Consider the following 57,671-nt stretch of genomic DNA (forward strand, 5'->3'; position numbering starts at 1 on the left):
CCGGGGTCCTCGAGCTCGGCGTAGGGGCCCAGCAGCTCCATCCCGGTCTCGAAGATGTCGCGCTCCATCGTGGACCAGTACAGCTTGTTGAGGCTGGCCTCCGGGCCGATCTGCCCGCCGCTCGACAGCGTCGTCAGCGTCCGGTTGCCGTTGTGGCGGAAGACCTGGTTGCGCGCGTGGAGCGCGGCGAGCGCGTCGCGGACCCGCGGGTCGCCGGCGACCCCGCGGGCGCGGGCGATCGCGACCAGGCCGTCGAGGTCCTTCTGGAAGCGGACGTGGCTGCCGAGGCCGGTGCCCCGCTCGAAGCCGAGGGTCGTCATCGCGACCCGCCAGCCGTTGTCGACGCCGCCGACGACGTTGGCCGCCGGCACCCGCACGTCGTCGAAGAAGACCTCGGCGAACCCCGGGTCGGCGTTGATCTGGGTGATCGGTCGGACGTCGATGCCCGGTGTGTGCATGTCGATCGCGAGGTAGGTGATGCCCTTGTGCTTCGGCGCGTCCTGGTTGGTCCGCACCAGCGCGAACATCCAGTCGCCGAAGCGGCCCTGGGAGGTCCAGATCTTCTGGCCGTTCACCACGTAGGTGTCGCCCTCCAGCACCGCGGAGGTCCGCAGCGCCGCGAGGTCCGATCCGGCGTCGGGCTCGGAGAAGCCCTGCACCCAGATGTCGTCGCAGGAGAGGATGCCCGACAGCCACTGCGCCTTCTGCTCGTCGGTGCCGTGGACCATCAGGGTCGGGCCGAACAGGCCGAGCCCTAGGACGTTGATGCGCTGCGGTGCGCCGGAGCGGGCGTACTCCTCGGCGAAGATCGCCTGGGTGAGCAGGTCGGCGTCACGACCGCCGTAGGCGGCGGGCCAGTGGATGGCGGCGTAGCCGGCCTCGTACAGGCTGCGCTCCCAGTCCTTGTAGAGGCCCAGCTCGGCCTCGGAGGTCAGGGGCGGCAGGTCGGTGGGGACGTTGGCCTCGAGCCAGGTCCGCACCTCCTGGCGGAACGCCTCCTGCTCAGGCGTCGGGTTCAGGTCCATTCGGGGTCCTCCCGCGGTTCGGGGGTCCACGGGGCGTGGCCCGTGGGATGACTCGGGTCAGTTTCTATACGCCGCGGCCCGGAGATGCCATCTCAGCTCCTCGACAGCTCCTCGACGCCGGCCCGGTGCGTCGGGCAGACTGCCGGACGTGGGACGGATCGTCGCGGGGACGGGGTCGGTGCTCGTCCTCGTGCTGGTGCTCGCGCTCCCCGCAGTCGCCCAGCCCCCCGAGATCCGCCGGTTGGCCGGTCCGACGCGCATCGAGACGGCGATCGCCATCTCGGCCGACACCTACGGCGCGGGCCGCGCCGGCGCGGTCGTGCTCGCACGATCCGACGCCTTCCCCGACGCGCTCGCGGGCGGACCGCTCGCGGCGAGCGTCGACGGACCGCTGCTGCTGACCCCGTCCACGACCCTCGCGCCGGTGACGCTCGAGGAGATCCGCCGCGTCCTCCCCGCCGGCGGCACCGTCCTGGTCCTCGGCGGCGAGTCGGCGATCAGCGCCGCGGTGGAGTCCGCCGTCGCCGACGCCGGGTACGCGACCAGGCGGCTGGCGGGATCGAACCGGATCGAGACGGCGCTCGCCATCGCGCGCGCAGCCGCCCCCCGCCCGGGGTTCATCACCGTCGCCACCGGCAACGACTTCCCGGACGCGCTGATCGGCGGGGCCCTCGCCACCACGTTCGCCGACGGCGTGCTGCTCCTGACCGACGCCGACCGGCTGCCCGCGACGGTCGACGCGTACCTCGACGAGCACGCCACCGCCGACGTGGTCACGGTCGGCCCGGCGGCGGCCGCCGCGGTCCCGGAGGCGTTCACCGTCAGCGGTGACACCCCGTCGCTGCGCTCGGTCGCCGCTGCCGAGACGTTCTACGGCGGGATCGACCCCTCCGGCGTGTCGGTGGCCAGCGTGGAGGACTACCCCGACGGTCTGGCCGGCGCGCCCCACGCCTTCGACGCCGGCAGCCTGCCCCTCCTCCTCACCCCCTCCGAGCAGCTGCCCCAGCGGCACGTCGACTACCTCTCGTCACTCGACGCCCGGGGCCGGTCCTACGTCTACGGCGGGGCCCGGGCGGTCGAGGACGCGGTGGTCGAGCAGATGCGCGCCGCGCTGACGCGCTGACGGGGCTCCGTCGCGCGTCGGGCGTCCCGCGATGCGCCCGTGGGTCGATGGCGGGAGGGTTCGCGGCTCCCCGGGTCCCGCGATGCGCCCGTGGGTCGATGGCGGGAGGGTGCGCGGATCCCCGGGTCCCGTCGTGCGCCCGTGGGGCGATGGCGGGCGGTCGCCCGGCCCGTCGCGCGCGGCCGCGTAGGGTGAGGCGTCGCATCGGGCGGCGAGGAGAGGACGGCGATGCCGGTACTGGTCACGGGGGTCGAGGGGGCGGTCGGTCGCCGGGCGGTGCACCAGCTGGCGGCCGGCGGTGGGGAGGTCCGCGCGTTCGTGCAGGCCGATCTCGCCGCCCCCGCGCGCAGCGAGGCCCTGGCCGGGTCCTACCGCCAGCTCGGTTGCAAGGTCGCCCACGGCCACCTGGACGACGAGGCCCACCTGGAGACCGCGCTCGAGCAGGTCCACACCGTGCTGCACCTCCTCGGTCGTCCGACCGACGACCCGGCGGCGCACCTCGACGCGACCGCCACGGTCGTCAGCGCGGCGATCGGGGCGGGGTGTCGCCGCCTGGTGCTGCTGAGCGACCTGGCGATCGCCCAGGTCGCTCAGAACCCCTGGCTCGAGGCCCTGGCGGAGGCCGAGGAGCTGGCCGCCGACGCGCCCCTCGAGAGCGTCGTCCTGCGCTGCGCGGTCATCGTCGGGCCGGACGACCCGCTGACCGCGGCGCTGGCCGCGGGCGCGCTCGGCGACGATCCCCCCGGCGCCCACTGGCCGGTCTCCTGGATCGACGTCGCCACCACGGCGGTCCTGGCGGACGCCGAGCGCGACCTCGACACCTCGCTGCACGTCGAGGCGTCCCTGACCGGGCCCGCTCGCGTGACGACCGCCGACCTCGCCCGCCGCCTCGCCGAGCTGGTCGCGCACGAGCCCGAGGCCCCCGCGGGCGGGGCACTCCCCGCCCACGCCGCCGACCTGCTGACCCGCACCACCGAGCGGCCCGAGGGCGCGCTCATCAGCCAGGGCACCCCGATCGACGCCGGCTGGTAGCCGCCCCTCAGGCGGGGCAGGCCTGCCCGGCCCAGGCCGGATCGGTCACCGCCCCCACCCCCTCCGGCAGGGGGATCTCCGCGGTGTCGCCCGCGCCGTCGAGCGGCGCCACCGCGATGCGCGGCCCCTCCGGCAGGTCCACCTGGTAGGCGATCCAGTCACCGCAGGGGGAGGGGTCGGCGTCCTTCGCGTCGACGCCGTCCGCCTGGGCGACGACCCGGCTGGTCGCGAGCGCGAGCTCGAGGACCTGGACGACCGCGGCATCGGTCGACGGGTCACCGCGGGAGGAGTAGACCAGGTCACCGGCGCGGGTGTACGCCGGGTGGAAGGCGTCGCCCTCCGCCACGCCGAGCACCGGTTCGGGCGGCCCGCTGACCGGGTCGACGCTCCACAGGCGGAGCCCGTCCGGTCCCCCGGCCACGTGGAAGGTCACCACACCTCCGTCCGGTGACCAGGTGGGTCGCTGGGCGATGGTCCCGCCGCCCTGGGCGGCCAGCAGCACGGGCAGCCCGAGCGGCCGGGGTTCGGCGCCCAACTCGAGGACGACGAGGTCCCGCGCGCCATCCGCGGCGGGCGCGCTGAACACGAGCTGCGAGCCGGTCGGGTCCCACGCCGGGTCGCTGTGCCCGCCGTCGTCGGTCAGCGGCTGCGGCTCGCCGCCGTCCAGCCCGAGGAGCACCAGTCCGGCCTCGCTGGCGACGACCAGCTCGTCAGTCCCGGGGCGCCAGGCGGGCTGCGCCGCGCCGGGCACGCGCCCGGCGGTCACGTCCACCGGCGCCTGGCCGTCGGTGGCCTGGGCCCACACCTCGCCGTCGGCGACGAAGGCGACGAGTCCCTGCGCCTCCGGCGCGGCCCCCTCGGCCGTCGCCGTGTCCCCGTCATCGCCTCCGGCTGTCGCCGGGTCGTCCACGAGATCGCCCGCCGCCGTCGTCTCGACGGCGCCGTCGGGCTCCGCCGCCTCGGCGACCTCGTCACCCGCCACCTCTGCGGCGCTGGCCTCATCCGACAGGCTGACGTCGTCGTCGCCGGTCGCGACCAGGTAGGCGACGATCGCCGCCGCGAGCAGGAGCAGCACCACGGCGATGGCCGCGATGACGCCGTTCCGGTTGGGCGAGGGCGGCGCCTGGGCCTGCGGGGACGGCAGGCCGGGGGGCAGACCCGGTGGGTACCCCGGCGGTCCCGCGGGCCCGGGCGCGGTGGGGGGCGGGCGGGTGTCGTCCATCGGCACGGCACCGGCGTGGGGGGGGGGCGGCCCGCTCGCGGCCGAGGCGACCCCCGACGTGGTGGCCGAGGCCGCGGGTGGCGGAGGCGCCGACCCGGACCGTCCCGTCCCCTCGAGTGCGGCGACCGGCGGCTCGGGGGTCGAGCGGGGGGCCGAGGTGCCCAGGCCGAGCTCCCGGGTGACCGCGTCCATGAAGTCCCCGCACGTCGGGAACCGGTCCTGCGGCTTCTTCGCGAGCGCCCGGGCGAAGATCGCGTCGAGGCCCGGCGACCACCGCCCGCCCGGCTGTGCTGAGAACGGCGGCACCGGGTCGTTCAGGTGCTTGCTGAGCAGCGAGAGCGTGGACCCGCCGCTCGGGGTGAAGGGGAAGGTGCCGGTCAGGCACTCCCACAGCACGCAGGCGAGGGAGTACTGGTCGCTCGCCGGGATCGCCTTCGACTCGATCTGCTCCGGCGACATGTACAGCAGGGTCCCGACGAACTGGCCGGTCCGGGTGACCGTCACCTGCGCGGAGGACCGGACCAGCCCGAAGTCGGTCAGGTAGACGTGCGGGCGCCGTCGGGGTCCTCCGTAGCGCTCGGGCTCCCACCCCTCCAACAGGATGTTCGCCGGCTTGACGTCGCGGTGCGCGAGCCCCTGGGCGCCGGCGGCGTCCAGCGCATCGGCCACCGCGGCGCAGATGAGCACGGCCTCGGCGGGCTCGAGGCGGCCCCCGCGGTCGCTGAGCACCCGCTCGAGGTCCGGGCCGTCCACGTAGGTCATCACCAGGTAGGGGATGCCCTCGTGCTCGCCGGCGTCGAAGACGCTGATGATGTTGGGGTGCCGGACGGCTGCGGCGCCCTGCGCCTCACGGCTGAACCGCTCGCGGAACACCCCCTCGTCGGCGTAGAGGGGGCTCAGGGTCTTGACCGCCACCCGGCGGTCGAGCACCTCGTGGTCGGCCATGTACACGATCCCCACGGCCCCCCGCCCCGCCACCTGGCGGATCGTGTAGGGGCCGATCCTCGTGCCGGGCCTGAGGTCGTCCATCACCCCGCAGCCTAGAACCCCGGGCGCCTCGGGATCGGGGTGTCCTGCAGGCCGGGCGTAGACTCCCCGACCAGCCGTCCGAGCCGAGCCGAGGGGTTGCCGTGGGAGAGTTCGTCAGCGTCCAGACCGACGACGGGGTCGCGACGATCCGGATCGACCGGGCGCCCGTCAACGCCCTGAACGTCCAGATGTGGGGCGAGTGCGCCGACGCCGCCCGCCAGGTCGCGACCGACGACGACGTGCGCGCCGTCGTGCTGTGGGGCGGCCCGAAGGTCTTCGCCGCCGGCGCGGACATCAAGGCGATGCGCGAGATGTCCTTCACCGACGCGTTCGCCCACGCCGGCGAGCTGCAGGAGGCCTTCCGGACCCTGGCCGAGGTCCCGAAGGTCGTCATCGCCGCGGTCAACGGCTACGCCCTGGGTGGCGGATGCGAGCTGGCGCTCACCGCGGACTTCCGGTACGCGGCGGACAACGCGAAGTTCGGCCAGCCCGAGATCAAGCTGGGGCTGATCCCGGGCGCCGGCGGCACTCAGCGCCTCGCCCGGCTGATCGGTACCCAGGCGGCCAAGGAGTGGGTCTACGGCGGGGAGATGTACGACGCCGAGACCTGCCGCCAGCTGGGCCTCGTCGACCGGATCTACCCGGCCGACGAGGTGTACGACCGCGCCGTCGAGTCCGCCCGCGCCTACGCAGCCGGCCCCTACGCGCTGCGGATGGCGAAGAAGGCGATCGACGAGGGGATGGGCCTCGACCTGGCCTCGGCGCTCAAGCTCGAGACCGAGCTGTTCGCCGCCACCTTCGCGACCCGGGACCGCGAGATCGGCATGGACGCGTTCCTCGCGAAGGACCGCGCCGAGTTCACCCAGCGCTGAGCCGGCCGGATCCCCGACCCCCAGGCCCGACCACCCAGGAGCAGTCCATGGCCGCACCCACCACCACCGACGTCCCGCGGGACCCCCGCCGGGACAACATCGTCTACCACGACTGGGAGGCGCTGACCTACGACGAGAAGTGGTCGATCAGCTTCGACGAGCGCTGCATCGACTACGCGGTCGGCCGCTTCGCCGCGGCGCTCGGCGGCACGCCGCGCCGCTTCGAGCGGGTCCTCGAGGTCGGCGGGGGGACCGGGTTCTTCCTGCTCAACGTCGCCCAGGCCGGCTACGTCGGCGAGGCGTGGACGACCGACATCTCCGAGCAGATGGTGAAGACCTGCATCGCGAACGGGCGGCGCCTCGGCATCGAGGTGCAGGGTCGGGCGGCGGAGGCGGAGTCCCTCCCCTTCGACGACGCGAGCTTCGACCTGGTGATGGGCCACGCGTTCATCCACCACGTCCCCGACCTCGAGGCGGCGTTCGCCGAGTTCCGCCGGGTCCTGAAGCCCGGCGGTCGGCTGATCATCGCCGGCGAGCCGACGCTCCTCGGCGACGCGGTCGCCAACCAGTTCAAGCGGGTGACCCGCCTGGGCATCAAGGCCGCCGCGGCGGTCCTCGGCCACGACCGGGTCCTGGCCCCGCCCCACCACGCGCCGGAGGACGCCGACGCCGCGGCCCTCGAGCAGCACGTCGACCTCCACATCTTCACCCCCGCGGAGCTGGAGCGGCTCGCCACCACCGGCGGGTTCACCGACGTGGAGACCGTCACCGAGGAGCTGACCGCGAACTGGTTCGGCTGGGTGACCCGCACGGCCGAGGCGATGCTCGCCGACGGCATCCTGCCGCCCAGCTACCCCCTGTTCGCCTACCGGGTGTGGCGGTCGCTGTTCTGGCTCGACTCCCACGTGCTCGACCGGGTCGTGCCGAAGGACCACTGCTACACCGCGATCCGGACCGCGGTGCGGCCGCCGGCGGGCGCGGACGACCGCGGCTGAGCGGGTCGGCGTGTCCGCGGAGCTCTCACCCTCCGAGGCCGAGCAGCTCGGCCGCGACATCGCCCACGCCCGCGCGGACGCCGCGGTGCGGGCCGCCACCGCCCGGGAGGCCACCGCCCGCGCGACGTTGATGGGCATCGACGCCGGCGTGCGGGTGCCCGGCGTCCCGCCCCTCCCCTCCCGCACCCGGTGGGGGTGGCGGCGCAGCGTCCGCTTCGCCGTCGAGCGGCGCATGGACACCCCGGAGTACCTGGCCCTCTACAGCCGCCACCTGGCCCAGCGCCTGCGCCACCCGCACGTCGTGATGGGCGGGATGGTGTTCATGGGCCGCCGCGTCGAGCTGCGTGCCCGCCGCGGCCACGGGAACCTCGAGCTGGGCGCCTGGTGCTGGATCGGCGACGACAACAAGCTGCGCGCCCACGAGGGGAACCTCCGCCTGGGCCCGAAGGTGGTCATGGGTCGCGACAACGTGATCAACACCTACCTCGACATCGAGATCGGCACGAACGCGCTGCTCGGGGACTGGATCTACATCTGCGACTTCGACCACCTCTACGACCGCCTCGACGTCCCGATCAAGGCCCAGGGGCTGGTCAAGACGCCGGTGCGGGTGGGCGCGGACGTGTGGGTGGGGGAGAAGGCGTCGATCCTGCGCGGCGCCGACGTGGGGTCGGGGTCGGTCGTGGCCAGCCAGGCGCTGGTGAAGGACCGGATCCCGCCGTTCTCCATCGTCGTCGGCACGCCGGCCCGGGTGATCCGGAGCCGCCTGCCCGACGGCATGACCGTCGAGGAGGGCCTGGCGCTGCAGCGCGCCGGCCACCCCCTCCCCGGCGACCCGCTGGAGGGTTGAGGGCGCTCAGCCGCCCAGCAGCTCGCCGATCAGCCCGCCGGGACCGGGCGGGTCCTCCTCGGGCGGCGGCTCCGGCTCTGGCGGTGGTGCGGCGGGCGGCGGAGGGGCGACCGGCTCGGGCTGGGGGTCCGGCTGGGGTGGCGCGGGAGGGGGCGGCGCGGGCGCCGGTGGTGGGGGAGGGGGCGGTGGCGGCGGTGCGGGACCGGCCGGCGGGGTGCGGCGTTCGACGCCGTCGTCGTCGCCGACCTCCGGCGCGGGGAAGTCGCGGGGCGCCACGTCCGCCAGCAGGCCGGTCGCGAGGTCGGCCCACATCCGCGCGGGCAGCTGCCCGCCGTAGCAGGCTCCGCCGCAGCCGTCGAGGCCGCGCAGCGGCACGTCGCCGTCGCGGTGGCTGACCATGACGGCGAGGGACAGGTCGGGGGTGTAGCCGGCGAACCACACCTGCGTCGAGTCGCTCGTGGTCCCGGTCTTGCCCGCCTGGGGACGGCCGATCGCCGCCCGCGTGCCGGTCCCGCCGTCGACGACCGCCCTGAGCGCGGTCGTGGCCCGTCGCGCCACGCCGGCCGGGACGGCGCGGTGGCACCGACCGAGCTCCTCGGCCTCGGGCACCGCCCAGCCGGCCGCCACCATCGACAGGTGCCACGCCTCGACGTCTGCGGGGTCGGGCTGGCGCGGATCGGGGACCGCGACCGGCTGGCCGTCGGCGTCGGTGATCCCGCGGATGACCCGAGCGGGGCAGGCCACCCCGTCGTTCGCCAGCGCCCCGAACGCGCTGGCCATGTCGAGGGGGGTGACCGACGCGGTACCGAGCACCTGGGTCAGGTCGTCGTCGCGCAGCGTCGAGCGGACCCCGAGCCGTCCGGCGGCCTCGACCATCGCCGGGACGCCGACGGACTCGGCGACCTGGGCGAAGACGGTGTTGATCGAGCTCGACGTCGCCTGGGCGAGGCTGCAGCGGCCCCCGCACCCGCCGCCGCGGGGTTCCCAGTCGCCGATGCGGATCTGCGCGGGCGCCGCCCAGGACGAGTCGAGGGCGTACCCCTGCTCGAGGGCGGCCACCAGCGCGAACACCTTGAACGTCGACCCGCTCGGCCGTCCGTAGTCGCTGGACAGGGCGAGGTCGACCTGGGACTCAGCGAAGTCCCGACCCGACCAGGCGGCGAGCACGTCCCCGGTGGAGGGGTCGAGGGCCACGGCGGCCGGTTCGACGGCGGGGTCGGCGGGCAGGTGGCCGGCCATGCGGCGCTCGAGCTCGTACTGGTCGTCGAGGTCGACGGTCGACTGGATCGCCAGGCCGCCGTGGTACAGCCGGTCCGGGCCGATCGTCGCCAGCAGCTGGCGGCGGATCTCCTCGACCAGGTACGGCGCCGCCGGCGGGGGACGGCGGACGGGGGAGAGGCCGAGCGGCTCGGCCTGGGCCGCCGCGACGTCCGCGGCGCTCGCGAAGCCGTGCGCCGCCATCTCGGCCAGCACCACGTCGCGGCGCCGGCGGGTGCCCTCGGGATCGTCGACCGGCGACCAGTCGGCTGGCCGGCCGAGCGTCGACGCGAGCGTGGCGGCCTGCGCCAGCGTGAGGTCGGCCGCCGGCACCCCGAAGTAGGTGAGCGCTGCGGCCTGCGCCCCGTACGCCCCCTCCCCGAAGTACACCCGGTTGAGGTAGGCGGCGAGGATCTCGTCCTTCGACCGCTCCTTCTCGAGCTGGACGGCCAGCACCGCCTCGCGGACCTTGCGCCGGAACGTGCGCTCGGACCCGGTGAACGTCAGCTTCACGTACTGCTGGGTCAGGGTCGACGCGCCCTCGACGATCTCCCCCCGCCGGACGTTCTGCCACACCGCCCGCAGCACGCCCGCCGGGTCGACCCCGCGGTGGTCGTAGAAGCGGTGGTCCTCGGTGGCGACCACCGCGTCGCGCAGGTGCGGGCTGATGCCGGCGAGGGCCACCTCGGCGTGGCTGACGTCGGCGACGAAGCTGTGCCAGGGCGTCCCGTCGGCGTCGAACAGCACCGAGGGCCGTCCGAGCGGCCGCTCGGGCGGGAGGTCCCAGTCGATGTGCAGCACCGCCAGGGCGGCGACCAGCGCGAGCAGGGCACCGCCGACGACCACCACCCCGGTGGCGATCGCCAGCCGGACCACGATCCGCCGCACGACGCCACCCTACCCCCGCGCGAGGCGGGGGTGACTAGTCATCTGCGGTGGTCGTCGCCATCCGTCCGTGCGCGGGGCTCGGTGCGGCCGCCGCCGCTGGTTACCGTGGTGGGTGTGGACCCCACCGAGGAGATCGACCCGTCGCCCGAGCGGGCTGCGCCGGCCCGTCGTCGGGTGCGGGGCGGGCGCGTGCCCGACGGCGTCCGCGAGGTGCCGCTGCGCGACGGCTCGCGGATGTGGGTCAGACCGATCCAGCCCGATGACCGCGAGCGGATCGTGGAGGGGCTCGCCCAGCTGTCCGCCCGGTCCCGCTACCTGCGCTTCCACAGCCAGGTGGACCACCTGACGCAGTCCCAGCTCGACTACCTCGTCGACGTCGACCACGTCGACCACGAGGCCCTGGTGGCCCTCGACCCCGACGCCGAGGGGACGCCCGGGGTGGCGATCGCCCGGTACATCCGCCTGCGCGACGACCCCGACGTCGCCGAGGCCGCGATCACCGTCCTCGACGAGTACCAGGGGCGCGGGATCGGCACGTCGCTGGTCGGCCTGCTCGAGCAGGAGGCCCGCGAGCGGGGCATCGGGACCTTCCGCAACTACGTGCTCGCCGAGAACCAGCCGATGCTCGAGATCTTCCGCCAGCTCGGCGGGCACCTCGAGGTCGAGGGGCCGGGGCTGTACCGCGTCGACCTCCCCATCCCCGACGTCGACGAGGTCCGGCCGGACACCCCGGCCGGTCGTCTGGTCGCGTCCCTCGGGCGCAGCGGGGAGGAGCGCCACGACACCTGGCTCTACCCGATCATGTGGGCGGCCCGCAAGGTCATCGGCGCGGACGCCGGCCCGGCCCCCGATGTGGAGGGGATCGGGCCGGCGCGGCTGCTCAAGGCCCTGAAGCGGGAGCCCGGCGAGCGGGGCCGGTAGGCGAGCCCCCGGTCAGAGCTCGATGACGCTGATCTCGTACTCGCCGTAGCGCTCGCCGAAGGCCTGGGCGACGATCGTGTAGTTCCCGTCGACCGGCAGGGTGATCTCCAGCCGCGAGTCGGGGAAGTCGCCGCCGTCGTCGTCACGACCGATCTCGACGCCGTTCGGGTCCTCGATCGAGACGACGGGGTCGACGGCGTCGTCGAGGCCGCGCATCGAGATGACGATCGTCTGGCCCGCCGTGCCGGCGTAGTCGTAGACGATCTGCGGGGTGGAGGCGCTCAGCACGTCGACGGCGGACAGCACCGACGGGAAGTCGAGGGTGATCTCGAAGGTGCCGGTGGTGCCGGCGAACGACGTCGCCTCGATCCGGTACTCGCCGTCGGCCGGCAGGTTCGCCTGGATGCGGGAGTCGAACGCGTCCGGCAGCCCCGCCGCGTCGTCGTTCTCCGCCACGATCGCGCCGTCGGGTCCGTACAGCACCAGCTTCGGGTCGAGCGCGTCGTCGGTCGCGATCATCGTGATCACGACCTCCTCGCCGGTGACGCCGTCGAAGAAGAAGTCCACCGTGGGTGCGGAGGCCGTGATCTGCCCGGTCGCGACGTCGCCCATCGCCATCCCGTCCCCGCCCGCGGGCGGTGCGGGCGGCACGGCCGGCGGGGCCGGCGGCGGCTCGGGAGCGGTCGCGGTCGCCGTCGGCTCCGGCTCGTCCGTGGGCTCGTCGGTCGGCTCGTCCGTGGGCTCGTCGGTGGGCTCCTCGGTCGGCTCGTCGGTCTCGGTGGCCTCGTCGGTCTCCTCGGTCTCGGTGTCGCTGAGGGCGACGTCGCCGTCGTCGTCGCCGCGCAGCAGGAAGAACGCGCCCGCCGCGCCGGCCAGGATCAGCACGCCGGCGATGATCCCGACGATCAGCGGCGTGTTGGACTTCTTCTCCGGGCCCTGGAAGCCACCGGGTCCGCCGTAGCCCGGGGGTGGACCGCCGCCGTAGCCGGGGGGCTGGCCGCCGCCGTAGCCCGGGGGCGGCGCACCGCCGTAGCCGGGCGGCGGCTGCTGGCCGGGGAACGGCTGCGTCGGGGGGTTCTGCTGGCCGGGGTTGTACCCACCGGGCTGCCCGAACGGCGGGGGAGGCTGGTTCGACACACGACGTCCTTCTGCTGCGGGTTGCGGTCACCGCCGAGGGCGCCACGCCCCCCGATGACCGGGGAGCAGAGTGCCCCACGCCTGCGCAGCGGGCAAGCCAGGTCACCCAGCGTCAGGGAGTTGTCATCCGCCGATCGGGACCGGGCAGGGGCGTCGGCTGGGGTCGTCGTGCCAGGCCAGCTCCTCGAGGTCCTGGCCGGCGCAGGCCTGCTCGAAGCGGGCGAGGTGGGTCTTGACCCGCTCGACGGCGTACTGCGTGGACTGGTCGCGGGCGATCATGAACGGCCAATCGGACGCCTGCAGCATGGTCAGCTGACGCCACGCCGCGTCCCGGGCCGGTCCGTCGGCGAGGGTCGCGAAGCGGTCCTCGGCCGCCCGGATCTCCTGCCAGATCCACCGGGTCTCGTCGGTGACCCACGCCGCGTGCCCCTTGCCCCAGCCCCAGGAGGACTCGGGGAGCCGCAACCTGGCGGCCGGGGGCCGGCGCGCGAGGTGACCCGCGAGGGTGGTCGTGCCCACGGTCGGGTCGTCCGCCAGCCGGCGCAGCACGGCCTCGAGCCACTGCGGGCCCTCGTACCACCAGTGACCGAACAGCTCGGTGTCGTAGGCGGCCACGACGACGGCGTCGTCGTCCCGCGGGTCGAGGTGGGCGTGGAGCAGCCCGACGAAGTCGTCGGCGTGTGCGGCGACGCGGGCCGCGGCGGCATCCGGCTCGTAGGGCTGCTTGGCGAGGCTCGAGGTGTCGGTCACCCGCCACGACTTGAAGCCGCCCTCGAGGTCGATCGCGTGGAAGTCGCGGTACCACACGTCCGCCGGGTACCCGCCGTGGGGGTTCCACACCGCGTACGACACCGCGAGGTTCCGCCCGAACGCCGCGACGTCGGAGTCGGCGATCCACACCGGCCGGTCGAGCACGTCGAGGGGATCGCCGACCGCGTGGAGGTCCCGGGCCGTCCGCGCCCACTCGCGGTCGGCCGCGCCGGCCGGACGGGCGAGGGTCGGCCCGTCGAGGACCAGGTGGTCGACACCCGCTTCGGCCCAGAACGCCTCGAGCCCGGGCAGGTCGACCGCCGAGGGGACGAGCAGCGGCGTGCCGTCCGGCCGCACGTCGTGGGGCGGGGCGGTCGGGTCGCCGACCGGACCGGCCGGCCGGTAGCCGCACTCGGGAGCCCACACGCCCGTGGGTCGCCGCCCGGTCAGGGCCTCCCCCACGTCGAGGCCGGCGCTGATCTGCCCGCGGATCAGCGAGGGGTCCGCCATCAGCGGCAGGTACGGGTGGGTCGCCGGGCCGCCGAGGAGCTCGATGACGCCGGCGTCGGCGAGCCGGGCGAACGGCGCCACCAGCCCCTCGCCGAGGAGCCCGTCCTCGAGCTGGGTGAGGAGCCGGGCCTGGCGCTGTGCGTGGTGCCGCCAGACCGGCCCGAGCACGGCCTTGTCCGACGCCGGGGCCGCGGACATGGTCCACTGCAGGTCGAGGACGCGCCGGCCCAGCCAGGAGTGGAACTCCGCGAGCAGGTACGGGTCGGCCATCTGCTCGGCCAGGACGGGCGTGAACCCGATCGTCATCACGTCGGTCAGGCCGTCGGCGGCCAGGCGCTCGAGGGTGTCGAGGAGCGGCAGGTAGGACTCCGACCAGGACTGGAACAGCCACTCCTCCCCGACCGGGAAGACCCCGTTGCGCCGGAACCACGGCAGGTGGCTGTGGAGGACGAACGCGACCGACCCGCCCCCTCCCCCGCTCACGTCCCGTCACCCCGCCGGGCGATGACGAGGAGGTCCAGGCAGTCGTCGACCTCCGGTGCCTCGGGCGGCGTGTCGACCCAGCGGAAGTCCGCCGGGGTGGTGCGGCGGACCGCGGCGTGCAGCCACGGCTCCCAGGACTCGGGTGGGCTCAGGACGAGGTCGGTGAACCGCGCGCCCGTGGCCCGCTCGACGGCCCGGATGCGGGGTCCGTGGTACAGCCCGAGGACCCGCGTGACGTCGAAGGACCCCACGTCGCGGAGCCGGGCGACCAGCTCGTCGGCGGTGAACTCCTCGACGTGGAAGATGTTGGTCGGCTCGTGGCTGTGCGGGGTGAACGTGAGGCGGTTGGGCGTGGCGACGCACAGCTCGCCACCGGGTCGCAGCAGCCGGCGGGACTCGGCGAGGAAGCGCGGGACGTCGGGGAGGTGCTCGATGACCTGGAGGTTGACGACCACGTCGGCGCGGCCCGGCTCCAGGCCGGTGTCGCAGATGTCGGCCTGCACGAACCTCCGGGACGGGTAGGCGCGGCGGGCGTGGGCGACGACGTCGGCGACCAGCTCCACGCCGACGACGTCCGCGGCGGTCCGGCCCAGCAGGTCGGTCCCGTACCCCTCGCCGGCGCCGGCGTCCACCACCACGCGGCCCCGGTAGCGGGCGGCGGCGAGCTCGTAGGCGACGACGTGGCGCTGGAACCAGTAGTTCTCGACCGCGACGCCCGGCACGGTCCGCTCGCCGGTGAGGGGCAGGGTCGAGACGGTCTGGGTCTCGGCGGTGGGGGTCGCGGACATGGCGGACGAGGGTACCTCCGGGTGCGTCGCGCCCTGCCCGGGTACACCAGCGGGGACATGGCCGACGTCGACCGCGGGCGCGAGCCCACCATGATCGATCCGCTGCGCGCGGACACCGCGCGGGTGCCGCTGCGCCCGGCCGGGCGCGAGGCCAGCCGGGACGTCATCGCCGGCCGGTACGCGCTGGGCGAGCGGATCGGCCGCGGCGGCATGGGGGAGGTGTGGCGCGCCCACGACCGGACGCTCCAGCGGGACGTCGCGGTCAAGCTGCTCCACGACCACCTCGCCGACGACGCCGACGCCCGCGAGCGGTTCGCGGCCGAGGCGACCCGGTCCGCCCGCCTGACCCACCCGCGCGTCGTCCGGATCCTCGACGCCGGGGAGGACGGCGACGACGCCTTCCTGGTGATGGAGCTGATCGACGGCGCCTCCCTCGACGAGGTGATCGGCGCGCCGCTCGGCTCCGACGTGGTCCGCCAGCTCGGCATCGACCTCGCCGAGGCGCTGGCCGCCGCCCACGCCGCCGGGATCGTCCACCGGGACGTCAAGCCGTCGAACGTGCTGCTCGCCGCCGACGGGGCCAGGCTCAGCGACTTCGGGGTCGCCCGCGCGGTGGACGAGACCTCCCGGACGGCCCCCGGCCAGCTGCTCGGGACCGCGGCCTACCTCTCGCCGGAGCAGGCGCAGGGCGGTGACGCGTCCCCGGCCAGCGACGTGTACGCGCTCGGCTGCGTGCTCTACGAGGCGGCGACCGGCCGTCGCCGCTACGACGTGGAGGGGCCGCTGCAGGTCGCGCTGGCGCGCGTGGGCGCCGACACCCCGGTGGATGACCTGACCCCGCACGTGGACGTCGACCTCGCCCGGGCGATCGTCGCGCTGCTGCACCCCGACCCGACGGTGCGGCCCGCCGACGGCGCGGCGGCCGCGGCCCTGCTGGACGCCGGGGGCGGACCGGCTGCTCGCCAGCCCGCGCCGGTGGCCGGGTCGTCGGTGGCTGGGGCGCCTGCGCCGGCGCCTCGCCCGGTGCCGCCCGCGGGGGAGGGCGACGACGACCCCACCCTGGCCCCGCGTGGTGGGGCGCCTGCGGGGGTCGCTGAACGGCCGGGCGGCAGGCGGGCGTGGTGGGTGCTGGCACTGCTCGGGGTGGTCGCGGCGGTCGTCATCGGCCTGGCGGCCCTCGAGGGTGCCGACGACACCGGGGGCGCGGGTGCGCCGGCGGTGGGCGATGCGGCACCCGCCGCGCCGGTGACCGCCCAGCTGACGTCCTTCGACCCGGCCGGAGGGGGTGCGGAGCACGAGGACGAGGTCCCGCTGCTGACCGACGGCGACCCCGCCACCGCCTGGACGACCGAGGGGTACGACACCGCCGCGTTCGGGAACCTCAAGCCCGGGGTGGGCATCCTCGTCGACCTCGGCCAGCCCGTCGCCGTCGCCGAGGTCCGCCTGGACGGGATGGCGGCCGGCCAGGACCTCCAGCTCCGCACCGCCGAGTCCCGGCCGACGGGCATCGACGCCACGACCGAGGTGGCGGCGGTCACCGACGCGGGTGCGGCCGCGTCCCTCACCCCGCCGGAGCCGATCACGACCCGGTGGCTGGTGGTGTGGCTGACCGGGGAGCTGCCCGCCGGCGACGGCCGCTTCCGCGGGCAGGTCGGCGAGCTCGAGGTCGTCCCGGGCTGAGCGGGCCCCTCAGCGGTAGCGGTCGACCGCCGCCTGGGTGCGGGCGACGTAGCTGCCGCCGAACCGGATCGCGTGGACCGCCAGTGGAGGGATCTGGTGCAGCGCGACCCGGTCCCGCCAGCCGTCGGCCAGCGGGTGCACCTCGTCGTAGGCCGCCCAGCAGACCGCGTCGAACCCGCCGAACAGGGCCATCATCGCCAGGTCGGCCTCACGGTGGCCGCCGTGGGCCTGCGGATCGATCAGCCAGCTCGCCCCGGTCGCGTCGACCACCCGGTTGCCGGCCCACAGGTCGCCGTGCAGCCGGGCAGGCGGCTCCACGGGCACGTCGAGCCGATCGACGGCGTCCGCCAGGTCCTCGAGACCGCGCACGAGTGCGTCCGGCAGCGCGCCGCGGTCGCGGCCGCTGCGGGCGAGGGGGCGCAGCCGCCGCTCTGCGAAGAAGGCCGCCCAGGTCCCACAGGGGTCGTTCGGCACGGCCAACGACCCGGTCGTGCGGCCGTCGGTGCGGCCGAAGGTGTCCGCGCCGACGGCGTGGAGGGTTGCCAACCCCCGTCCGAACGCCGCCTCGTCCGCCCGGGTCCGTCCGCCCTCGTCGACCCACTCGAGCACCAGGTGGGCGGGCGTCGCGTCGTCGGCGGCGAGGACCGCCGGCACCGGGAGCGCCCGCGCGTCGGCCAGCCAGCGGAGGTCGGACGCCTCGGTCGTGAACATGCCGGGCGGCGGGTCGGCGAGGGTCTTCGCGAACGCCGTCCGCCCGTCGGCCAGGTCGAGCGCCCACGCCTCGGCCACGTCGCCGCCCGCGATGCGCCGCCCACCGCGAACCTCGACGCCGAGGCGGGCGTCCAGGCCGGCGCGGGTCCACCAGCCGGTCATCGACCGGTGGTCCGCGTCGATCCCACCGGCGCGTGCAGCACATCGCCCACGGTAGTCGGGTCGTCTGCGCCGGCTGCCTCCTAGAAGCCCAGCGACCAGCTGGCGATCGTGCCGGTGTCCTGGCGGTACACGTCGGCGACGCGGAGGGTCCAGGTGCCCGCCGCCGCGACCGATGACGCGTCGACGGTCCAGGTCTGCACCACGTCGTCGGCGCTGTCGCCGGCGCTCGGCGCCTTCAGCTCGACCGAGGCGCCGCCGGGGGCGATCAGGGTGATGCGCAGGTCGCCGCGATAGGTGTGGGCGATGTCGACCGACACCTCGAGGTCCGCGGGCGCGGTGCCCGCGCGGTCCACCTGCAGCGGCGCGTCGACGCTGCCGGCGTCGGGGATCGCGAGCGGGCCGGTGAACGTCACGACGTCGCCGCTGCCGCCGTCGTCCCCGCCGCCGTCGCCCCCGCCGCCGGACAGGCCGAGCGCGCCCGGGGCGTCGAGGATGCCCGCCCCGCAGCCGCTGCAGGATGCCGGGAACGCCCGGGCGCTGCTCACGAGCGCGTCGGACACCTCGGCCGGGGTGATCGCCGGGTCGTCGGCGTACAGCAGGGCCGCGACGCCCGCGACGTGCGGGGTGGCCATCGACGTGCCGTTGTACTGGGCGTACCCGGGGCCCGCCGGCGAGGTCGCGCCGACGTCGACGGTGGACAGGACCCCGCCGCCGGCGCCGCCGCCGGGTGCCGCCAGCTCGACGACGCTCCCGTGGTTCGCGTAGGAGGCCCGACCCCCGTCCCGGTTCGTCGCCGCGACCGTCACCACGCCGTCGCAGTTCGCCGGCGTCGCACCGGAGGCGTCGGTCGAGGAGTTCCCGGCCGCGACGACCACGGTGGCGCCGGCGGCCCGCGCGGCGTCGATCGCCGACTGGTAGGTGGCCGGGCACGAGCCGGACCCGCCGAGGCTGAGGTTCAGGACATCCGCCGGGTTCGGGTTGGCCGGGACGCCGGACACCGAGCCGCCGGCGGCCCAGGTGATCGCCGCGGCGATGTCGGAGTCGTAGCCGCCGCAGCGCCCGAGGACCCGGGCCACGACCACGTCCGCATCGGGGGCGACGCCGAGGCCGCCCTCGCCGTTGCCGCTGATCGCGGCGCCCGTGCCGGCCACGTGGCTGCCGTGCCAGGAGGAGTCGCGGGCGGAGCTGAGGAACCCGCACTCGCCGGCGGCGCTCCAGTCGCCCGGGTCGGCGTAGTCGGCGTCACGTCCGCCGCCATCGCGGGAGACGAAGGAGTCCGAGATGAAGTCGTATCCGCCGACCACCTGCGCGTCGAGGTCGGGGTGGCTGACGATGCCGGTGTCGATCACCGCGACCGTCGCGCCGGCGCCGGTCGAGGTGCCGTGGGCCGTCGACAGCCCGATCCCGCCGGTCGGCTCGGAGTAGTGCCACTGCTGCCCGGCGAGCGGGTCGGTCTGGGCGATCGTGCGCAGGTGGTCCTCCTCGACGCGCAGGACCCCGTCGGCAGCGGCGAGCTCTGCCTCGAACGCGGCCTTCTCGTCGTCGTCGAGCTGGCGGTCGAGGGTGATCACCGCGGCGTCGCCGACGGTCCGGCCGACCAGCGTCGCCTCGGCGTCCACCGACGCGGCGGCCTGGTCCGCCTGGGCGTCGGCCGCGCCGCTGCTCGACTGCTGGCTGGCCTTCGGGGCGTAGGTCACGACGTAGCGGGTCGGCAGTTCGGGCACGCGCTCGGGCTGGTCCGGCGACGGCTCGAAGGTCCGGCCCCCGGGGGCCGGCTCGTCCGAGCCGCCGTCGTCCTGGCCGGCGGCCGGGACGGCGGTCAGCGCGAGCAGCGCGGCGAGCAGGATCGGCAGCGCACGGCGCTGCCCCGGCAGGTGGGTCCGGGTCTGTCCCCTTCCGGCGCGGGGGCCGCCCGGAGCTGGCTGTGCGGCGCGCTCGCGCGGTGCGCCTCGACCCCGTACGACCCCACGTCCCCCGTGGTGTTCGCGGCGAGCGACACCGACGCTACGGAGCGCGACGCGACCGGCTCAAGGGGCGCGACGTGCCGACCTGACCACCCCGCCCCCGGTTGACTCGCGGGGTGTCGTGGACTAGTGCGCGCGAGGGACCTCGATTTCTGGCAGTGGTTCGAGGGCTGTTACCGTTGGGTAACCAGCCTCTCGCCGGATCACACCGGCTCGCTCTCCCTCCACCCCCCGACAGCGAGGTCAGCCACAGTGCGAATCATCTGCCCTGTCAAGCGCGTGCCGGACACGGCCGCTGAGAAGAAGGTCCACGACGACCTGACCGTCGACCGCGACTCGGTCGAGGCGATCCTCAACGCCAACGACGAGTGGTCCATCGAAGAGGCCATGCGGATCAAGGAGTCCCGCGACGGCGTCGAGGTCATCGCCCTGTGCATGGGCCCCGACTCCGCCCAGCAGACCGTCCGCAAGGCCCTGTCCTACGGCCTCGACGGCGCCATCCAGATCACCGACGAGGCGCTGGCCGGCTCCGACGCGACCGTGACCGCGAAGGTGCTCGCGGCGGCGCTCGAGGGTGAGGAGTGGGACCTCATCATCATGGGGAACCAGTCCTCGGACGCCCGGTCGATGCTGGTCCCCGCGATGCTGGCGGAGTACCTCGACGTCCCGGCGCTGACCTACGCGAAGCGCCTCGAGGTGTCCGAGGACGGCAGCGTCGAGGCGGACCGCGAGACCTCCGGCGGCCACGAGACGGTCCAGTCGACCCTCCCCGCGGTCGTCAGCGTGGTCGAGGCGATCAACGAGCCGCGCTACCCCTCCTTCACGGGGATCATGGCGGCGAAGAAGAAGCCGCTCGAGACCAAGGACCTGGCCGCGATCGGCCTGTCCGCGGACCAGGTGGGCCACGCCGGCTCGGCGACCACCATCCTCGAGGCCACCCCCAAGCCGCCCAAGCAGGCCGGTGACAAGGTCGAGGACGACGGGTCGGGTCAGGTCGGCGCCAAGGCGCTGGTGGACTTCCTCGTCCAGAAGAAGTTCATCTAGGCGCGCTCGCGACGGACCGAGAAGGGACACACCACATGACTGACATCCTCGTCCTCGTCGAGCACGACGAGGGGACCCCGAAGAAGATCTCCAACCAGATCCTCACCGCCGCCAAGACGATCGGCGACGGCCAGGTCGTCGCCGCCATCTTCGGCCCCGGCGCCGCCGGTGCGGCCGACAAGGTCGGCGAGTACGGCGCCTCCACGGCCTACGTCTGGGAGGGCAGCGAGGTCACCGAGTACGCCACCGAGCCGCAGGTCGCCGCGCTCGCCGCCGCGATCGAGGCGTCCGGCGCCCAGGCGGTGCTGTACGCCTCCGACCCGTTCGTCACCGACATCGTGGCCCGCACCGCCATCCGCGTCGGCGGCGGGGTCGTGGCGGACGCGGTCGACCTCGAGCTCGACGGCGACCGGGTCGTCGCCACCAAGGCGATCTTCGGCGGTGACATGAACAGCCGCTGCCAGGTCGACGGCGACCGCACCCAGTTCGTCGGCGTGAAGCCGAACAGCTTCCAGGCCGAGCCCTCCGGCGGCGGCGCCGCCGAGGTCGTGCAGCTCGACGTGACGCTGCCCGAGTCGGCCACCCGCGCGAAGATCACCGGTCGTGAGGAGGCCGGCAGCTCCGGTCGTCCCGAGATGACCGAGGCCGCCATCATCGTCTCCGGCGGCCGCGGTCTGGGCGACGCCGACGGCTTCGACCTGATCGGCCAGCTCGCCGACGCCCTCGGCGGCGCGGTCGGCGCGTCCCGCGCGGCGACGGACGCCGGCTGGATCGCCCACAGCCACCAGATCGGCCAGACCGGCAAGACGGTCTCGCCGCAGCTGTACCTGGCCAACGGGATCTCCGGCGCCATCCAGCACCGCGCCGGGATGCAGACGTCCCAGACCATCGCGGTCATCAACAAGGACCCGGAGGCCCCGATCTTCTCCATCGCCGACATCGGCATCGTGGGCGATCTCTACAAGGTCATCCCGCCGCTGATCGAGGAGATCAACAAGCGCAAGGACTGACCGAGGCCCGCTAGGATCTGCGTCGACGCCCCCCGTGACCCACTCACGGGGGGCGTCCTCGTGCCCGGGGAGGGGTGGGGGCTGGGGACGGCGCGGTCCTCGCCCGGTGGATGGACTCGACACCGTCCGGGGTCCCCCAGTGAATGGATTCGACATCCTCGGAGGGGGAGGGGTGGGTCTGGTGAGGCCTGGGTGCACCGACGTGGTGGCAGATGCCGGGAGTGGGGCACCGGTCCACGTCGTAGATGTCGATTCCATCCAGCCAATGTCGGGGGGAGGGGTGGGGGGCTGCGCGGCCCGTAGGATCGCCGGTCGATGGCGACGACCCCGTGGTTCAGGCGACGGCCCAAGGAGCTCGAGCGCGAGCAGGCCCGGGTCCTGCGCGAGTGGCTGCGCGGCGAGGTGCTGCCGTTCAACCGGTTCTGGGCCGCCCGGTTGCGCGGTGTGGAGAAGGCGGTCAGCCACGTCGGGGCCCTCGACGTCGTCCCCGTCGCCGACGAGGCGGACCTCGCCGGGGTCGGCGGGCCCGGCAACCCCGGGCTGGTCCTCAGCCCGACCGAGGACCAGTTCAAGCGGCACGCCCGCCGCGGTGACCTGCTCGACGCCGCCCGCCGGGCCGGCGGGTCCGGTGCCACCGGCCGCCGCCAGGCCCTCTGGTACCGCTACAAGCCCGTCCACGTCCACGAGGCCGGTGTCGAGCGGCTGCTGGCGATCGCGTACACCAGGGCCGACCTCGACCTCCTCCACCTCGGCGGGGCCCGGCTGGCGGAGGTGATGGGCTGGGGCGCCGAGGACGCCCTCGTGAACCTGGTCCCCGCCGGCCCGTCGGTGCGGTTCTGGGGGCTGTACCACGCCGCGCTCGCGACCCGGATGACCGCCCTGCACCCCCGCGGGGCGGGGCAGCCGGCACTCGCCGCCGCGCGACGGGGCTTCGCCCTGCTGCCCGCCTCGATCCTCGCCGCGCCGGTCGGTGAGCTCGAGGCGGTCCTCGGCGAGCTCGCCGACGCCGGCGTGACCAGCCCCAACCTGCGGATGGTCGCCCCGGTCGGACCCCCTCCCTCCCCGGAGACCCGGGTCCGCCTCGTCGAGCTGGCCGAGCGGATCGCCGGACGCCCGGTCCAGGTGCAGGCGATCTGGGCGCCGGAGACGTCCCGGGTGCTCTACGGCGAGGCGCCCGCCGCGGCCGACGACCCGCCGGAGGCCACCTACGGTCTGTTGACCTACCCCGACCTCGAGCTGCTGCAGGTCCGACGGCCGGGCATCGCGACCACCGACCGCGAGGGAGGGGAGGGTGAGCTCGTCGTCACCTCCCTCGGCTGGCGGGGCACCGCGCTGATCCGGCTGGCCACCGGTGCCTGGGTCGGGGGGATCGAGTCGCGGACCGTCCACCCCGTCACCGGCGCCACCGTCCCCCGCATCGCGCCCCAGGTCGCCGACGCCGCCTGGCAGCCGCGGGTCCGGACGGCCGTCGGGACGGTGCGGGTCGACCTCCGCGGCGCCGACCGCGTCGTGGCCGACGGCACCGCGACGATCCCGGTGCGCGACTGGTCCCTCCGCGTCGTGGACGAGGTCCTGGTGCTGGCCCTCGACGTCGAGCGGCCCCCGGACGACGGCACCGTCCGCGCGCTGGCCACCCGGGTCGGGGAGGCCGTCGGCGCGATCCCCGACGTCCGGCTCGACCCCGCCCTCGCCGCCGCGCGGCCGCAGGTCGGCGACGCCGGTCCCGGGTGAACCGAACGCGGTTCGGCCGGTGCGACCCGCGCCGTTAGGCGACGGCGTCGGGTGGGAATGGACCGCCCATGAGCCACCAGCGCGACGACCGTGTGACCGGCGACGAGAAGAGCCCGCGCAACCTGTTCACGCACGGGCGCAGCGGCGAGGACCTCCACCGCGCCCCGGCCGCGGCGGACGCCGCGGACGCGCGGGAGTCCGCCGGACCGGACGTCGCCGACGTCGAACCCGGTGACGACCAGGCCGAGGAGGCGCCGTCGGAGACCGCTGAGCGCGGGGAGGGCGGCTGATGGGGCTGAGCGACGACCTCGACGTCTTCGTCTCCGACGCGATGCGCGGGCTCGCGATGTCCGACGACGAGTGCCGCCTGCTGAACACCCCCTTCCGGGAGGTGTCCTTCGAGGTGCCCCTGCGCCGCGACGACGGGTCCCTGCACGTCTTCCGCGGGTACCGCGTCCAGCACGACCGGGCCCGCGGGCCGTTCAAGGGCGGGATGCGCTTCCACCCCGGCGTGGACCTCGACCACTTCCGCGCGTTCGCGACGCTGATGACCTACAAGACCGCGCTGGTCGACGTCCCCTTCGGCGGCGCGAAGGGCGGGGTGGCCTGCGACCCGACGTCGCTCAGCGCCGCCGAGCTCGAGCGCCTGGTCAAGGGCGTCACCCAGCGGCTGGACCCGATCATCGGACCCGACGACGACATCCCCGCGCCCGACATGGGCACCGGGCCCCAGGAGATGGCGTGGATGATGGACGCCTACTCCGACGCCCACGGCTACTCCCCGTCGGTGGTCACCGGCAAGCCGCTCGTGCTCGGCGGCTGCCCTGGTCGGGCCAGCGCGACGGGCACCGGCGTGGCGGTCGCCACCGAGCGGGCGTGCGCCCACATCGGGTTGGACCTCGACGGGGCGACGGTGGCCATCCAGGGCTTCGGCAACGTCGGGGCGCACGCCGCGCTGCAGCTGCGGGCGCGGGGCGCGCGGATCGTGGCGGTCAGCGACGTCGACGACGCACGCCGGTCGGCGGGCGGCCTCGACCTCGACGACGTCGCCCGCGCCGTGCGGGAGGACCCGGAGGGGGATCCGCCCACCGTCGCCGAGGCGTTCGGCGACGCCGAGCCGTTCGACATCGGTGATCTCCTCACCCAGGACGTCGACATCGTCGTCCCGGCGGCCATCGGCGGCGTCATCGACGGCGACGTCGGCGCGGCCCTGCGGTGCCGGCTGGTGGTGGAGGGGGCCAACAACCCCACGACGCCGGAAGGCCACGCGGCGATGCGCGACGCCGGCATCACCGCGGTGCCGGACATCCTCGCCAACGCCGGCGGGGTGACCGTGTCGTACTTCGAGTGGGCCGGCAACCGCGGCGGGCGGCCCTGGAGCGCCGCGCAGGTCGACGAGGAGCTCGAGGCCGTCATGGTCCGCGCCTTCGACGCCACCGCGGACCGGGCCGGCGAGGACGGGACCGACCTCCGCACCGCCGCCTTCCGCATCGCGGTGGACCGGGTCCGCCACGCGCAGGCGCTCAGGGGGGTGTAGGGCCCGGGGCTCGAGGGAGCAGGGCGTGTGGGGAGTAGCTTCGGCGGGGTGATCTACCTCGACCACGCCGCCACCACCCCCCTCGCCCCCGAGGTCGCCGAGGCCATGGCGCCCTGGCTCACCGCCGGCGCGGTGGGGAACGCCTCGTCGCTGCACGCCGCCGGCCGGCGTGCGCGCGCCGCCGTCGAGGACGCCCGGGACCGGGTGGCGGCCGCCGTCGGCGTCACCCCGCTCGAGGTCCTCTTCACCTCCGGCGGGACCGAAGCGGACGGCAGCGCGATCAAGGGGCTGGTCTGGGCGGCCCGCCAGGCCGGGCGCGGGACGGCGGTCGTGACCACCGCGATCGAGCACCACGCCGTCCTCGAGTCCTGTGAGTGGCTCGCCGACCACCAGGGCGTGGACGTCACCGCCGTCGGGGTCGAGCCGGACGGCATCGTGGACGCCGACCGCCTGCTCGACGCCGTCGACGACGCGGGCGCGGGCGACACCGCCCTGGTCAGCGTCATGGCGGCCAACAACGAGCTCGGCACCCTCCAGCCCCTCGACGTCATCGGGCCGGCGCTCGCCGAGCGGGGTGTCGCCCTCCACACCGACGCGGTGCAGGCCTTCGGGAGGATCCCGCTCGCCGTCGACGTGTGGCAGCCGACCGCGATGGCGCTCAGCGCGCACAAGTTCGGCGGTCCGACCGGCGTCGGCGTGCTCGTGCTGCGGCGCGACGCCACCCCCCACCCGCTGCTGCACGGCGGCGCGCAGGAGCGCGGGGTCCGGTCGGGGACCCTCAACGTCGCGGGGATCGTCGGCCTGGGCGTCGCGGCCGAGCTGGCCGCGCGGCGCCAGCCAGCCGAGCACGACCGGGTGTCCGCCCTGCGCGACCGGATGATCGCGGCCCTGACCGCCATCGACGGGATCGCGCTCAACGGGCACCCCGAGCGGCGCCTCCCCGGCCACGTGCACCTCGCGGTGACGGGGGTGGACGCCGAGACGCTGCTCATGGCGCTCGACCGGGCCGGGGTCGCCTGCTCGACGGGGTCGGCCTGCCAGTCCGGTGCCGCCCGGCGCAGCCACGTGCTCGACGCCATCGGTGCGGCAGCCGACGCCGCGCACATCCGCCTGACCCTCGGGGCGACCACCACCGCAGACGACGTCGACGCCGCCACCCGGATCGTCGCGGACGCGGTCGCCGGGCTGACCGCCGATAGCGTGGGAGCGGTGAGCGGCCCGGACGGCGAGGGGTAGCGGCGATGGCGCAGGTCATGGTCGCCATGTCGGGCGGCCTCGACTCGACGATGGCCGCCGCGCTGCTCGTCGAGCAGGGCCACGACGTCACCGGCGTGCACCTCAAGATGGCCGACACCCCGTCGGGGTTGCCCGGGAAGGGCTGCTGCACCCTCGACGACGCGCGTGACGCCCGCCGCGTCGCCGACCGGCTCGGCATCGCCTTCTACGTGTGGGACTTCGCCGACGCGTTCGCCGAGCGGGTCGTCGAGGACTTCGTCGACGCCTACGCCGCCGGCCGGACCCCCAACCCGTGCGTCCGCTGCAACGAGCGGGTGAAGTACGCCGCGCTGATGGAGCGGGCGCTGGGCGCGGGCTTCGACCGGCTCGCCACCGGCCACCACGTGCGGCTGCGGACCGACGCCGACGGGACGGTCCACCTGCACCGCCCGGTCGACGACGGCAAGGACCAGACCTACGTGCTGTACATGGCGGGCCAGGACCAGCTGCGGCGCTCGGCGTTCCCCGTGGGGGAGCACCGCAAGTCCGAGCTCCGCGCGATGGCCGCCGAGCGCGGGTTCGTGACCGCCGCCAAGCCGGACAGCCACGACATCTGCTTCATCCCCTCCGGGGACACCGCCGGGTTCCTCTCCGCGCGCCTCGGCCGGCGACCGGGCCCGATCGTGGACGTCGACGGCACGCGGCTGGGCTCCCACGACGGCGCCTACCGCTTCACCGTCGGCCAGCGGCGGGGGCTCGGCATCGGCGGGCTCGACGAGCCCCGCTTCGTCACCGGGACCCGCGGCGACACGATCACCGTCGGGCGCCGCGCCGACCTGGCCGTGACGTCGGTGACCGCCGAGGACGTGACCTGGACGACGGCGGCCCCCGCGCCGGGTCAGGGCGGGTTGACCGCCCAGGTCCGCTACCACGGCGCGCCGCTGCCGGTGGCGCTGGACCTCGACGGCGACCGGATGGCCGTGACGTTCACCGGCGAACAGCCCCTCGGCGTCGCCCCGGGCCAGGCCCTCGTGGTGTACCGGGACGACGAGTGCCTGGGTGGCGGCACCATCACCGCGACGGCCCGCTGACCGGTCTGCGCGGTGTGTGCCCGTCGGGCGCAGCGGCAAGGATCGGGACCATGCAGACGCGGACGCTTGGCAGGACTGGGTACGAGATCTCCGAGGTGGGCCTCGGGGCGTGGCAGATCGGCGGTGACTGGGGCCACACCTCCGAGGAGGACGCGATGGCGACCCTCCACGCCGCCGTCGACGCGGGGATGACGTTCATCGACACCGCCGACGTGTACGGCGACGGCCGGTCCGAGCGCCTCGTCGGCCGCCTGCTCGCCGACCGCGACGACGTCGACCTGACCGTCGCGACGAAGGCCGGCCGGCGCCTGGACCCCCACACCGCCGACGGGTACACGCGGGAGAACCTCGAGGGCTTCGTCGACCGCAGCCTGTCGAACCTGGGGGTCGAGCGCCTGGACCTGGTCCAGCTCCACTGCCCGCCGACCGACGCCTACTACCGGCCCGAGCTGTACGAGGCGCTCGAGGCGATCCGGGACACCGGCAAGGTCGCCCACTGGGGCGTCAGCGTCGAGAAGGTCGAGGAGGGCCTGAAGGCCATCACCCACCCGGTGGTCGAGACCGTCCAGATCATCTTCAACGCCTTCCGCCAGCGGCCGGCGGACCTGTTCCTCGACCAGGCCGCCGCCCGCGACGTCGGGGTGATCGTGCGCGTGCCCCTCGCCAGCGGGCTGCTGACCGGCAAGCTGTCGCGCGACAGCGACTTCGCCGCCGACGACCACCGGAACTTCAACCGGCACGGCGAGGCGTTCGACGTGGGGGAGACCTTCGCCGGCGTGCCCTACGAGGTCGGCCTGGATGCCGTCGACCGGCTGCGCCCGATCGCCGGTGACGAGCCGCTGGTCCGCTTCGCCCTCCGCTGGGTGTTGAGCCACCCCGCGGTGTCCGTCGTGATCCCCGGTGCGCGCAACCGCGAGCAGGCCGGTCAGAACGCGGCGGCCAGCGACGCCGGCCCGCTGACCGACGACCAGGTGGCCGCCGTCCGCGAGGTCTACGAGGACCTCGTCGCCGAGCACGTCGAGGTCCGCTGGTAGCCCGGCGACTCCCGAGCGCCAGCGAGGTCACGAGTCGCCGGAACGGCGGAACGCGCCTTAGGCTCCTCGCCCTCCGGGGGTCAGGGGGCGGAGCCCCCTGGGATGAGGGACTTCTCGAAGAACAGGTCGGGGTACGGGTTGTCGTTGTACCGCTCGATCTCGACGTAGCCGGCCCGTCGGTACATGGCGATCGCCTCGACCAGGGTGGCGTTCGTGTCGAGGCGCATGACCCGGTGGCCCAGCCGCCGGCCGTGGTCCTCGAGCGCGGCCAGGAGGCGCGGGCCGAGCCCCATGCCGCGGGTCGCCGGGTCGACCCACATGCGCTTCACCTCGCCGACGCCCGCCCCGATCGTCTGCACGCCGCCGCAGCCCACGACCCGGCCGTCGAGGCGGACGACGACGAACACGCCGTGGGGAGGAGCGAGCCCGTCGAGGCCCCAGTCCCCACCCGGGTCGAACCCGCCGGGGAACCGGTCGTCCAGCTCGGCCACGTAGGCGCGCATCGCGGCGAGCGCGTCCTCGTCGTGCGGGTCGACGACGTCGAAGGACGCAGCCGCGGCGGCCAGCAGCCGGTCCGCCTCGGCGAGCGCCGCGGCCAGCCGCTCCCGCTGGCGCGGGCCCAGCCCGCCGAGGACCCGGTCGGCGAGCTCGTCGGAGCGGGCGTCCAGCCGCCGCCACTCCTCCCACCCGTCGGCGGTGAGCACCGCCCGCCGCTGCCGGCCGTCGTCGGGGTCGGGGGAGACGGTGACCAGCCCGTCGCCCTCGAGGCTCCGCAGGACCCGGCTGACGTACCCGGAGTCCAGGGCCAGGCGGGCCCGCAGATCGCGGACCGACGCGCCGTCAGGCCCCTCGGCCCCGATCTCGAACAGCATCCGGGCGTGCCCGACGGGTCGGTCGCCGCCCAGGAAGCGGTCGTCCAGCACACCGATCCGGGCGGTGAACGACCGGTTGAACCGGCGGAGGACCTCGGTGTGCGGGACATGTCGAGCCACACCGCGAGCATAGCCCAGATGTCTGACCGCGGTCAGAGGATTGGTCGCGCGGCCTTCCCCCACCCCACGAATCGACTCCGCTGCCCCACCGATGGGCTCCGCAGTCGGACCCGGCGCACCCGTGACCTGCACCTCCACCCACGGATGTGCACCGCGACGGTGATCGGGGCACGGTCTCGGAGTCGATCCGTGCCAGATGACCGTGCCAGCCGACCGTGCCAGCCGACCGTGCCAGACGACCGTGCCAGACGACCCCGACCCCACCCCCAGGAGCACCGACGATGTTCACCCTCGCCGACATGCCCGACCTGATCGGCCGCACCGCCGTGGTCACCGGTGCGAACTCCGGCCTCGGCCTGCAGACGGTCAAGGCGCTGGCGGGCGCCGGCGCGACGGTCGTGATGACCGCCCGCACCCGTGAGAAGTTCGACGCCGCCGAGGCCGAGATCCGTCCCCTCAACCGCCGGGCGGACCTGCGGTTCGTCGAGCTCGACCTGGCCGACCTGTCGAGCGTCCGAACCGCGGCGGACGCGATCGCCGCCGCGCACGAGCGGGTGGACATCCTGGTCAACAACGCCGGGGTGATGTTCCCGCCGGAGTCCCCGACCGCCGACGGCCTCGAGCTGCAGCTGGGCACGAACCACTTCGGGCACTTCGCGCTGACCGGCCTGCTCCTCGGCCCGCTGCTGGCCGCGGACGCCGCCCGGGTCGTGACCGTGTCCTCCGGCGCCCACCACATGGGGGAGATGGACTTCGACGACCTCCACCAGCAGCGCCGCGACGGCTTCGACACCATCCGCCAGTACGGGCGCTCGAAGCTCGCCAACCTGCTGTTCGCCCTCGAGCTGCACCGCCGGTTCGACGCCGCCGGCGTGGCTGCCCGCAGCGTGGCGGCGCACCCGGGCTACACCGCGACGAACCTGCAGTCCGCCGGCGTGCGCCTTCCCGGCGGCGGGTGGGTGCACCGCATCGCCGACTGGGGTTCACGCGTGCTGAACCCGCTCGTCGGGATGGACGTCGAGCAGGGCGCGCTGCCCCAGATCCACGCCGCCGTCGGCGACGTCGAGGGCGGGACGTACTGGGGTCCGCAGGGGTTCGGTGAGCTGCGGGGCCCGGTGGGTCGGGCGGGGATCAGCCGGGCGGCGAGGGACGAGGACGTCGCCAGGCGGCTGTGGGAGGTCTCGGTGGAGACCACCGGCGTGGACTACGCGGCGCTGGCCGCGACGGGCCGGACCGCGAACGGCCCCTCGACCGCGTCCTGAGGGGCGGTCGTCGGGGGCAGGACGTGGACTAGCTGTCCCGCCAGTCGTGGATCTCCTCTTCCCAGCGGGTCCACTCGTCGTCGACGGGGACCTTGACCTCGGCCTCCTCCAGGCTGTTGCGCGACTGGAGCCACGCGAGCCCGGCGCCGAAGAGGGTCACCCAGAGCACTTCAACCATCGCGTCGGTGTCCTCCACACTCCGTCAGGGTCTGCGTACCCTAACCGGCTCGGTCGGCTCCTACACGTCGCGGGTGAGGGGTTGGGGATTCCTTTGCCAACCTGTGAGATCCCGCCGTGAGATCTGCGTCGCCGGTCGGGGTGTCACAGCCCGCCCGTAGACTCCCCGCCGATGGCTGACCGTGCGACACGCCAGCGCGTCTCGGAGCTGCGCGACACCCTCGAGTACCACCGGTACCGCTACTACGTCCTGAGCGACCCGCAGATCCCGGACGCCGAGTTCGACGGGCTCATGCGCGAGCTCGAGCAGATCGAGGCGGACCACCCGGAGCTCGACCACCCGCAGTCGCCGACCCACAAGGTCGGGGCGCCGATCAGCTCCTCCTTCACGCCGGTCCGCCACCGCCTGCCGATGCAGTCCCTCGACAACGCCTTCGACGAGGCCGAGCTGCGGGCCTGGGCCGATCGCGTCGCGAAGGGGCTCGACGACGCCGAGCACGCCTTCACCTGCGAGCTGAAGGTCGACGGCGTGGCGATCTCCCTCGTCTACGAGGGCGGGCAGCTCGTCCAGGGGGTCACCCGCGGCGACGGGACGACCGGCGAGGACGTGACCGCCAACATCAGGACCGTCGACCACATCCCGTCCCTCCTCGACGTCGACGACCCGCCCGCGCTGCTCGAGGTCCGCGGCGAGATCCACTACCCGATCGCGGCGTTCGAGGAGATGAACGCCGCCCGCGAGCGGGCCGGCGACCCGCGGTTCGCGAACCCCCGCAACGCCGCGTCGGGGGCGCTGCGCCAGAAGGACCCCCAGATCACCCGGACCCGGCCGCTCGCCCTGATCGCCCACGGGATGGGGGCCGTCGAGGGGCTGGAGGTGTCCAGCCACTCCGCGTTCCTCGAGTTCCTGCGCACCGCCGGCATCCCGACGGCGCCCGAGACCCGCCGGGTCGCCTCGATCGAGGAGGTCATCGCCTTCATCGAGCGCTGGGGCGAGCACCGCCACGACCCGGACTACGAGATCGACGGCGTGGTCGTGAAGGTCGACAGCCTGGCCCAGCACCGCCAGCTCGGCTCCACGTCGCGCGCCCCCCGCTGGGCCATCGCGTTCAAGTACCCGCCGGAGGAGGTGCGGACCACCCTCCACCACATCGAGGTCAACGTCGGCCGCACGGGACGGGTGACCCCCTACGCGGTGCTGGAGCCGGTGCTGGTGGCCGGCTCGACGGTGACGTTCGCGACCCTCCACAACGCCGACCAGGCCCGCGCGAAGGACGTCCGGCCGGGTGACACCGTGATCGTCCGCAAGGCCGGTGACGTCATCCCCGAGGTCGTCGGTCCCGTGCTGTCGGAGCGCCCGGACGCCGTCGAGGCGGCCGGCCCGTGGCCGTTCCCCACCCACTGCCCGTTCTGCGGCACCGAGCTGCGGCGCCTCGAGGGCGAGGCGGACACCTACTGCACCAACTCGGACTGCCCGAACCGGATCCTCGAGACGCTGGACCACTACGCCAGCCGGACGGCCCTCGACATCGAGGGGCTGGGGTACGAGACGGCGAAGGCGCTGCTCGACGCCGGGCTGGTCACCGACCTCGCGGACCTGTACCACCTGGACCGCCAGGCGGTCCTCGCCCTGGACGGGTTCGGGGAGAAGAAGACCGACCTCCTGCTCGAGGGCATCGCCGCCTCGAGGTCCCAGCCGGTCGAGCGGCTGCTCGTCGGGTTGAACATCCGCCACGTCGGACCGACCGTCGCCCGGCTGGTCGCGCGGTCCCTCGGCGACCTCGACGCGATCCGGCGCGCCGATGCCGGCCGGATCGCCGCGATCGACGGCGTCGGACCGGCGATCGCGGACTCGCTGGCGACGTGGCTCGCGACCGACGCCAACGCGGCGCTGCTCGAGAAGCTCGTCGCCGCGGGGGTCCGGACCGACACCGACGTCGTGGCGACCGCCAGCGACGTGCTGGAGGGCCGGACGATCGTCGTGACCGGCACCTTGGAGGGGTGGTCCCGCGACGAGGCCAAGCAGGCGGTCGTGGACGCCGGCGGCAAGGTCACCGGCAGCGTGTCGTCGAAGACCTACGCCGTCGTCGTGGGGGAGAACCCCGGATCGAAGGCGGCCAAGGCCGAGGAGCTCGGCATCCCGGTGCTGGACGAGCAGGCCTTCGCGCGGCTGCTCGAGACGGGCGAGCTACCCACCTGACAGCGAGCCCCCCGATCGGCGAGCGCCCGGCCTGATCAGCGAGCGCAGGAGATGACCGCCTGATCAGCGAGCGCTGCGCCGCAGGCCCGCCGAGCCCCGACCGGAGGGAGGCTGCGGCTCGGCGGAAGAGCAAGGAACGGCCCCGAAGGGGCGCCAGGCGTTCCTGGTGGTTTGACTGCCGCTTTACCGCTGTGCCGATACCGTCATCGCCGTATGTCGACGACCGACGCTGCTGGCGCGCCGTCCGGGGCGCCCGGCGGCGGACCGGTCCACCCCACCTGGCGCGACCTGCCGGGCGAGCCGCCCTACGGACCCGTCCCCCCACCGCGGACGGCCCACATCGGCCCGGTCCCGGCCACCGCCCCCGTCGACGAGGGCTCGGCGATCAGCCCTGGCCAGATCGCCCTCGCGGTCGGCGGGGTCCTGCTGCTGGTGGCCATCGGCATCGGGGCCGCGCTGTTCCTGCTCGGCGACGACGACCCCGAGGTGGCGCAGGACGACCCCGCCCCCGACGTCACCGTGGCGCCCGACGACCCGTTCGACCCCGATCCCCCAGACCAGACGGCACCCCAGGCCGACCCGCCGCAGGGCCAGCTCGAACCGGGCCCCGCGGCGTCGGGGACCGAGGAGCCGGAGGTCGAGGGGCCCGACTCGCCGGAGGGCGAGCTCGCCCCGGAGGGTGACGCCGAGCCCGGTGGTGAGGCACTGCCGCAGGAGCCGGGGGCCGCGCCCGCGCCGTCCCTCCCCCCGCTGCCACCCTCCCAGCCCGACGCCGACGCCGATGCGGGCGACGTCGACCTGCCCCGGCTGTTCGCCCTCCGCACGCTGCCGGCGGGCATGGGGGAGGAGTCGACCACCGTCCGCCAGACCACCAGGGACGACGAGGTCGTCACCGAGCAGACCACGATCCTCTCCGTCGACGACGGCGGCGAGGTGACCGTCCGCGCCACCCGCGCCGAGGACGCCCAGGCGCGCCTCGACGGGCTGCTCGAGGGGGAGACCACCGAGGACGTCACGATCGCCGGCGAGCCCGCGCACCTGTTCGAGGACGGCAGGCTGGTGTGGCTGGTGCCCGGCGACCCCGACACCCTCATCGAGGTCACCGGGCCCGAGGACGTCCGCACCTCGGATCTGGTCACGATCGCCCAGGGGCTGGAGCTCCTCCGGTAGGGGGCCGACATGGACGAACCCGAGATGATGACACCGGCCGAGTCCGGGGAGGCGCTGACCCGCGTCCGCGCCGAGATCGGGCGGATCATGGTCGGCCAGCAGCGCGTGGTCGAGCGGGTGCTGGTGGCGCTGCTGTCCGGCGGCCACTGCCTGCTCGAGGGGGCGCCCGGCCTGGGGAAGACCCGGCTGCTCACCACCCTCGCGACGACGCTCGGTGGGTCGTTCAACCGCATCCAGTTCACCCCGGACCTGCTGCCGAGCGACATCGTCGGCACCCGGATCTGGCGCCAGGAGGAGAGCCGGTTCACCGTCGAGCGCGGCCCGGTGTTCGCGAACTTCGTGCTGACCGACGAGATCAACCGCGCCCCCGCCAAGGTCCAGTCGGCCCTGCTCGAGGTCATGGCGGAGAAGCAGGTGACCATCGGCGGGGAGACCTTCGCGGTCGACCGGCCGTTCCTGGTCCTCGCCACCCAGAACCCGATCGAGTCCGAGGGCGTCTACCAGCTGCCCGAGGCCCAGCGCGACCGGTTCCTGATGAAGATCCCGGTGGACTACCCGGCGGGTCCCCACGAGGAGCTCGAGATCGTCCGCCGCGCCGCCGGCGACCCCGTCGAGCCGCGCCGGATCCTCAGCCTCGACGAGGTGCGCAGCCTGCAGGCGACCACCCGCGGCGTCCACGTCGACCCGCGCGTCGCCGACTACGCGGTCCGGCTGGTGATGGCCACCCGTGACCCGGTCCGGTACGGCCTCGACAGCCTGGGGGACATGATCGCGTTCGGGGCCAGCCCCCGCGCCTCGATCGGCCTGGTGGAGGGGGCGCGGGCGATGGCGCTGATGCGCGGTCGGGGGAGCGTCGACGCCCAGGACATCTACGACATCGCCTACGACGTGCTCAACCACCGGCTGGTGCTGTCCTTCGACGCGGTGGCCGACGGCGTGACCGTCGACGAGGTGCTGTACCACCTGCTGACGACGATCCCGGCGCCGAGCCTCGGCGGGTACCAGCCGACCCCCCACCCCTCCGCCCGTCACCACCCCGCCCACGTGGCGGCACCCCAGGGTCCGCCCCCGCCGTCCCCCGCCCTCGACGGCCCGCCGGTGCCGACCGAGGTCGGCGAGCGCGCGCAGCTGGCGACGCCCTACGGCGTCGCTGCGGTCACCGGCGAGTTCCAGGGCCAGCGCGACGCCGCCCGAGGGGTGGACCGACCCGCAGCGGACCGCGAGCCGCCGGAGGCCGCGAGCGGTGCGGACGACGCCGACGGCTCCGGCGGCCCGCTCGCGCCGCCCCCATGAGCCAGCCGGCGACCACCCCCGCGGGCCGGGCCCCGCGGCTGGACGCGTTCGGCCGTCTGGAGCTCGCCATCCAGCGCCGGCTCGAGGGGCGCCTCCACGGCGACCACCTCGGCCTCCTGCCGGGGCACGGCAGCGAGCTCGGCGAGGCGCGGCGCTACCGGCCCGGGGACGACGTCCGGCGCATCGACTGGGCGGTGACCGCCAGGACGACCGCCACCCACGTGCGGGACACCATCGCCGACCACGAGCTGACCACGATCGGGGTGCTCGACCTCTCAGGCTCGATCCACTTCGGCACCGGCCGGCGGATCAAGCGCGACGTCGCGATCGAGGTGCTCGGCGGCCTCGGGTTCGTCACCGCCCACGGCGTCAACCGGTTCGGGGCGCTGGCCCTGCACCCGGCGGGGGAGCGCTGGTACCCGCCGGCGAGCGGGCGCCACCACGTGCACGCCACCCTCCGCCGCATCGCCCGCCTGCCCCGTGCGAACGCCGCGACCGCGGGGGAGGGGTCGGCCGAGGTCGACCTCGCCCGCGGCCTCGCCCGCGCCGGACGTCTGGCCCGCCGCCGCGGGTTCGTGGTGGTGATCAGCGACTTCATGGGCACGCCGGCCTGGAGCCGCCGGCTGCGGGCTCTCGTCGAGCGCCACGACGTCATGGCCGTCGAGGTCGTCGACCCCCGCGAGCTGACGCTCCCGGACGTCGGCTACCTGACCGTCGCGGACCCCGAGACGGGTCGCCGGCGGGTCGTCGACACCGGAGACGCCCGCCTGCGCGAGCGCTACGCCCGCGCGGCCGCCGCCCAGCGCGCCGCCGTCGCCGCGGACATACGCCGCGCCGGCGCGGACCACCTGCAGGTCCGGACCGACGCCGACTGGCTGGCCGACCTGCTGCGGCACATCGAGGTGCGGCGCCGGTCGCGCATGACCCGGTCGGCGAGGCGCTAGCGGTGTTCGTCGCGCCGTGGCTGCTGGGCCTGCTGGTCCTGCCCCTCGCCCTCGTCATCGCCTACGCGATCCGCCAGCGCCGGCGGAGCGCGTACGCGGTGCAGTTCACGAACCTGGACCTGCTCGACGAGATCGCGCCCGACTCCCCGGGCTGGCGCCGCCACCTGCCGGCCGCCGCCCTGGTCCTGGCCCTCACGGTCCTGGTGGTCGGCCTGGCCCGCCCGACCCGCGAGGTGGAGGTGCCGGTGGAGGCCTCGACGGTCGTCCTGGCCCTGGACGTGTCCATCTCGATGGACGCGAGCGACGTGGAGCCGCGACGGCTGGAGGCCGCCCAGCAGGCCGCCTACCGGTTCCTCGACCAGGTCCCCGACCAGGTCCGCGTCGGCCTGGTGTCCTTCGCCGAGACCGCGGTCGCCAACGTGGCGCCGACCGAGGACCGCAGCACGATCCGCTCGGCCATCGAGCGGCTCCAGCTGCGGCCCGGCACCGCGATCGGCGAGGCGATCCTCACCGCTGTCGACCTGATCCAGGCCGACCTGGCTGCCCTCCAGGCCGAGCAGACCGACCCCGAGGAGAACCCCGCGACCATCGTGGTGCTGTCCGACGGCGACACGACGGCGGGACGGCCCGACGCGGTCGGCGTGGAGGCGGCGCAGGAGGCCGACATCGCGGTGTCGACGATCAGCTTCGGCACCCGCGAGGGGATCATCGTCTTCCAGGGCCAGATCGTCCCGGTCCCCGCGAACGGCGAGGCGCTGCAGCGGATCGCCGACGAGACCGGCGGGCGGTTCTTCGACGCCGAGAGCGCCGAGGCCCTCACCGAGGTGTTCGAGACCCTCGGCGTCGCCGTCGGGGTCCGCACCGAGCAGGTCGAGGTCGTGGTCCCGTTCATGGTCGCCGCCCTGATCCTCGGGACCGCCGCGGCGGTCATGTCCCTCATCTGGTTCAGCCGGCTGCCCTGACCCCGCGCGAGCGGGTAGCGTCGGGCGCCGATCCGACCCGTCCCCGACGGAGGTCCCGCTCCACCGTGGCACTCACCGAGTCCGAAGTCCGGCACGTCGCGATGCTGGCCCAGATCGCCCTCACCGACGACGAGGTGCACGACCTCGCGCCGCAGCTGGCCGAGATCCTGACCTACGCCGAGGCGGTGTCGGAGGTCGCGGCCGCCGACGTGCCGCCGACCTCCCACCCCTACCCGCTGCGCAACGTGTTCCGCGACGACGACGAGGTCGCCGAGCCCCTCCCCCCGGCGCAGGTCGTCGCCAACGCCCCACAGGCCGAGGACGACCAGTTCCGCGTCCCGCGCATCGTGGGGGAGGGGGCGTGAGCCTCGTCACCCGCACCGCCGCCCCGCTCGCCGAGCTGATGGCCGCCGGCGAGGTCTCCGCCGTCGAGGTGACGCGGGCCCACCTCGACCGGATCGCCGAGACCGACGACCGCACCGGCGCGTGGCTCACCGTCACCGCCGACGCCGCGCTGGACGCCGCTAGGGCCGTCGACGAACGCCGGGCCGCCGGCGATGCCCTCGGCCCGCTCGCAGGGATCCCCGTCGCGGTCAAGGACGTGATGTGCACCGAGGGGGTCACGACGACCGCCGGCTCGAAGATCCTCGAGACGTTCGTCCCGCCCTACGACGCGACGGTCGTCGCCAAGGTCAAGGCCGCCGGCGGGATAGTCCTCGGCAAGACCAACATGGACGAGTTCGCGATGGGCTCGTCGACCGAGAACTCGGCGTTCGGGGACTGCCACAACCCCTGGGACCTCGGCCGGATCCCGGGCGGCTCCTCCGGCGGGTCGGCGGCCGCGGTCGCGGCGTTCCAGGCGCCGCTCGGGCTCGGCACCGACACCGGCGGGTCCATCCGGCAGCCGGCCAGCGTCACCGGCACGGTCGGGATCAAGCCGACCTACGGGCGGGCGTCGCGGTACGGGCTGATCGCCTTCGCCTCGTCCCTCGACCAGGCCGGCACCTTCGGCCGCACCGTCCGCGACGCCGCCGCCGGCCTCGAGGTGATCTGCGGCCACGACCCACGGGACTCCACCTCGATCCCCGATCCGGTCGGCTCCTACGTCGACGCCCTCGACGGCGGCGTGGAGGGCCTGCGGGTCGGCGTGGTCACCGACTTCATGGCCGAGGGCGCCGAGCCCGGCGTCGTCGCCGCGGTCCGGGCGGCGATCGACCGGCTGGACGCGCTCGGGGCCGAGGTCGTGGAGGTGTCCCTCCCCCACGCCTCCTACGGGCTGCCGGCCTACTACCTGATCGCCCCGTCGGAGGCGTCGGCGAACCTCAGCCGCTACGACGGGGTGCGCTACGGCCTGCGCGTCGACGCCGACACCACCGCAGAGATGATGGCCGCCACGCGCGCCGCCGGGTTCGGACCGGAGGTCAAGCGCCGCGTCATGATCGGCACCTACGCGCTGTCCGCAGGCTACTACGACGCCTACTACGGGCAGGCCCAGAAGGTCCGCACGCTGATCATCCGGGACTTCGAGGCCGCGTTCGCGACGGCCGACGTCCTGGTCGGTCCGACGTGTCCCACCACCGCGTTCCCGCTCGGCGCGAAGACCGCCGACCCGCTCGCGATGTACCTGAACGACGTCTACGCGGTGCCGGCCAGCCTGGCCGGGATGCCCGCGATGAGCCTGCCGGTGGGCCTTGACGACGCGTCGCCGGAGGCGGCAGGACGACACGGCCTGCCGGTCGGGCTGCAGCTGGTCGCCCCCCTCCTCGGCGAGGCGCGCATGCTGCGCGCCGCCGCCGCGCTCGAGGCCGACCTCGACCTGGACCTGACCCCGCGCGGTCCGAACGCGCTGCCGGCCCCGACCGCTGAGGAGGTGACGCCCCGATGAGCGACTGGGAGGCCGTGATCGGGCTCGAGGTCCACGTCGAGCTCGCCACGAAGACCAAGATGTTCTCGGCGTGCCCCAACGCGTTCGGCGGGGACCCCAACACGCGGGTGACCGCGGTCGACCTCGGCCTGCCCGGCACGCTGCCCGTGGTCAACGGCCGCGCGGTGGAGTACGCGATCCGCCTGGGCCTGGCGCTCGACTGCGACATCGCCCCGTCCAGCCAGTTCCACCGGAAGAACTACTTCTACCCGGACATGCCGAAGAACTACCAGATCAGCCAGTACGACGTGCCGATCTGCGCCGACGGGCACCTGGACGTCACCCTCGCAGACGGCACCACCACCCGCGTCGGCATCACCCGGGTGCACATGGAGGAGGACACCGGCAAGTCCACGCACGTCGGTGGATCCGGTCGCATCCACGGGGCCGAGCACTCCCTCGTCGACTACAACCGCGCGGGGGTGCCGCTGCTCGAGTGCGTCTCCGAGCCGGACATCCGCAGCCCGGAGGAGGCCCAGGCCTACCTGACCGAGCTGCGGGCGATCGTCCTCGCCCTCGGCATCTCCGACGCGAAGCTCGAGGAGGGGTCGATGCGGTGCGACGCGAACGTCAGCGTCCACCGGGCCGGGACCCCCTACGGCACCCGTGCGGAGATCAAGAACATGAACTCCGTCCGCTCCCTCGGTCGGGCGATCAGCTACGAGATCACCCGCCAGATCGACGTGCTCGAGGCCGGCGGCGAGGTCGTCCAGGAGACCCGCCACTGGGACGAGGACGCCGGGGTCACCTCGACGCTCCGCCGCAAGGAGACCCTCGAGGACTACCGCTACTTCCCCGACCCCGACCTGGTCGAGGTGGCGCCCGACCCGTCGTGGGTGGAGGAGATCCGGGCGTCCCTGCCCGAGCTGCCCGCACAGACCCGCGCCCGGCTGGTGGCCGAGGTCGGGTTGTCGGCCGCCGACGCCACCGTGCTGCACGACGCCGGCCTGGTCCCGCTGCTCGACGCCACGGTCGCCGAGGGCGGGGACGCCGTGGAGGCCGCCAAGTGGCTCGCGAACGAGGTCGCCGGCTGGCAGAACGAGACCGGGCGGACCGCGGTCGAGGCCATCTCCGGCGCGCACCTGGCCCAGCTGCTCACGCTCATCGCCGACGGCACCCTCGCCAAGGGCGGAGCGCGGAGGGTCCTCGCCGACGTCCTCGACGGCAAGGGCACCCCGGCCGAGCTGGCGGAGGGGCACGCCCAGATCTCCGACACCTCCGAGATCGAGCGGATCGTCGACCAGGTCATCGCCGAGCAGGCCGACGCCGCCCAGAAGGTGCGGGAGGGGAACGCCAAGGCGATCGGCGCCCTCGTCGGGGGTGTGATGCGCGCCTCGGGCGGGAAGGCCAACCCCGGCGTCGTCAACCGGCTCCTCGCCGAGAAGCTGTCGAGCTGACCGCCCCCCCGGACGCCACGATCGTGCCGACCCCAACGGTTTTAGCAGACGTTCGTCCTGTCCTCTTCGTGGGGAGCCTGGGACCATGTCGACACCGCTTGCAGACCGGACCGCCCCCGCCGGTCCCGACGTCATCCACCTGACCAGCCCCCACCTTGGATTCCGATCGATGACCCCGACCGCACGGACCGACGGCGCCACCGATCTGGCGGAGCCGTCCGGCGGTGCGGTCCTGGGTGAGGTGGCGAGCCGCGTCGACGCGGTGCTCGAGTCGTTCCTCGCGGGTCGGGCGGCGGACCTCGCGGCGCTCGACGATGCCCTGGTCCCGGTCGCCGACTCGGTGACCGCCCTCGTCCGCGCGGGGGGCAAGCGGCTCCGCCCCGCGTTCGTCTGGTGGGGGTACCGCGCGGCGACCGCCGACCTCGACGAAGAGGTGCTGAAGCCCGCCGGGGCGGTGGAGCTCCTCCACACCTTCGCCCTCATCCACGACGACATCATGGACCGGTCGGCGACCCGGCGTGGCCTCCCCGCCGTGCACGCGGCGCTGGCCGACCACCACCGGAGGGCCGGGCTGACGGGCGACCCGGACTGGTTCGGCATCGGCGGCGGGATCCTCGCCGGCGACATCGTGTTCGTGTGGGCCGACGAGCTGTTCGAGGACGCCCGGCTCGACGACGCGGCGAAGACGCGCGCCCGGCGGGTGTTCGGGACCCTCCGGACCGAGGTCATGGCGGGCCAGTACCTCGACCTGCGCCTGTCCGGGCTGCCGACGGCGACCGACGAGGACTCCCTCCGCGTGTCGCTGCTCAAGTCGGGCCGCTACACGGTGACGCGCCCCCTCCAGATGGGTGCGGCGCTGGGACGCCCCGATCCCGAGCTCGTCGAGCGGCTGTCCGCCTTCGGCGACGCGATCGGGGTGGCGTTCCAGCTGCGCGACGACGGGCTGGGTCTGATGGGCGACCCCGACACGACCGGCAAGGGCGCCCTCGAGGACGTCCGGGAGGGCAAGCGCACCCTCCTGGTCCTGCGCGCGCGGGAGCTCGCCGGCGCAGCTGGCCGTCGCCGCCTCGACGCCGTCCTCGGCGACCCGGCGGCGACCGCCGACGACGTCGACGCCATCCGCGAGCTCGTCGAGGGGACGGGGGCGCTGGACGAGGTCGAGCGGCGCGTGTCCGCGCTGCGAGCCGATGCCGAGGCGGCGCTGGTCGGGATCGACGGCCCTGCGCGCAGCGCGCTGCTCGAGCTGGCCGCCGAGGCGATCGACCGGAGTGCCTGACGTGACGGATCGCACGGGCGGGGGACGGGTCGTCGTGGTGGGTGCCGGACTCGGCGGACTGGCCACCGCCATCCGCCTGGCCGCGGACGGGCGGGCGGTCACCGTCGTCGAGCGCGAGGCCATCCCCGGCGGTCGGGCGGGGCGGATCACCGACGCCGGGTTCGCCTTCGACACCGGCCCGAGCGTGCTGACCATGCCGGCGCTGGTCGCCGAGCTGTTCGCCCTGCACGGTGAGGACCTGGCCGACCACCTCGAGGTGGAGCGGCTCGACCCCGCCTACCGGGCGGTGTTCCACGACGGGTCGGTGGTGCGGATCCGCGGGTCGGTCGAGGCCATGCGGGAGGAGGTGCGGGCGGTCATCGGCGCGGCCGAGGCCGACCGGTTCACCCGCTTCGCCGCCCACCTCGAGCGGCTGTACCACGCCGAGTACGACACGTTCATCGACGCGAACTTCGACTCGCCCCTCGACCTGGTCCGCCCCGCCAAGTTGGCCGAGCTGATCCGCCTCGGCGGGTTCCGCCGGGTCCACCACCTGGTCGCCAGCCACCTGACCGACTGGCGGCTCCAGCGGCTGTTCACGTTCCAGTCGATGTACGCGGGCATGAGCCCGTACGAGGCGCTCGGCGTCTACGCCGTGATCGCGTACATGGACGCCGTCGCCGGCGTGTTCAGCGCGAAGGGGGGCGTCCACGCGGTGAGCACCGCCCTGGCGGACCTCGCGGCACGCCACGGCGTGGAGCTGCGCTACGGCGCGGAGGTCGCCCGCGTCACGGGCCGCGGGCGGCGGGCGACCGGTGTGGAGCTGGTCGACGGCACCCGCTTCGACGCCGACGTCGTGGTCCTCAACCCCGACCTGCCGGTCGCCTACGACGAGCTGCTGCCCGCCTGGGCCACGCCGCGGCGGGTCCGCCGGCTGCGGTACTCGCCGTCCTGCGTCGTGGTCCACCTGGGCCTCGACCGGCGCCTGCTCGACGCCGCCCACCACAACATCCACTTCGCCGAGGACTACCAGGCGTCGTTCGACGACATCCTCGCCGGGCGGATGCAGCGGGACCCGTCGTGGTTCCTGACCGTCCCGACCGCGAGCGACCCCGACCTGGCGCCCCCCGGCGGCGAGGTCGGCTTCGTGCTGGTCCCCGCCCCCAACCTGTGTGGCGCGCCGATCGACTGGCGGACCCAGGCACCCCGGGAGGCGGCCGCGGCGATCCGCCGGATGGAGGACGCGAAGTACGGGCCGGTGTCCGAGTCCGTCGTCACGAGCCGGGTCGTCACCCCGCAGGACTGGGCGGACCAGGGCATGGCGGCGGGCACCCCGTTCGCGGCCAGCCACCACTTCCGCCAGACCGGTCCGTTCCGCCCCGCCAACGTCGCGCCGACGGTCGACGGCGTGGTCTTCGTCGGGTCGTCCACGACCCCCGGCGTGGGCGTGCCGATGGTGCTCGTGTCCGGCCGCCTGGCCGCGGAGCGGGTCGCCCAGCAACTCGAGGACAGGCGGTGAGCGCGCCGACGGTCATCGGACAGGGCGGTGGGCCGGCGGTCGCGGGCGGGTACGCCCACCCCTCCCCCTCGACTGCCATCGTCGACGCGGTCCTCGGCGGCCGCGACGGGCGGGTGGTCGACCTCGCGACCTCGTACGAGATCTGCCGGCGGATCAACGCCGCCCACGGCCGGACGTACTACGCGGCGACGCGGCTGCTGCCCCCCGACAAGCGGCCGCACGTCCACGCCCTGTACGCCTTCGCCCGCTACGCCGACGACCTGGTCGACCACCTCGACCTGGCCTGGACGCCGGCCGAGCGCCGCCGGGCGCTCGAGTCCTGGAGCGACGCGTTCCTCGCCGACCTCCGGGCCGGGCGGTCGGACGACCCGGTCGGCAAGGCGGTCGTGCACACGATGCAGGTGATGGCGGTCGACCACGCCGACGTCGAGGCGTTCCTCCGCTCGATGGCGATGGACCTGACCGTGACCCGGTACGAGACCTACGACGACCTGGCCGTCTACGTCCACGGATCGGCCGCGGTGATCGGCACGATGACCCTGCCGGTCCTCGAGCCGCTGACCCCCGAGGCCCGCCGGCCGGCCATGCAGCTCGGCATCGCCTTCCAGCTGACCAACTTCATCCGCGACGTCGCCGAGGACCACGCCCGCGGCCGCATCTACCTGCCGCTCGAGGACCTGGATCGCTTCGGGGTGACCGAGGCGCACCTCCGGAGCCGGCAGGTCGGCCCGGAGCTGCGCCGCCTGCTCGCCTTCGAGATCGCCCGCACCCGCGCGCTGTACCGCAGGGCCGAGGACGGCTGGGCGATGCTGCCGCCCGCGAGCGCGCGGTGCATCAGGACCGCCCACCGGCTCTACGCCGGGATCCTCGACCGCGTCGAGGCGAGCGACTACCAGGTCTTCCGGGACCGGGCGGTCGTGCCGACGTGGCAGAAGGCGACCGTCGTGGCCCACGAGCTGCTGCGCCCGGCTGGCTGAGGGTGGACGACGCCACCGCGCGCCGGAAGGCCGACCACCTGCGGGTCGCCCTCGACGAGGACGTCGGCCACATCGGCATCACCACCGGGTTGGAGCGGCTGCGCCTGAACGCCCGGGCCCTGCCGGGACGGGCGCTCGACGAGGTGTCCACCGCGGTGACCGCGTTCGGGCGGGAGCTCGCCGCGCCGCTGCTGGTCAGCTGCATGACCGGCGGGACCAGCGAGGCCGGTCGGGTGAACGTCGCGCTCGCGACCGCCGCGCAGCGGCACCACGTCGCGGTGGGCCTGGGCTCGGGGCGGATCCTGCTCGAGGGCGGGGACGCGGGCTCCTTCGCGGTCCGGGAGGTCGCGCCGGACGTGCCGCTGCTCGCGAACCTCGGCGCGGTCCAGCTGGCCGAGGTCGGCGTCGACGGGTGCGTCGAGCTGGTCGACCGCACCGGCGCCGACGTGCTGGTCCTGCACCTCAACCCGGTCCAGGAGGCGGTGCAACCCGGCGGCGACACCGACTTCGGCGGCGTGGCCGAGCGGATCGCCGAGGTGGTCGCCGGCGTCGGCGTGCCGGTGGTCGCGAAGGAGGTCGGGTTCGGGCTGGCGCCGGCGGACGTCGCAGAGCTGCTCGCGGCCGGTGTGGCCGGGATCGACGTGGCCGGCGCGGGCGGGACGAACTGGGCCACGGTCGAGGGCCACCGCGACGACCGGGCCGGTCGGGTCGCCTCGGCCTTCGCCGGGTGGGGGTGGTCCACCGTCGAGTCGCTGCGCGCCGCCGTGGCCGCTCGGACCGCGGGCCGCCCGCTGACCGTGATCGCCTCGGGAGGCCTGGCCGACGGCGTCGACGCGGTGAAGTGCCTCGCCCTGGGCGCGGACCTGGCCGGGTTCGGCCGCCGGCTGCTGCCCGCCGCGGCGGAGGGACCCGAACCCGCGGCGGAGGCCCTCGGCGTCCTCGTCGACCAGCTCCGCATCGCGACCTGGGCCGTGGGAACGGAGTCGGTGACCGAGCTCCACCCGTCCGTCCTGCGGGAGGTCGAGTAGCACCGGTCTGCTGAACCCAGATCTGGGTTCTGGTGACGCCGGCGGAGCTGCGGCCCAGATCTGGGAGTTCGTGGGCCGGAGCGTGACCTTGGATCTGAGCTTCGGTGCCGCCGGCGGAGCTGCGGCCCAGATCTGGGAGTTCGTGGGTGAGAGCTCACCGGCACGGCGACCTACGGTGGCCGGGTGCCGTCTCGCCGCCGTCCTGCCGCAGTCCTGGGGGTGCTGGCCGTCCTCTGCGTGACGCTGGCCACCCCCGCTCCCGCCACCTCCCCCGCCCCCGCCGCCGGCTGCGCGCGGCTCTCGGACGCCCGGCTCGTCGCCCAGCTGATCGGGGCGCCGGTGCGGACCACGACGGCGACGCCCGAGGTGCGGGCGATGGTCGCCGACCACGCCGGGACCGCGGTGCTGTTCGGCGCGGCGATCGAGTCCGCGGACCAGGTGCGGGCGCTGGTGCAGGACCTCGACGAGGCCGCGCCCGACGGGGTGGCGCCGCTGGTCGCCGTCGACGAGGAGGGTGGACGGGTCGCCCGGTTCGGCCGTGCCGGCGTGACCGCGCACCTCCCGTCCGCCCGCGACCAGGCCGCGACGCAGACCCCCGAGCAGGTCCGGGCGGCTGCCGCCGGCCTGGCCCAGCAGCTCGCGTCGATGGGGGTCGACCTGAACCTCGCGCCGGTCGCGGACCTGTCGGACGACCCGGCCACGACGATCGTGGGCGACCGGTCCTTCTCCGCCGACCCCGCGACCGCCGGCGCCTACGTGCGCGCGTTCGCCGCCGGCATGGGTGACGGCGCCATCGCCACGACCGGCAAGCACCTGCCCGACCACGGGTTGACCACGACCGACACCCACACGGCCAGCGCCACCGTCGACGTCAGCGTCGAGGCCCTGGCCGCGGTCCACCTCGCGCCCTACCGCCGGGCGATCGACCACCTCGACGCGGTGATGATGAGCCACCTCGTGGTCCCCGCGATCGATCCCGACCGGCCGTTCGGGCTGAGCCCCGACGCGGTCGAGTTCGTCAGGACCCAGCTCGGGACCGACGGTCGGCCCTACGACGGCGTCGTGATGACCGACGACCTGTCGATGCAGGCCGTCGCCGCCGTCGCCGACCAGCCGACCGCCGCGCTGACGGCGATCACGGCGGGCGTGGACCTGGTCCTGGTCGGCTCGACCGGCGCCGCCGGCCCCGTCCACTCCCACCTGCTCGCCGCGCTGGAGGACGGGACCCTCCCGCGATCACGGGTGGTCGAGGCCGCCGCCCGCGTGCTGGACCTGAAGGTCGACGACCCCGCACAGGTCGCCTGCCTGGTCGGGCCGACCCACTACGCGCGCCCGCGCTGAGCGCGCAGCAACCGCCCGGCCTGGATGTGCAGCAGGGCCCTCCACGTGGCCCAAGTGCACATCGTGCAGCGGTCGGGGGCGACCGGGCGACGAAGTCCCAAAACCAGACCGACACACCGTTGCGCAGCGAGGGGGCGGGAACCCGCGCTACGCATGGTGTGTCGTGGTAGGTCTGGCTGTCTGCAGCGGTGCAGGTGAACCCCGTCTGTGGCCCTCCATCCCCGCGTTGAGCCCACGGTACCAGCCGCGACCACGGCGTCCACCACTGTCTCCGCTGGGCCATCCGGCCGGGTCCCCTCCGACGGGTTGATCTGACGCGCCCCGGCGCGCAGACTGGAGGCCGTGACGCATCGCGTGGTTGGGTACGGCACCCGGTCCTACGGCATCCTCGTAGTAGCCCGGGCGTCTGGCCCTGCCCTCGGTGTGTGACCCCGCACACACGACCACGGATCAGACGCGACCTCCCGGACCGGGAGGTCGTCGGCGTATACGGGGCGGAACCGGGATCCCTCACAGGACCCCGCCGAGGAGGATCGATCACATGGAGATGACAGGAGCGCAGGCGGTCATCACGTCCCTGGAGCGCGCCGGCGTGGAGGTCGTCTTCGGCCACCCCGGCGGGGCGATCCTGCCGGCGTACGACCCGATGCTCGGGTCGTCGATCCGCCACGTGCTGGCCCGCCACGAGCAGGGGGCGGGGCACATGGCGGAGGGGTACGCGCACGCCACCGGCCGCGTGGGCGTCTGCATCGCGACCTCCGGCCCCGGCGGGACCAACCTCGTCACGCCGCTGGCCGACGCGATGATGGACTCCGTCCCGATCGTGGCGATCACCGGGCAGGTGGCGACCTCGGCGGTGGGCGGCGACGCCTTCCAGGAGGCCGACATCACCGGCATCACCATGCCGGTCACCAAGCACAACGAGATGGTGTCGAGCCCCGACCGCATCCCGGGCGCGATCGCCGAGGCGTTCCACATCGCCTCCACCGGCCGCACGGGCCCCGTCCTGATCGACATCCCGAAGGACGTCCTGGCCGCCACCCTCACCCGGTTCGAGTGGCCCGAGCGGGTCTCCCTGCCGGGCTACAAGCCGACGGTCCGCGGCCACTCGAAGATGGTCCGCGAGGCGGCGGACGCGATCCTCGCCGCTGAGCGGCCGGTCATCTACGCCGGCGGCGGGATCATCGCCTCCGGTGCCGAGGAGGTGCTCGCGCAGTTCGCCGAGCTCCTCGAGCTGCCCGTCGTCACCACCCTGATGGCGCGCGGCGCGTTCCCCGACAGCCACGCACAGCACCTCGGCATGCCAGGCATGCACGGCCACTGGACCGCCGTCACCGCGCTGCAGCGGGCCGACCTGCTGATCGGCCTCGGCACCCGCTTCGACGACCGGGTCACCGGCAAGCTCGACGCCTTCGCGCCGCACGCCAAGGTGATCCACGTCGACGTCGACCCGGCCGAGATCGGCAAGAACAAGCTCGTCGACGTGCCGATCGTCGGGGACGTCGGGACCGTCCTCGGCCAGCTCGTCGAGGCCCTCGGCAAGCTGCTCGACGGCGGTGCGACCCAGGCCGACCTGTCGGCGTGGTGGGACACCCTGCGCGGATGGAAGGCCGATCACCCCCTCCGCCACGTCCAGGAGCCCGACGGCCCCCTCAAGCCCCAGACCGTGGTGCGCGCGATCGACGCGGCACGGGCGGAGGACTCGATCATCGTCACCGGCGTCGGCCAGCACCAGATGTGGGCCAGCCAGCTGATCACCTACGACCGGTCCCGCCAGTGGATCAACTCCGGTGGCCTCGGGACGATGGGCTTCGGCGTCCCCGCGTCGATCGGCGCGAAGGCCGGACGGCCCGATGCGCAGGTCATCCTCATCGACGGGGACGGGTCGTTCCAGATGACCCTGCAGGAGCTGGCCACCGCCTCCACCGAGGGGATCCCGGTCATCTTCACCGTCCTCAACAACGGCGTCCTCGGCATGGTCCGCCAGTGGCAGGAGCTGTTCTACGACCGCCGCTTCTCCTCGATCGACCTGGGCCAGGACGTGCCCGACCTCGTGAAGCTGGCTGAGGCGATGGGCTGTGAGGGGTTCCGCGTCTCCACCGTCGCCGAGCTCGAGCCGACGCTCGAGAAGGCCTTCGCCGTGCGGGACCGGCCCGTGGTCATCGACTTCCGGGTCGACCCCGAGGAGAAGGTGTTCCCGATGATCCCCGCCGGCCAGTCGAACGACTCGATCATCGAGTCCATGGAGGACTGGGTGGCCCGCAAGCAGGCCGCGGAACGCGGTGAGGGCGAGGACCTCACCTCCGCCGGCCCGCCGAGCTAGCGCCTGCCCGGCCAGCACCCCTCCGCAGAGGACCAGACCCCATGGCCAAGCACACCCTCAGCGTCCTGGTGGAGAACCGCCCCGGCGTCCTGGCCCGCGTCGCCGGGCTGTTCAGCCGGCGCGGGTTCAACATCGAGAGCCTCGCCGTCGGCCCGACCGAGGTCGCCGACGTGTCGCGCATGACCATCGTCGTCGACGCGGCGGCGCAGCCGCTCGAGCAGGTCACCAAGCAGCTCAACAAGCTCGTCAACGTGCTGAAGATCGTCGAGCTCGAGGAGGAGTCGTCGGTCGACCGCGAGCTGTGGCTCGTGAAGGTCGCCGCCGAGCCGGGCGTCCGCGCCCAGATCATCGAGATCGCCAACGTGTTCCGCGCCAAGATCGTCGACGTCGACCACGACTCGGTCGTGGTCGAGGCGACCGGCGCGACCGACAAGCTCGAGGCGATGCTGCGCCTGCTCAGCCCCTACGGGGTGCGCGAGCTGGTCCGCTCCGGCCTCATCGCCGTCGGCCGGGGGGCCAAGTCGATCACCGAAGGACGGGCGCTCCGCCTCGAGCGCAGCGCGTAGCGGCGCACGATCGGGGCCTGCCTCGGCTGACGCCGAGGTCCGGCGCGATCTGAGGACCCCAGCCACCCACACCACCCACCGAACCCAGCGAACAGGACCAACCGCGATGCCCACCATGTACTACGACGACGACGCGTCCCTCGACCTCCTCAGCCACAAGACCGTCGCGATCATCGGCTACGGCTCACAGGGCCACGCCCACGCCCGCAACCTCGCCGAGAGCGGCGTCTCCGTCGTCGTCGGGCTGTACGAGGGCTCGTCGAGCCGCCAGGACGCCGAGGAGGCCGGCCTGTCGGTGGCCAGCGTGGCCGACGCCGCCAAGCAGGCGGACGTCGTGATGATCCTGGTGCCCGACCAGACCCAGGCACGGCTGTACCACGACGAGATCTTCCCGGGCCTCGAGGCCGGCAACGCCCTGTTCTTCGCCCACGGCTTCAACATCCACTACCACCAGATCGAGCCGCCGCCCGACGTCGACGTCTGCATGGTCGCCCCGAAGGGCCCCGGCCACCTCGTCCGCCGCGTCTACACGGAGGGTGCGGGCGTGCCGTGCCTGTTCGCCGTCCACCAGGACGCGACCGGCAGCGCTCGCGACCTCGCCCTGGCCTACGCGAAGGGCATCGGCGGGACCCGGGCCGGCGCGATCGAGACCACCTTCGAGGAGGAGACCGAGACCGACCTCTTCGGTGAGCAGGCCGTCCTCTGCGGCGGCGCGTCGGCGCTGGTCCAGACCGGCTTCGAGGTCCTGGTCGAGGCCGGGTACCAGCCGGAGGTCGCCTACTTCGAGTGCCTGCACGAGCTCAAGCTGATCGTCGACCTGATGTACGAGGGCGGCCTCGCCGGGATGCGGTACTCGGTGTCGGAGACCGCCGAGTACGGCGACTACGTCTCCGGTCCCGTGGTGGTCGACGAGGACACCAAGGAGCGGATGCGCGGCATCCTCGGCCGGATCCAGGACGGCACGTTCGCCCGTGACTGGATCCTCGAGAACCAGGCGAACCAGGCGTCGTTCAAGGCGATGCGCCGACGGGGCGCCGAGCACCAGATCGAGCACGTCGGCCGCGAGCTGCGGTCGATGATGAGCTGGCTGCAGCGCTAGGCGACGTCACCGAAATGTCGTCGACGTGACACCGCCGGCGTGGTTGAGTGCGCAGCACCACGCCGGCTCCCGACCCCCGACAACCGGCGTGCGAGGTGGGTCCAGTGAAGACCGTCGTCGGCGTCGTCCTGAGCGCGGTGGCGGGCGCATCGTTCGCCTACGGGATCACCGAGGTGATCGACTCCGCGTCCCTCGAGCGCTGCTTCGCGGGGTGCGCGCCGCCCACGGCCGCGCTCGGGGCGATGGGCGCCGGCTTCGTGCTGTTCATCGTGTCGGCGTTCACCTGGGGACCCCGGACCTGGTTCGTGGCCCCGCCGGTCGGTCTGGTGACGGCCCTCGTCCTCGCCCTCGGCAACGGGGTGGAGCTGACCGGCTCGACGCTCGGGTGGGCGGCGTTCATCGCCCTCAGCGTCCTGGCGGGCCCCCTCCTGCTCGGCGCGTTCGTCCTGCGCGGCCGGGCGAAGGCGAAGCAGGCCGCCCACCTCGTCGCGACGGGCCAGCGGGCCGTCGCGCACGTGCAGGGGGCACGCCAGACCGGCGTCTACATCAACAACCAGCCCCAGGTCCGCGTCGACTACCTCATCCGACCCCTCGACGGCAGCGCGCCGTTCGGCCACCAGAAGGCCATGACGATCGGGTACGCGGCGATCCCCCCGCGGCCAGGGCTGCTGTGGCCGGCCTGGTACGACCCGGCTGATCCGTCGAAGGTGGCGATCGGCGCCCCGTCCGGGCAGGCGATCGACGCCCAGACCGAGGCGACGCTGCGGGAGTTCGGCATCAGCCTGGTGCAGGCGTTCGGCTACGACCCGCGTGGCGGGCAGCCCGCCGGCTGGGGCACGCCGCCGCCGATCGTGCAGGCCTGACCCCCGCGGGACCGGCCGTCGGCGTCACCCCCGCCCCTCCTCTGCCCGCTTCCGGGCGCGCCAGGCGGCCACGTTCGCGCGGTTGGCGCAGGTCTCGGAGCAGTAGCGGCGCGTGCGGCCGGGGGAGAGGTCGAGGTAGAGGTCGGCGCACCGGTCGTGGGCGCACACCCCACGGCGGTCGAGGCCGGCGTCGAGCAGCGTCGCCACCAGGCCGACGAGCGCCACGGACGTGACCCGCTCGGCGACCGCCACCCCCTCTCGGGTGAGGTGGAGGTGCCAGTGGGGCTCGCCGTCCGCCGCCGCGGCGTGGCCCGAGATCTGGGGGCTGACCGGGTGGGCGGCGAGGAGCGCGTTGAGCCGTTCGACGGCCGAGGCGTCGTCGTCGTCCGCCAGCGCCTCCCGGAGCTCGACGTGGACCGCCCGCAGGGCCACGAGGTCCGCGTCGACCAGGTCGTCGAGCCACCCGGGGAAGTGGCGGCCGACGAAGGCCCGCAGCGCATCGTCGCCCGGCTCGTCGTAGGGCTCGAGGTTCGCCAGCTCGAACCCGACGTCGCCGTAATACCCGAAATCCACTTGAAGTCCTTACTCCTAACGCGTACGGTGTAACCACCATCAGAGGCACAAGACCCTTACAGCACCATCGTACCGAGGAGCGCACCATGCAAGCCCTGTCCTACGAGATGGCCCGGCAGCGCGCAGCCGACCTCGACGCGGTCACCCGTCGCACCACCCGAAGCGGGCCCCTCCCGCGCCTCCGCGCCCGCCGGCGCCGCCGGGGGAGCGAGCCCCGGAGCTGACCCGCGTCGGTGATCCGCCGACCGGTCCGGACCCGATCCCCGGTCAGGCCGTCGCGGGGAGGGGGGTCGCGCTGGCCGGGGCCGGCAGCGGGCCGGGCCGTCCGACCAGGAAGCCCTGCGCGAGGTCGCAGCCGATCCGGGCCGCCGCGCGCATCTGCGCCTCGGTCTCGATCCCGGCCGCGACCGTCCGCACACCTCGGCTGGCCGCCACGCGGACCGCGGCCGCGGCCAGGGCTTCGTCGGCGTCGTCGCTGCCGAACCCCGCGACGACGCTCCGGTGCACCTTGACGACGTCGAGCGGCATCCCCCGCAGGTGGCTGAGGGACGCGGTGCGCACGCCGAAGTCGTCGAGGGCCAACCGGACGCCCGTCGCCGACAGCCCCCGCAGGGTCTCGACGACGTCGGGTGCCCCACCGTCCAGGACGGTCTCGCCGACCTCGAGGCAGAGGCGCTCCGGCGCCAGGTCGTGGCGGGCGAGGGTCAAGGCCACCTGCCGCATGAGGTCCGGGCGCGCCAGCGTCCGGCTCGCGAGGTTCACGTGGACCGACGGGCGCGACGGCGCCGCGGCGACCGCGCGACACGCGAGGTCGAGGACCAGCAGGTCGATCTCCGGGGTCAGGGCGGCCTCGTCCGCCAGGGGGAGGAACGACGCCGGCGTCAGGACGAGCCCGCCGTGGTGCCAGCGCACGAGCGCCTCGACGGCCTCGACCTGCCCCCCGGGGATCGTGGTGATCGGCTGGAAGACGAGGTCGAGGGTGCGGTCGGCGACGGCCACGCGCAGCGCGGACTCCGTCGCGAACTCGATGACCGCGTCCTGGTCCAGGCGCGGCTCGTACACCCGGATGGCGGACCCGCTGTCCCGCTTGGCCTCGTACATCGCCAGGTCGGCCTGGCGCAGCACGTCCTCGACGTCGGCCCCGCGATCGGGGCGGACCACGCCGATGCTCGCGCCGGTGCGGACCGGCTGCGCCCCCTCGACGACGAGCGCCGGCTGCACCGCCGCGGTGATGCGGTGGGCCAGCGCGCGGGCCTCGGCGGTCGAGGTCGCGTGGCGGCAGAGGATGACGAACTCGTCACCACCCATGCGGGCGGCGACGTCACCGTCGTGGACCGCCTCCTCCAGGTGGCGAGCGATCTCGACCAGCATGTGGTCGCCCCGGTGGTGGCCGTTGGTGTCGTTCACCAGCTTGAACCGGTCGAGGTCCATGAACAGCAGGGTGACGTCCCTGCCGCCGTCGCGGTGGTCGGCCAGCGCTGCGGCCAGGTCGACCGTCAGCCGTCGGCGGTTCGCCAGACCCGTCAGGTCGTCGCGCAGGGCCTGGCGGCTGGTCTCGGCCTCCGCGGCCTTGCGGTCGGTGATGTCGTTCATCGCCAGCACGGCACCGGCGACGCGCTGCGCGTCGCCGTGCAGCGGCTTGGCCTGCACGAGGTAGGTGCGCGGACCACCGCCGTCGTCGACCACGACCTCCTCGTCGTGCACGTCCTCCCCGCGCAGCGCCCGGAACAGCGGCATGCGCTCGAGCTCGAGGGGGTCCCCGTCCAGGTCTCTGAGCGTGTCGGCCTGCAGCCAGGCGTCGGGCGTGCCGGTGGGTGCCACGCCCCCGTTCATCTGCACCGCCGCGTCGTTCACGACGACGATCTGCCCGCGGTCGTCGCAGGCGATGATGCCCACCCCCACCGTGGCCAGCATCGTGTCGATGAACATCGCGTAGCGGTCGCGGTCCCGGCGGACGGAGTCGGCGTCGGACACCAGCCGCCGGCGGCTCTGCTGGACCACCGCGACCGCCAGCGCCGCCGACAGGGCGAGGAGCCCGCAGATCACCAGCGCGGCCCCTCCCACGAACGGGGTCGGTGCGTGGTCGACGATCTGCCAGGTGCGCCCCATCGCCTCCAAGGTGGCGGTCCGCTGCAGGTGCCCCTCCGGCACCGCCTCGCCGATCACCGGCAGGTTGTGGTCGGTGATGGTCAGCGCCGCCTCGCCGTCGCTGGCTGCCACGACCTGGTCGACGGCGACGCGCGTGCCGATCCACCCCAGGCCCTCGCCGCTGCGGCTGATGATCGGCCCGTAGATGTTGACGACGCGGGCGCCGTCGACGATGCCCCGGACCGGCGGGGTCATCATCACCTCGTCGAGGCGCAGGGACTCCTCGAGCACCGTCGCCCGCTCCGGGTCGACGTCCAGCCGGGCGCCGTGCGCCCCCACGTCGGCCGACTGGGCCCAGATGATCGCCTGGTGGACCCGGAACGGACCGTCCTGCACCTCGAAGCGGGGCCGGCCCATCTGCCGGCGGAACTCGTAGGACTCGACCTGGTCCTCGCGGACGCGGGCGATGTAGGTGAGGCCGTGGGGGAGGTCGTCGTACCGCTCGTCCGCCCCGACCGAGCGCATGTACCGCTGCAGCTCGGTGTCGGTGACCATCGCCGGGTCGTGGCGGGTCTGGGAGTAGTGCGCTGCCGCGCCGGCGACCAGGCTGCCGAACCGCTCGATGCGCGCCTCGGTCACACCGACCTGCTCGGCCAGGTCGCGGTCGAGCATCGCCTCACGGTCGCGCACGGCGATGCGGTGGGCGGCCAGCAGCGAGAGCACCCCGACGAGGAGGAAGACCACGAGGGGCGCGGCGAGTCGCCGGAGCGCCGGGAGGGCTCCGCGATCACGATCTGGCGTGACGGCCATCACGGCTCTGATCGGCAGGTTCGACGCCGGGTGAACCACAACGGCGCAGGTCGTGGCGGTGATGCGGCAAGCTGGACGTGATGGGACGTCCGCCACGGCTCCTCGCCGTCGCCGTCATCGCGCTCGCGGTGATCGGGTGGGCCGGCGTCGTGGACGGCGGCCGTGTGGGGCCCGAGCGCACCGGCGGCGTGGGGGCACGCCCGAGCGTCGCGGCCGTCTCGTCAGCCACCGCCACACCCGCGCCCACCGTGCCGCCCACCCCCGCGCCCACCGTGGAGCCCTCGGCCGCGGAGCCCGCGGACGCGGTCGTGGTGATCCCGTACCGCATCGAGCTGGCCACGACCGACCCCGCCGTGGCCGATGCGCTCGAGGTCATCCCGGCCGTCCTCGAGGACCCCCGCGGCTGGCAGCAGGCCGGCTTCGACTTCGTCCTCGAACCGGACGCGCCGCACGTGATCGTCCTGGCCGAGGGGCCGGACGCGCAGCGGCTGTGCGAGCCCTACGACGTCGGCGAGGAGTTCTCGTGCCAGATCGGCGCTCGCGTGGTCCTGAACGCCATCCGGTGGCGTGAGGCCGTCCCGCACTGGCCGGATCTCGGGGCCGGTGGCCTGGCCACCTACCGCACCATGCTGATCAACCACGAGGTCGGTCACCTCCTCGGCATGCACCACCTCCGCTGCACCACACCGGGTGCGGTCGCGCCGGTGATGGAGCAGCAGAGCGGCACGCTCCGCGGCTGCACCGCCAACGCGTGGCCGACCGCCGTCGAGCTGCGCCTGGCCGCGACCCACCAGTTCGAGCTCGCGCCCGGCCCGCTGGACGTGCCGTTCGAGCCGTAGCCCGCGGCGGGATCCGGCCGGAGTGGTCAGGTGGCGCCCGTCCCGGCCGATCACAGGTGCGATGGGCACGGGACCTGGGTCGACGGTGGCCCCGGGTGACCGATCGGCGCGCCGGGGCGCGTTCGTCGACCTCGCGCTCGCCATGGCCTCGCTGGGGTTGGCGATCGGCATCGTCTTCCCGTTCTTCGCCCTGCTGCTCGGCGTGCCGGCCACCTACGCGCTCGCGCCGCGGTTCTGGGCCAGCTGCCTCGCCGCTGGCCTGCTCCTCGCCCTGCTCAACTGGCTGGTCGCCCGAGGCGTCGTGGGGCGTCGCCTGGACGCCCTCGTGGTGAGGATGGCGCGGGTGGCGGAGTCGCTGCGGACCGGGGCCGCTAGCGGTGCCGTCGAGCTGGCGCCGGCGGCGCACGCGCTGGTGGTGGACTCGGCGGACGGCCTGGGCCGCACGGCGCAGGCCTTCAACGACCTGCTCGGCGCGCTCGCCGTCGAGCACCGCTTCCGGTCCCTCGTCCACGCGTCGTCCGACCTGACCTGGCTGGTCGCCGCCGACCGCAGGATCAGCTTCGCGTCGCGATCGGTCGGCGACGTGCTCGGGTGGCCTCCCGAACACGCCGTCGGGATGGTGGCGCGCGACGCCGTGCACCCCGACGACGCCGCGGCGATCGACGGCCTCCTCGACGGGGTGACCGACGACCAGGCGGCCGTGGTCACCGTGCGGATCGCGCACGCGACCGGGGGGTGGCGTCACATCGAGGTGCAGGCGACCGATCGGCGTGCCGACCCGCTGATCGACGCGGTCGTCCTGACCGGCCGCGACGTGACCGAGCGCGTCGAGCTGCAGGCCGAGCTGACGCACCAGGCCCACCACGACGAGCTGACCGGCCTGCCCAACCGCGCGGCCCTGCTCGATCGGGGCGCGGCCCTGGTGGCCACCGCGACCCCTGCGGAACCCCTCGCCGTGCTCGTCATGGACCTCGACCGCTTCAAGGAGATCAACGACACCCTGGGCCACGCCTACGGCGACCGGCTGCTCGTCGAGGTCGCCGCGCGGATCACCGCGGAGCTGCGCGACGATGACGTCGTGGCGCGCCTGGGCGGGGACGAGTTCGCGGTGCTCGTGCCCGGCGTGGACCCCGCGACGGCCTGCGCGGCAGCCGAGCGGCTGGTCGCCGCCCTCACCGCGCCGTTCAGCATCGACGGGTTCGAGCTCGCCGTCGACGCGAGCGTCGGGGTCGCGGTGAGCGACGGCCAGACGGGTCGCCCGACGATCGACGCCTGCCTGCGGGAGGCCGACATCGCCATGTACACCGCGAAGGACCTGAAGACCGGCGTGGAGGTCTACGACCCGTCGGCCGACACCAACACGCCGTCGCGGCTCGGGCTCCTCGCCGAGCTGCGGCGCGGCCTGATCGACGACCAGCTGGTGCTCCACTACCAGCCGAAGCTGTCCCTGCGGACCGGGGCGCTCGCGGGGGTCGAGGCGCTGGTCCGCTGGCAGCACCCGACCCGCGGCCTGCTGCCGCCCGCGGCGTTCCTGCCGGTGGTCGAGCAGACCGGGCTGATCGACGGGCTGACCGACGTCGTCCTGGACCTCGCCCTCCACCAGGTCCGCGACTGGTTGGACGAGGGTCAGCCGGTCCAGGTGGCGGTCAACGTCTCACCGCGGTCGCTGCACCGCGACGACCTGCCCGACCGCGTCGAGCGGGCCCTGGCCGCCCACGACGTGCCGCCGGCCCTCCTGCGGCTCGAGATCACCGAGAGCTCGATCACCGCGGACCCCGCCAAGGCCCTCGTGATCCTCGAGCGGCTGCACGACGCCGGCATCACCCTGTCCATCGACGACTTCGGGACCGGGTACTCCTCGATGGGCTTCATGCGCCGGCTGCCGGTCTCGGAGCTGAAGGTCGACCGCACGTTCGTCGCGGCGATGCTCGACTCGCCCGAGGACACCGCGCTGGTCCGCTCGGTCATCGAGCTCGGGCACAACCTGGGGCTGACGGTCGTGGCGGAG

At 74.4% G+C, this 57,671-nt stretch carries 47 protein-coding genes and 1 pseudogene (2 of these 48 only partly in view); 36 read left to right on the forward strand and 12 right to left on the reverse strand.

What is annotated here, in order from left to right:
* Positions 1-1,025 carry the 5' portion of an acyl-CoA dehydrogenase family protein gene (locus ACEQ2X_RS10395; protein ID WP_370325743.1) on the reverse strand. The gene continues 154 nt to the left of window position 1, outside the view, so only the first 1,025 of its 1,179 coding nucleotides appear in the window; the start codon lies at positions 1,023-1,025; its stop codon lies off the left edge, out of view.
* Between the two features lie 148 nt (positions 1,026-1,173).
* Between ACEQ2X_RS10395 and ACEQ2X_RS10400 the strand changes: the two genes are divergently transcribed.
* Together ACEQ2X_RS10400 and ACEQ2X_RS10405 are read left to right on the forward strand one after the other, a co-directional pair.
* Positions 1,174-2,148, forward strand: a complete 975-nt coding sequence (locus tag ACEQ2X_RS10400; RefSeq protein ID WP_370325745.1) for a cell wall-binding repeat-containing protein — start codon at positions 1,174-1,176, stop codon at positions 2,146-2,148.
* Positions 2,149-2,376: 228 nt separating this feature from the next.
* Positions 2,377-3,180, forward strand: coding sequence for an SDR family oxidoreductase (locus ACEQ2X_RS10405; protein ID WP_370325746.1), 804 nt, complete (start codon positions 2,377-2,379; stop codon positions 3,178-3,180).
* A 7-nt stretch (positions 3,181-3,187) separates the two neighbouring features.
* On the opposite strand, the gene ACEQ2X_RS10410 is transcribed toward ACEQ2X_RS10405, so the two are convergent.
* The gene (locus ACEQ2X_RS10410) at positions 3,188-5,431 is read right to left on the reverse strand and encodes a protein kinase (protein WP_370325748.1); all 2,244 of its coding nucleotides are present in this window, start codon (positions 5,429-5,431) and stop codon (positions 3,188-3,190) included.
* 101 nt (positions 5,432-5,532) lie between these two features.
* Between ACEQ2X_RS10410 and ACEQ2X_RS10415 the strand changes: the two genes are divergently transcribed.
* From ACEQ2X_RS10415 to ACEQ2X_RS10425, 3 genes are read left to right on the forward strand one after another with little or no spacing between them, the layout of a single operon-like run.
* Positions 5,533-6,303: an enoyl-CoA hydratase/isomerase family protein gene (locus tag ACEQ2X_RS10415; protein WP_370325749.1), complete on the forward strand. Its 771-nt coding sequence runs from the start codon at positions 5,533-5,535 to the stop codon at positions 6,301-6,303.
* Positions 6,304-6,350: 47 nt separating this feature from the next.
* A complete protein-coding gene (locus tag ACEQ2X_RS10420) occupies positions 6,351-7,298 on the forward strand; it encodes a class I SAM-dependent methyltransferase (protein WP_370325750.1) in 948 nt (315 codons plus the stop codon).
* 10 nt (positions 7,299-7,308) lie between these two features.
* Entirely contained in the window at positions 7,309-8,148 is an 840-nt protein-coding gene (locus tag ACEQ2X_RS10425) for an acyltransferase (protein ID WP_370325751.1), read from the forward strand.
* Positions 8,149-8,154: 6 nt separating this feature from the next.
* Here ACEQ2X_RS10425 and ACEQ2X_RS10430 read toward each other — a convergent pair whose 3' ends face one another.
* The gene (locus ACEQ2X_RS10430) at positions 8,155-10,293 is read right to left on the reverse strand and encodes a transglycosylase domain-containing protein (protein WP_370325752.1); all 2,139 of its coding nucleotides are present in this window, start codon (positions 10,291-10,293) and stop codon (positions 8,155-8,157) included.
* A 114-nt stretch (positions 10,294-10,407) separates the two neighbouring features.
* Between ACEQ2X_RS10430 and ACEQ2X_RS10435 the strand changes: the two genes are divergently transcribed.
* On the forward strand, positions 10,408-11,214 hold the full coding sequence (locus tag ACEQ2X_RS10435) for an N-acetyltransferase family protein (protein ID WP_370325753.1): 807 nt from the start codon (positions 10,408-10,410) through the stop codon (positions 11,212-11,214).
* Positions 11,215-11,226: 12 nt separating this feature from the next.
* Here the strand turns inward: ACEQ2X_RS10435 and ACEQ2X_RS10440 are convergent, their stop codons facing one another.
* The 3 genes from ACEQ2X_RS10440 to ACEQ2X_RS10450 form a co-directional block, all read right to left on the reverse strand.
* Entirely contained in the window at positions 11,227-12,351 is a 1,125-nt protein-coding gene (locus ACEQ2X_RS10440) for a PT domain-containing protein (RefSeq protein ID WP_370325754.1), read from the reverse strand.
* A gap of 123 nt (positions 12,352-12,474) precedes the next feature.
* Positions 12,475-14,094, reverse strand: coding sequence for a 1,4-alpha-glucan branching protein domain-containing protein (locus tag ACEQ2X_RS10445; RefSeq protein WP_370325755.1), 1,620 nt, complete (start codon positions 14,092-14,094; stop codon positions 12,475-12,477).
* On the reverse strand, positions 14,091-14,882 hold the full coding sequence (locus ACEQ2X_RS10450) for a class I SAM-dependent methyltransferase (RefSeq protein ID WP_370325756.1): 792 nt from the start codon (positions 14,880-14,882) through the stop codon (positions 14,091-14,093). Before ACEQ2X_RS10450 ends, ACEQ2X_RS10445 begins: the two co-directional genes overlap by 4 nt.
* A gap of 21 nt (positions 14,883-14,903) precedes the next feature.
* Here ACEQ2X_RS10450 and ACEQ2X_RS10455 point away from each other — a divergent pair, with 21 nt between their 5' ends.
* Positions 14,904-16,562 (forward strand): serine/threonine-protein kinase, encoded by a 1,659-nt coding sequence (locus tag ACEQ2X_RS10455; RefSeq protein ID WP_370325757.1) that lies wholly within the window; start codon positions 14,904-14,906, stop codon positions 16,560-16,562.
* Between the two features lie 9 nt (positions 16,563-16,571).
* Here the strand turns inward: ACEQ2X_RS10455 and ACEQ2X_RS10460 are convergent, their stop codons facing one another.
* Positions 16,572-17,435 carry a fructosamine kinase family protein gene (locus tag ACEQ2X_RS10460; protein WP_370325758.1) on the reverse strand — a complete coding sequence of 288 codons (864 nt, stop codon included), beginning with the start codon at positions 17,433-17,435 and terminating at the stop codon, positions 16,572-16,574.
* A gap of 80 nt (positions 17,436-17,515) precedes the next feature.
* Complete coding sequence (locus ACEQ2X_RS10465) at positions 17,516-19,159, reverse strand: S8 family serine peptidase (protein WP_370325759.1); 1,644 nt, start codon at positions 19,157-19,159, stop codon at positions 17,516-17,518.
* A 519-nt stretch (positions 19,160-19,678) separates the two neighbouring features.
* Here ACEQ2X_RS10465 and ACEQ2X_RS10470 point away from each other — a divergent pair.
* The 8 genes from ACEQ2X_RS10470 (at position 19,679) to ACEQ2X_RS10505 (ending at position 28,061) form a co-directional block, all read left to right on the forward strand.
* Positions 19,679-20,443 carry an electron transfer flavoprotein subunit beta gene (locus ACEQ2X_RS10470; RefSeq protein ID WP_370325760.1) on the forward strand — a complete coding sequence of 255 codons (765 nt, stop codon included), beginning with the start codon at positions 19,679-19,681 and terminating at the stop codon, positions 20,441-20,443.
* Positions 20,444-20,478: 35 nt separating this feature from the next.
* A complete protein-coding gene (locus ACEQ2X_RS10475) occupies positions 20,479-21,453 on the forward strand; it encodes an electron transfer flavoprotein subunit alpha/FixB family protein (protein WP_370325761.1) in 975 nt (324 codons plus the stop codon).
* A gap of 315 nt (positions 21,454-21,768) precedes the next feature.
* On the forward strand, positions 21,769-23,184 hold the full coding sequence (locus ACEQ2X_RS10480; RefSeq protein ID WP_370325762.1) for a hypothetical protein: 1,416 nt from the start codon (positions 21,769-21,771) through the stop codon (positions 23,182-23,184).
* Positions 23,185-23,252: 68 nt separating this feature from the next.
* Entirely contained in the window at positions 23,253-23,474 is a 222-nt protein-coding gene (locus ACEQ2X_RS10485) for a hypothetical protein (RefSeq protein ID WP_370325763.1), read from the forward strand.
* Positions 23,474-24,721 (forward strand): Glu/Leu/Phe/Val dehydrogenase, encoded by a 1,248-nt coding sequence (locus tag ACEQ2X_RS10490; RefSeq protein ID WP_370325764.1) that lies wholly within the window; start codon positions 23,474-23,476, stop codon positions 24,719-24,721. The genes ACEQ2X_RS10485 and ACEQ2X_RS10490 overlap by 1 nt, the downstream gene beginning before the upstream one ends.
* A gap of 48 nt (positions 24,722-24,769) precedes the next feature.
* Positions 24,770-25,957, forward strand: a complete 1,188-nt coding sequence (locus ACEQ2X_RS10495; RefSeq protein ID WP_370325765.1) for a cysteine desulfurase family protein — start codon at positions 24,770-24,772, stop codon at positions 25,955-25,957.
* A 5-nt stretch (positions 25,958-25,962) separates the two neighbouring features.
* Complete coding sequence (gene mnmA / locus ACEQ2X_RS10500) at positions 25,963-27,027, forward strand: tRNA 2-thiouridine(34) synthase MnmA (protein ID WP_370325766.1); 1,065 nt, start codon at positions 25,963-25,965, stop codon at positions 27,025-27,027.
* A gap of 50 nt (positions 27,028-27,077) precedes the next feature.
* Positions 27,078-28,061 (forward strand): aldo/keto reductase, encoded by a 984-nt coding sequence (locus ACEQ2X_RS10505; protein WP_370325767.1) that lies wholly within the window; start codon positions 27,078-27,080, stop codon positions 28,059-28,061.
* 80 nt (positions 28,062-28,141) lie between these two features.
* On the opposite strand, the gene ACEQ2X_RS10510 is transcribed toward ACEQ2X_RS10505, so the two are convergent.
* Positions 28,142-29,053 (reverse strand): GNAT family N-acetyltransferase, encoded by a 912-nt coding sequence (locus ACEQ2X_RS10510; RefSeq protein ID WP_370325768.1) that lies wholly within the window; start codon positions 29,051-29,053, stop codon positions 28,142-28,144.
* Positions 29,054-29,334: 281 nt separating this feature from the next.
* Here ACEQ2X_RS10510 and ACEQ2X_RS10515 point away from each other — a divergent pair, with 281 nt between their 5' ends.
* On the forward strand, positions 29,335-30,315 hold the full coding sequence (locus tag ACEQ2X_RS10515; RefSeq protein WP_370325769.1) for an oxidoreductase: 981 nt from the start codon (positions 29,335-29,337) through the stop codon (positions 30,313-30,315).
* Between the two features lie 28 nt (positions 30,316-30,343).
* On the opposite strand, the gene ACEQ2X_RS10520 is transcribed toward ACEQ2X_RS10515, so the two are convergent.
* On the reverse strand, positions 30,344-30,493 hold the full coding sequence (locus ACEQ2X_RS10520; protein ID WP_370325770.1) for a hypothetical protein: 150 nt from the start codon (positions 30,491-30,493) through the stop codon (positions 30,344-30,346).
* 171 nt (positions 30,494-30,664) lie between these two features.
* On the opposite strand from ACEQ2X_RS10520, the gene ligA reads away from it, so the two are divergent.
* The 17 genes and pseudogenes from ligA to ACEQ2X_RS10605 all read left to right on the forward strand — a co-directional run bounded on the left by ligA (position 30,665) and on the right by ACEQ2X_RS10605 (position 51,353).
* Positions 30,665-32,692, forward strand: a complete 2,028-nt coding sequence (ligA, locus tag ACEQ2X_RS10525; protein WP_370325771.1) for an NAD-dependent DNA ligase LigA — start codon at positions 30,665-30,667, stop codon at positions 32,690-32,692.
* Positions 32,693-32,905: 213 nt separating this feature from the next.
* Positions 32,906-33,862: a hypothetical protein gene (locus tag ACEQ2X_RS10530; protein WP_370325772.1), complete on the forward strand. Its 957-nt coding sequence runs from the start codon at positions 32,906-32,908 to the stop codon at positions 33,860-33,862.
* A gap of 9 nt (positions 33,863-33,871) precedes the next feature.
* A pseudogene (locus ACEQ2X_RS10535) lies at positions 33,872-34,888 on the forward strand (AAA family ATPase); the annotation flags it as partial.
* 263 nt (positions 34,889-35,151) lie between these two features.
* Complete coding sequence (locus tag ACEQ2X_RS10540) at positions 35,152-36,099, forward strand: DUF58 domain-containing protein (protein ID WP_370325773.1); 948 nt, start codon at positions 35,152-35,154, stop codon at positions 36,097-36,099.
* Positions 36,100-36,101: 2 nt separating this feature from the next.
* Positions 36,102-37,061 carry a VWA domain-containing protein gene (locus ACEQ2X_RS10545; RefSeq protein ID WP_370325774.1) on the forward strand — a complete coding sequence of 320 codons (960 nt, stop codon included), beginning with the start codon at positions 36,102-36,104 and terminating at the stop codon, positions 37,059-37,061.
* A gap of 65 nt (positions 37,062-37,126) precedes the next feature.
* Positions 37,127-37,426 carry an Asp-tRNA(Asn)/Glu-tRNA(Gln) amidotransferase subunit GatC gene (gene gatC / locus ACEQ2X_RS10550; protein ID WP_370325775.1) on the forward strand — a complete coding sequence of 100 codons (300 nt, stop codon included), beginning with the start codon at positions 37,127-37,129 and terminating at the stop codon, positions 37,424-37,426.
* Positions 37,427-37,464: 38 nt separating this feature from the next.
* Positions 37,465-38,946 carry an Asp-tRNA(Asn)/Glu-tRNA(Gln) amidotransferase subunit GatA gene (gene gatA, locus ACEQ2X_RS10555; RefSeq protein ID WP_370325812.1) on the forward strand — a complete coding sequence of 494 codons (1,482 nt, stop codon included), beginning with the start codon at positions 37,465-37,467 and terminating at the stop codon, positions 38,944-38,946.
* Complete coding sequence (gene gatB, locus ACEQ2X_RS10560) at positions 38,943-40,382, forward strand: Asp-tRNA(Asn)/Glu-tRNA(Gln) amidotransferase subunit GatB (protein ID WP_370325776.1); 1,440 nt, start codon at positions 38,943-38,945, stop codon at positions 40,380-40,382. Before gatA ends, gatB begins: the two co-directional genes overlap by 4 nt.
* Before the next feature lie 169 nt (positions 40,383-40,551).
* On the forward strand, positions 40,552-41,658 hold the full coding sequence (locus ACEQ2X_RS10565) for a polyprenyl synthetase family protein (protein WP_370325777.1): 1,107 nt from the start codon (positions 40,552-40,554) through the stop codon (positions 41,656-41,658).
* 1 nt (position 41,659) lies between these two features.
* Positions 41,660-43,156 (forward strand): phytoene desaturase family protein, encoded by a 1,497-nt coding sequence (locus tag ACEQ2X_RS10570; protein WP_370325778.1) that lies wholly within the window; start codon positions 41,660-41,662, stop codon positions 43,154-43,156.
* Positions 43,153-44,133, forward strand: coding sequence for a phytoene/squalene synthase family protein (locus tag ACEQ2X_RS10575; RefSeq protein ID WP_370325779.1), 981 nt, complete (start codon positions 43,153-43,155; stop codon positions 44,131-44,133). The genes ACEQ2X_RS10570 and ACEQ2X_RS10575 overlap by 4 nt, the downstream gene beginning before the upstream one ends.
* Before the next feature lie 2 nt (positions 44,134-44,135).
* Entirely contained in the window at positions 44,136-45,161 is a 1,026-nt protein-coding gene (fni, locus tag ACEQ2X_RS10580; protein WP_370325780.1) for a type 2 isopentenyl-diphosphate Delta-isomerase, read from the forward strand.
* 183 nt (positions 45,162-45,344) lie between these two features.
* Positions 45,345-46,502 carry a glycoside hydrolase family 3 N-terminal domain-containing protein gene (locus ACEQ2X_RS10585; protein ID WP_370325781.1) on the forward strand — a complete coding sequence of 386 codons (1,158 nt, stop codon included), beginning with the start codon at positions 45,345-45,347 and terminating at the stop codon, positions 46,500-46,502.
* Between the two features lie 421 nt (positions 46,503-46,923).
* Entirely contained in the window at positions 46,924-48,825 is a 1,902-nt protein-coding gene (locus ACEQ2X_RS10590) for an acetolactate synthase large subunit (protein ID WP_370325782.1), read from the forward strand.
* Positions 48,826-48,866: 41 nt separating this feature from the next.
* A complete protein-coding gene (gene ilvN / locus ACEQ2X_RS10595; protein WP_370325783.1) occupies positions 48,867-49,391 on the forward strand; it encodes an acetolactate synthase small subunit in 525 nt (174 codons plus the stop codon).
* 106 nt (positions 49,392-49,497) lie between these two features.
* Positions 49,498-50,490: a ketol-acid reductoisomerase gene (gene ilvC / locus ACEQ2X_RS10600; protein ID WP_370325784.1), complete on the forward strand. Its 993-nt coding sequence runs from the start codon at positions 49,498-49,500 to the stop codon at positions 50,488-50,490.
* Positions 50,491-50,594: 104 nt separating this feature from the next.
* A complete protein-coding gene (locus ACEQ2X_RS10605; RefSeq protein ID WP_370325785.1) occupies positions 50,595-51,353 on the forward strand; it encodes a DUF3592 domain-containing protein in 759 nt (252 codons plus the stop codon).
* Positions 51,354-51,377: 24 nt separating this feature from the next.
* On the opposite strand, the gene ACEQ2X_RS10610 is transcribed toward ACEQ2X_RS10605, so the two are convergent.
* On the reverse strand, positions 51,378-51,926 hold the full coding sequence (locus ACEQ2X_RS10610; RefSeq protein WP_370325786.1) for a CGNR zinc finger domain-containing protein: 549 nt from the start codon (positions 51,924-51,926) through the stop codon (positions 51,378-51,380).
* Positions 51,927-52,012: 86 nt separating this feature from the next.
* On the opposite strand from ACEQ2X_RS10610, the gene ACEQ2X_RS10615 reads away from it, so the two are divergent.
* Entirely contained in the window at positions 52,013-52,150 is a 138-nt protein-coding gene (locus tag ACEQ2X_RS10615; protein WP_370325787.1) for a hypothetical protein, read from the forward strand.
* A gap of 43 nt (positions 52,151-52,193) precedes the next feature.
* Here the strand turns inward: ACEQ2X_RS10615 and ACEQ2X_RS10620 are convergent, their stop codons facing one another.
* Positions 52,194-54,824, reverse strand: a complete 2,631-nt coding sequence (locus ACEQ2X_RS10620; protein WP_370325788.1) for an EAL domain-containing protein — start codon at positions 54,822-54,824, stop codon at positions 52,194-52,196.
* An 80-nt stretch (positions 54,825-54,904) separates the two neighbouring features.
* On the opposite strand from ACEQ2X_RS10620, the gene ACEQ2X_RS10625 reads away from it, so the two are divergent.
* Together ACEQ2X_RS10625 and ACEQ2X_RS10630 are read left to right on the forward strand one after the other, a co-directional pair.
* On the forward strand, positions 54,905-55,663 hold the full coding sequence (locus ACEQ2X_RS10625) for a DUF3152 domain-containing protein (RefSeq protein ID WP_370325789.1): 759 nt from the start codon (positions 54,905-54,907) through the stop codon (positions 55,661-55,663).
* Positions 55,664-55,724: 61 nt separating this feature from the next.
* Positions 55,725-57,671 carry the 5' portion of a putative bifunctional diguanylate cyclase/phosphodiesterase gene (locus ACEQ2X_RS10630; protein ID WP_370325790.1) on the forward strand. Its footprint extends 174 nt past the window's final position, so 1,947 of the gene's 2,121 nt are visible here — the first part of the coding sequence; the start codon lies at positions 55,725-55,727; its stop codon lies off the right edge, out of view.

It is taken from the genome of Euzebya sp. (assembly GCF_964222135.1).
Classification (GTDB): domain Bacteria; phylum Actinomycetota; class Nitriliruptoria; order Euzebyales; family Euzebyaceae; genus Euzebya.

Coding starts and splice junctions, on each gene's coding strand:
- ACEQ2X_RS10480 (WP_370325762.1), top strand. CDS start 21,769: ATGGCGACGACCCCGTGGTTCAGGCGACGGCCCAAGGAGCTCGAGCGC.
- ACEQ2X_RS10485 (WP_370325763.1), top strand. CDS start 23,253: ATGAGCCACCAGCGCGACGACCGTGTGACCGGCGACGAGAAGAGCCCG.
- ACEQ2X_RS10475 (WP_370325761.1), top strand. CDS start 20,479: ATGACTGACATCCTCGTCCTCGTCGAGCACGACGAGGGGACCCCGAAG.
- gatB (WP_370325776.1), top strand. CDS start 38,943: ATGAGCGACTGGGAGGCCGTGATCGGGCTCGAGGTCCACGTCGAGCTC.
- ACEQ2X_RS10410 (WP_370325748.1), bottom strand. CDS start 5,431: ATGGACGACCTCAGGCCCGGCACGAGGATCGGCCCCTACACGATCCGC.
- ACEQ2X_RS10625 (WP_370325789.1), top strand. CDS start 54,905: ATGGGACGTCCGCCACGGCTCCTCGCCGTCGCCGTCATCGCGCTCGCG.
- ilvN (WP_370325783.1), top strand. CDS start 48,867: ATGGCCAAGCACACCCTCAGCGTCCTGGTGGAGAACCGCCCCGGCGTC.
- ACEQ2X_RS10530 (WP_370325772.1), top strand. CDS start 32,906: ATGTCGACGACCGACGCTGCTGGCGCGCCGTCCGGGGCGCCCGGCGGC.
- gatA (WP_370325812.1), top strand. CDS start 37,465: ATGGCCGCCGGCGAGGTCTCCGCCGTCGAGGTGACGCGGGCCCACCTC.
- ACEQ2X_RS10450 (WP_370325756.1), bottom strand. CDS start 14,882: ATGTCCGCGACCCCCACCGCCGAGACCCAGACCGTCTCGACCCTGCCC.
- ACEQ2X_RS10520 (WP_370325770.1), bottom strand. CDS start 30,493: ATGGTTGAAGTGCTCTGGGTGACCCTCTTCGGCGCCGGGCTCGCGTGG.
- ACEQ2X_RS10505 (WP_370325767.1), top strand. CDS start 27,078: ATGCAGACGCGGACGCTTGGCAGGACTGGGTACGAGATCTCCGAGGTG.
- ilvC (WP_370325784.1), top strand. CDS start 49,498: ATGCCCACCATGTACTACGACGACGACGCGTCCCTCGACCTCCTCAGC.
- ACEQ2X_RS10620 (WP_370325788.1), bottom strand. CDS start 54,824: ATGGCCGTCACGCCAGATCGTGATCGCGGAGCCCTCCCGGCGCTCCGG.
- ACEQ2X_RS10565 (WP_370325777.1), top strand. CDS start 40,552: ATGACCCCGACCGCACGGACCGACGGCGCCACCGATCTGGCGGAGCCG.
- ACEQ2X_RS10540 (WP_370325773.1), top strand. CDS start 35,152: ATGAGCCAGCCGGCGACCACCCCCGCGGGCCGGGCCCCGCGGCTGGAC.
- ACEQ2X_RS10460 (WP_370325758.1), bottom strand. CDS start 17,435: ATGACCGGCTGGTGGACCCGCGCCGGCCTGGACGCCCGCCTCGGCGTC.
- ACEQ2X_RS10515 (WP_370325769.1), top strand. CDS start 29,335: ATGTTCACCCTCGCCGACATGCCCGACCTGATCGGCCGCACCGCCGTG.
- ACEQ2X_RS10405 (WP_370325746.1), top strand. CDS start 2,377: ATGCCGGTACTGGTCACGGGGGTCGAGGGGGCGGTCGGTCGCCGGGCG.
- ACEQ2X_RS10615 (WP_370325787.1), top strand. CDS start 52,013: ATGCAAGCCCTGTCCTACGAGATGGCCCGGCAGCGCGCAGCCGACCTC.
- ACEQ2X_RS10420 (WP_370325750.1), top strand. CDS start 6,351: ATGGCCGCACCCACCACCACCGACGTCCCGCGGGACCCCCGCCGGGAC.
- ligA (WP_370325771.1), top strand. CDS start 30,665: ATGGCTGACCGTGCGACACGCCAGCGCGTCTCGGAGCTGCGCGACACC.
- ACEQ2X_RS10490 (WP_370325764.1), top strand. CDS start 23,474: ATGGGGCTGAGCGACGACCTCGACGTCTTCGTCTCCGACGCGATGCGC.
- mnmA (WP_370325766.1), top strand. CDS start 25,963: ATGGCGCAGGTCATGGTCGCCATGTCGGGCGGCCTCGACTCGACGATG.